Origin of the sequence: Aliidiomarina sp. (assembly GCF_022565475.1) — a bacterium.
Taxonomy (GTDB): Bacteria; Pseudomonadota; Gammaproteobacteria; order Enterobacterales; family Alteromonadaceae; genus Aliidiomarina.
In genome coordinates, this window is record NZ_JAIUMR010000004.1 from 1 (window position 1) to 57,671 (window position 57,671).

Sequence of the window (57,671 nt, forward strand, 5' to 3'; positions counted from 1 at the left end):
ATGGGGTACTTTAAACTACCGGAACGCCGCGAGGATAGATGTTATCCGAGGTGGGTGAAGCCGAAAACAAGGAAATACCCCCTTAAAAGAAAAAATGCCAGTCAGCTTAACTGACTGGCATTACTCCTTCGGGAGCCTTTTTTGTTGCCTGCTCGTTGGGTGCCGAGGTTGCAGCGGCTTTTGCGTTTGGTCCTCGCTTTGGCCAAACGAGCCACGGTTGAATATCGCTTCCGCGCTAAGCCGAGGCGCACCTGAGGATCGCTCAAGTACATCCGTGTATCGCTATGGCGTCGCCATCCATGGCGACGACATTCCTCAGGCGCGCCTCGGCTCATCGCTTGCGCGATATTGCCGGCGTTGCATGTTAGGCCAAAGCAAGCACCTTCCCCTCTCGCGCCCGTTCCCAAAGCGGAGCTAAAGTCGACCATGGCAACCCTCGGAAGCCAGTTCTCGCAGCGGAGCTTGCCGCTCAAGGCGTGGCATGCTAAAAAGAGTGCTCTTCGGCTGTAGAAAAATAATAAAAATGCGCGCTAAAGCTTGGAATGTTCGAAAAGTACATCGTTGGTTAACACTGTTGTTCGGTTTACAGCTCATTATTTGGGCTGTGACTGGGGCATTTATGGTGTTAATGCAATTGCCGTATATTCATGGTAATCACTTGGTTCAAGAGGCAGACCGGCCGCTTGAAGATTTTTCTGTGGCTGCTCGTTTTCAGGATGTTGTGGCTACTTATCCTGCGGCGACGAATGTCTTATTAGTAAATCGCTTTATTCATGATCGCTTTCAGCACGTCTTTCAGGTCACCACCGAAAGCGATAAATTTCTGCTTGAGCCGGATAGTTTAGAGTTGGTTGAGCTGAATGAACTCGATATTCAAGCGCTCGCTCATCTTTACTACCGGCCGATCGATGGTCAAGAGCCGCACTTGCTGGCGGTTGATTTGTTAACGCAAGAAGCCCCTTCGGAGTTGAATCCGAGGCATTTACCGGTTTGGCGGGTGGATTTTGGCGACCGCCGTCAAACTTCGTTATACCTGAGTGCGCAGACCGGTGAATTGGTCACTAAACGGCACCGCGCTTGGCGTTGGTTTGATATTGCTTGGATGCTCCACATTATGGATTATCAAGAACGTCAGAATATCAGTACGCCTTGGATTTTATTCTTTACGGTTTCAACGTTTTTGATTGTCCTGAGCGGTGGCTATCTATTAATTCGACATTTCTTGATTCGAAAGTGGAGGATGCGATGGAAGCGGTAAACTCATCAGCACCGGACGTTTCGAAGCTTGAGTCGAATAGAAACGGGCAAGGAAAAAGGCTTGCGAAGCGCCGTTTACGTAAACAAATGAAAGGGTTGCCGAAGCCTTGTGGTGTGAAAACGTCCATGCTTGTGCGTATTCATCGCTCGTTAGCCGTTATTTTATGTATTCAACTGCTGATTTGGGTCGTCTCCGGCTTTTATTTTAGTTGGCAGGGTCGTGAGGCTTTGTCGGCAACGCAGTATCAACAGTCAATTCCGGTTGAAGCACTACCAAAGGTGGCATTGCAGCTACCGCTCGATCGTCTTGAACGGTTGCAGTCTGTCCGCTCAATTGAGTTGCGTGCTGTCGATGGTCTTGCACAATTTAAAATTGAACATGACGTGGCTCATGGCGCAGACCATTTGCATCGCTCGCAGTTATGGTTTGATGCAACGAGCGGCCGACCTTGGTTTACTTCAACGGTCACGGCGCAGCGTCTAGCGGTTCAGTCCTACGCGGGCCCAGGTTTATTTGGTGGTATAGAGCAAGTAAGTCAGGCTTATGAATTACCGACCTCACAAGGACGAAATTTTCGTGTGAACTTCCAAGACGAGTTGAATACTCGAGTATATATTAACGAAGCGAGTGGCGACGTTATGGGGCACCGTAATGATCCGTGGGTCATTGCAGACTGGATGTATCGGCTTCATTTTATGGATTACAGTGGTGCACGTAATTTCAATAATGTTCTTATTATTACACTTGGCTTGCTGTGCTTGTGGTTTGTCTTAAGTGGTGTGTTGCTGTTAGTGCGCATTTGGCAGCAGGGCGGATTTGTTGTGCGGCGCTGATTACCGTACAATACGCGGCATTCTTGTTGCCGAGTGTTGTGACAAATAAAACGCAGTGGTTAGCGCTGTAAACATGAATATGACGAGCGCAGTGGTGTTCGTCGAGATGAACGAGGGAGAACGGCATGGCCGCTGCTCAGAACCAAAATAATAACTCTTCGAACAATTTAAATAAGCGCGGTTGGTTTACCCGTTTTCTAGACACTGTCGAATGGCTTGGGAATTTATTACCTCATCCGGTTACCTTATTCGCTCTCTTTGCACTTTTGGTTGTGTTTGCCAGTGGCCTTGCTGCGTTTTTTGGTGTCAGTGCAGCTGACCCACGCCCGGGGCAAGAAGGCGTTATTATTACCGTGAATAGCTTGCTCAGTGGTGACGGTATCCGCTGGATGGTCTCGAACTTGGTGACCAACTTTACCGGTTTTGCGCCTCTAGGTACTGTTCTCGTCGCGATTTTGGGTGTTGGTGTTGCCGAACGCTCGGGGATGTTGTCAGCTTTAATGCGTGGCATGGTCATGGGGGCGTCGCCACGAATGGTCACGATCGTGGTTGTGTTTGCTGGGGTTATCTCTAATACCGCCTCAGAGCTTGGCTACGTGGTTTTAGTGCCACTCGCTGCGATGATCTTCCACTCTTTAGGTCGCCATCCATTAGCGGGTCTTGCAGCCGCATTTGCTGGGGTGTCGGCGGGCTATAGTGCAAACCTATTTATCGGCACGGTGGATCCGCTGTTGGCCGGTTTTACCACGGAAGCGGCACAATTATTGGATTCAGATTATGTAGTCGGACCGGAAGCAAACTGGTTCTTCATGATCGTCAGTACCTTCTTGATTGCTGCGTTAGGTGCATTTGTTACCGAAAAAATTGTTGAACCTAAACTGGGTAAATATAACCCGTCGGAAGCAGACCCTGATTATGAAGATGACGGTAGCGTTAAGATGGAAAAGCTCAACCCTCAAGAGAAGCTGGGTTTGAAGCTCGCTGGCCTGACATTTTTAGGATTGGCCGCACTGTTGGCGTTAACTATCGTTCCTGAATGGGGCATTTTGCGTAATCAAGAAACGGGCGGTGTTGCTCGCTCGCCGTTCCTCAACGGTATTGTGGTGTATATCTTTATCACGTTCGCAATCCCCGGTTATGTCTATGGTTACGTGACACGCACCATGCGTAGTGACGTTGACGTTATTCACGCGATGTCAAAAACCATGAGTAGCATGGGGCTATATATTGTTTTAGTCTTCTTCGCGGCGCAGTTTGTTGCCTTCTTCGGCTGGACCAACTTCGGTACCATTATGGCGGTGAAAGGTGCAGCCTTCTTAGAAGCGATTAATCTCACCGGACCGATGGTCTTTGTCTTCTTTATTATGATGTGTGCATTTGTGAACTTGATGCTGGGTTCCGCCTCGGCGCAGTGGGCAATTACTGCACCCATCTTCGTGCCAATGCTAATGTTGATTGGCTACGCACCAGAATTAGTTCAAGCGGCCTATCGGATTGGTGACTCGGTGACCAATATCATTACGCCAATGATGAGTTACTTTGGATTGATTTTAGCGGTCGCGGCGAGGTATAAGAAAGATATTGGTATTGGCACATTGATTTCCGTCATGCTGCCCTACACCATCGTCTTCTTCGTCGGTTGGGTTACCCTATTCTATATTTGGGTATTCGCAGCTGGATTGCCGGTTGGGCCGGGAGCTGCAACCTATTATGAGCTCGGCTAAAACCAAGCTAAATTCGCAGGGAAACGCGTAGTATTCACTTAAACGAGAAGCTGAATCGAGCGAATGCGTTTATATAATCGAATGAACCGAAATGCTGGCACTGTTGCACGGTGTCAGTCAAGTTTCCTGAAAACGCTCATTGTTGTGGGCGTTTTCAACGTCTTATTTATATTTTTTTCTTCTGAATCACATGCCAACAACGCTGCCATTGAGGCTGATTCCGAGCGAGAGCTTATTCTCATTGCCGCATATGATTATGCGCCCTATTTTATCTCTGGCAGTGACGAACATTTTCTCGGCCAATTGGTGACTAACCTGAATGCGCTGCAAACACGGTATCGTTTTGAAATTCGTGAGGTCCGGCCGCATGACCGTTATGCAGCTTTAGGGCCCGACGGTTGTTGTGACCTCATGTTCTTTGAGTCGGAGAATTGGGGGTGGAAAACTTCTGGATATAGCTATGCAGCGACGCCCGGGATTTTAAAAGGTTGTGATCGTTTGTACTCGATGCAAAACGACTACTGGGAGCCAAAAGAAACGGACCGCATTGGTGGTGTGGTTGGCTATCACTATCAGCTGACGAATATGAACACCGATATTTTGTATTCCGAAATCGAACACAAGATGTATCGCGCGAATAATCAGTTGACGTTATTAAACATGCTGCGCCATGGTCGCATTCAATTTGCGATGCTAAGTGAAGAGTTTGTTCATTGGATGGCTGCGGAAGCGCCAGAGACTGTTGCCGGTCTGTATGCCTCGCCTGAGCATAAAGAAGTGTACGAAACGCAAATTATTCTCTCGAATCATAGTGCATTAGATCAGCGCCAATTTTTCCGTGATCTCGAACGACTTGCAGCACAGCCTGAAATCAAAGCGCAAATTAAGCGCTATCAATTACAGCTGACGTCATTTTCATCAGTGATAGACCGATAATCCCAAACGTTGAGCAAACTCGGTAATCATGTTGACGGCGCGAGCGGGGTTGCCAAAGCGATTGAGCGGCGGACTCCAAGCGCAAATCACACCATAATCTGGAACAACGGCGACGATACCACCGCCGACCCCACTTTTGGCGGGTAAACCGACCGTAAAAGCGAATTCGCCTGATTGATCGTACATGCCACTCGTGGAAAGTAGTGCATTGAGTCGATGAGCTGAGCGAGCGTCACAGATACGCTCGTTAGTGCCCGGTTGTACGCCTTTATTGGCGAGGAAACTTAAGCTTCTGGCAAGGTCGACACAACTCATACTCACCGCACATTGAAAGAAATAATGGTCAAGTACGTCTGGCACTTCGGACTCGATATTGCCGAAGCTCTTCATCAGATAAGCAAGTGCTGCATTGCGGTTACCGTGCTGCTTTTCTGACTCCCATACCCGATGATCTGCACTAATTGATTCTTTACCGGCGAGATGTCGAACGTACTGGACAAATGCCGTTTTGCTTGATGAATAGCGGCTGGTCAATACATCGGCGATAACCAAAGCGCCGGCATTGATAAAGGGATTGCGTGGAATACCGTGTTCCCATTCCAATTGCACGATGGAATTAAATGCCTGACCCGACGGCTCCATGCGCACGCGCTCCCACAGGGTGTCATCGGTGCGAGCCATGGCGAGGGCTAAACCAAAGATTTTCGAAATGCTTTGAATCGAGAAGGGTATCGTTGCATCACCGGCCGTATGAACACTGCCGTCAAGTTCAACGACGGCAATGCCCAGGCAGGAGGGGTCAACCTCAGCTAAGGCCGGAATGTAGTCTGCTACTTGCCCACCAATCGGTGCTTGACGGGCTTCCTCGACAAGTTCTTCGAGCAGGGAGGAGCAGTTTTTCGGTTGCTTTGGGGTACCTTCCATGCAGCGCTCTCGTTATTGTTAGGTTTTGGCTTTTAACATCGGCCGTAAAAATCGACCGGTATGCGAAGGCTCGTACTCACATAAATCTTCTGGTGATCCAGCGAATAGGATTTCACCTCCTCCGCTACCGCCCTCTGGACCTAAATCAACGATCCAGTCCGCCGTTTTAATGACATCGAGGTTGTGCTCAATAATGACCACGGTGTTGCCATGGTCACGCAAACGATGGAGCACCGTCAATAGCTGTTGAATATCATGAAAATGTAAGCCAGTTGTCGGTTCGTCCAAGATATACAAGGTCTTGCCAGTGTCACGCTTCGACAGCTCTCGAGCTAGTTTGACGCGCTGTGCTTCGCCGCCAGATAAGGTCGTGGCCGATTGGCCGAGACGAATATAAGACAGGCCAACGTCAATCAATGTTTGCAGCTTGCGGGCGATTGCTGGTACTGCATCAAAAAACTCCCGCGCATCTTCGACGGTGAGGTCGAGCACTTCGTGAATCGACTTTCCCTTGTACTGAATTTCCAAAGTCTCGCGATTATAGCGTTTACCTTTACACATATCACAAGGCACATAGACGTCAGGCAAAAAGTGCATTTCGACTTTAATGACGCCGTCTCCTTGACAGGCTTCACAACGGCCACCTTTGACATTGAAACTAAAGCGACCGACTTTGTAACCACGTGCCCGCGACTCCGGCACACCAGCAAAGAGTTCGCGAATCGGTGTGAAAATCCCGGTATAGGTCGCCGGATTCGAGCGCGGTGTTCGACCAATTGGGCTTTGATCGATATCGACCACTTTATCGAGATGCTGTAAGCCGTCGATACTTTGATAAGGGGCCACTGTTGTGGTCGTTGCACCGTTCAATTCTCGGTGTGCAAGTGGAAAGAGGGTGTCATTGACTAAGGTTGATTTACCCGAACCGGACACACCAGTGACGCACGTCATTAAACCAATGGGTACCCGCAGATCAACCGTTTTTAGATTATTCCCTGTAGCCCCTTTCAGTTCAAGCCAGTGCTTGCCCGGCTTATTCCGCTTTTTCGGAATTGCGATCGCTTTACGTCCCGACAGGTAGTCTGCGGTAAGTGAGTCCTCACACTTAATGATGTCGTCGTAGGTACCTTGAGCGATAATCTGACCACCATGAACACCAGCTCCTGGGCCAATATCAATGACATGATCCGCAGCGCGAATAGCGTCTTCGTCGTGTTCAACAACCAAGACGGTATTCCCGAGATCGCGCAAATCGCACAGTGTTTTCAGCAAGCGCTCATTGTCGCGTTGGTGCAGACCAATCGAAGGCTCATCAAGGACATACATGACGCCGACTAAACCAGCACCGATCTGGCTTGCGAGGCGAATCCGTTGCGCTTCACCACCAGATAAGGTTTCTGCGCTGCGAGATAAATTCAGATAATTCAAGCCAACGTTGACCAAGAAACTGAGTCGGTCATTGATTTCTTTCAAAATCTTCTCGGCGATTTTCGCCCGCTGACCAGCCAGCTCAATTGTTTGAAAGAAGTTCAGTGCGTCGCCGATGGAAAGCTCGACAATCTCTGGCAACGTCGTGTCATTCACGTATACATGGCGTGCCTCGGTGCGCAAGCGCGCACCACCGCAGCTGCGACATGGTTTGGTTGCTAAATACTTGGCAAGGTCTTCACGTACCGCTTGTGAATCTGTTTCGCGATAGCGCCGTTGCATGTTTGGAATGATCCCTTCGAACGGATGCTTGCGAACAACCGTGTCGCCGCGATCGTTGACATAGGTAAAGCGAACTTCTTGATGACCGGAGCCATGGAGTATTAACTCACGAACGTCTTCTGGAAGTTCTGCAAACGGGGCATTGAGGTCGAACTCAAATTGCTTCGCTAACGAGCGCAGCATTTGGTAGTAATAAAAATTGCGCTTGTCCCAGCCGCGGATCGCGCCACCGGTCAAACTTAATTCAGGGTTGCCGACCAATTTCTCAGCATCAAAATACTGCTCTACACCCAATCCGTCGCAGCTGGTGCAGGCTCCAGCCGGGTTATTGAAGGAAAACAGGCGAGGTTCAAGCTCTTGCATGCTGTAGCCACAATGCGGACAAGCAAAGTTTGCCGAGAACAGCATCGGCTCAAGTTCGCTGTCGCTGTCCATGGCCACCACGAGTGCGGTTCCTTGCGACAGCTCAAGTGCCGTTTCAAACGACTCGGCTAAACGTTGTTCGAGGCCTTCACGTACTTTCAAGCGATCAACAACGACCTCGATATCATGCTTTTTCTGCAACTCGAGTGTCGGTGGATCGCTTAAATCACATATTTCGCCGTCGATTCGTGCGCGCAAATAGCCTTGGTGACTCAAGCTCTCGAGAATTTTTTGATGCTCACCTTTACGACCTTTGACCACGGGCGCAAGCAACATGATTTTGCTGCCTTCAGGTAAGGCAATAACCTGATCGACCATCTGCGATATGGTTTGCGCGGCAAGCGTTACTTGGTGTTCAGGACAACGCGGCTCGCCGATACGCGCGAACATAAGACGCAAATAATCATAGATTTCAGTGATGGTACCGACCGTTGAGCGTGGGTTGTGCGAGGTCGATTTTTGTTCAATAGAAATGGCCGGTGAAAGGCCTTCGATGGAGTCAACGTCCGGCTTTTCCATGAGGCTTAAAAACTGACGAGCATAAGCAGATAAAGACTCGACGTACCGACGTTGGCCTTCCGCGTACAAGGTATCAAATGCTAGCGAGGACTTACCTGATCCCGACAAGCCAGTAATCACTACTAACTTGTCACGCGGAATTTCCAGATTAATATTTTTCAAATTATGGGTGCGGGCACCGCGTACTTCGATTTTATCCATAATGTCCTTTACGACTTGGAGCAAAGATGAGTTTCGGAGCGTTTTCTAACGCGCTGCAATCACTGGCGCAAAAATCAATCGCCCATTATGACACAAAAGTAGGGGAAGCTTGAAGTTCACCTCGCAGACAATACGGATGCGATGCTTACACTGGACCCGATTTCTGCTAGACTTGCCTGCAATTTTTATCGTGTGAGTAGTTGAGCGACCATGAGTGCGACAGGATTAAATCGGACAGAGAAACGAGCTGCGGTCACGCTAGCCTCGATTTTTGGCTTGCGCATGTTGGGCCTGTTTTTAATCATGCCGGTACTGGCAATTTATGGTCAAAGCTATCCAGATTACACGCCGTTTCTGGTCGGAATTGCCATCGGAGCGTATGGGTTAACCCAAGCCATGCTGCAAATTCCAATGGGCTGGTTGTCCGATCGAATCGGCCGGCGACCGGTGATCTTAGGCGGTCTCGCGATCTTTGCTTTTGGTAGTGTTGTGGCGGCACTAGCTGATACCATGACCGGGGTGATTATTGGTCGTGTTCTGCAAGGCGCAGGGGCGATTGCTGGTGCAGTTTTAGCTTTAGCGGCGGATTCTGCTCGTGAAGAGCAACGGCCGAAAGTCATGGCCGTGATCGGCATGGGTATTGGCCTTTCTTTTGTCCTAGCCTTAATTATTGCGCCAGTGCTCGGTGGCGTGATTGGTATGTCTGGTCTTTTCTGGATGACAGCAGCGTTAGCCGTGGGCGGCATCCTTTTGCTCTGGCGTGGCATGCCGGTGACTCATCAACAAGTGCCAAGCCGTGATGTCTTGCCGGTGCCGAAAGAGCTGAAACGTTTACTTAAACATGGCCAGCTGATGCGGCTGAATTTTGGTGTTTTTGTCCTTCATTTAGTGCTGACCGCTTGGTTTGTGACCTTACCATTGCAGCTCGTCGATGCGGGCTTGTCAGCACAGAATCATAGCTGGCTTTACCTACCGACGTTACTATTGTCGTTTGCGGTCATGGTGCCGATGATGATTATTTTGGTCCGTCGCAAACAACAATTACTCGGCATGCGCCTGTCTATGCTCATGTTGATCGTTTCTCTGTTAGCCATTTTAGTCTTTGCTGATGAGCTTCTTGGGCTTATCCTCGGTGTCTGGATATTTTTCATTGGTTTTAATTACTTAGAAGCTAGTTTGCCAGCGATGCTGACGCAGCATGCACCGGCAGGAAGTAAAGGAAGTGCGAGCGGCATTTACACCACGTGGCAATTTTTTGGCGCATTCTTAGGTGGTGTAATTGGCGGCTATAGCTTACAAAAATTTGGCCCCTCAGGGGTTATCATTTTGTGCATTGCACTGCTAGTATGTTGGTTACTCGTTAGTGTCGGACTGCAACAAGTTCTTGCGACCACTCGCATGACATTCCAAGTTGACGGTTTAAATGAACAGCAAGCGGCCAGTTTAAGTTCGGATTTAACCGCATTGAGTGGGATTGAAGAAGCGATTGTGATCGCCGATGAAGGTGCGGTTTACTTAAAAGTTCAACGTGATCAATATGACGCGCAGGCGATTCAGGGACTGCTGGCGCGTTACTCGTAACAGTTTTAGGAGAGAAACATGGCCAGTCGTGGCGTAAATAAAGTAATTTTGATTGGTAATTTAGGGGCAGATCCAGAAGTACGCTATACCCAAAGTAGCGTGGCTATCGCAAATTTGAACTTGGCAACCAGCGAAACATGGAAGGACAAACAGACCGGTGAACAGAAAGAGTTAACCGAATGGCACCGTGTTGTTTGTTACCGTCGATTGGCTGAAATTGCCGGTGAATACCTGAAAAAGGGTTCCAAAGTTTATATTGAAGGCCGTTTGCAAACTCGTAAGTGGCAAGGTCAAGACGGTCAAGACCGTTACACCACGGAAATTGTCGCAAACGAAATGCAAATGTTAGATGGTCGTCCTGGTGGCGGTGGTGGTAACCCGGACTGGCAGAATAACCAGAACCAAGGCAGCCGCCAACAAGCTGCGCCGCAAAGCAATCAGCAGCAAGGGCAGTGGGACAATGCGCCGCAACAGAGCCAACAACCGGCGCAACCGAAGCCATTCACTGATGACTTGGATGACGATATACCGTTCTAGGATTTGGCACCGTTACCCCTGTCTACCTTTCATCCTCAAGCCGCAGATTCTGCGGCTTGTTTGTGTACACTGACCGTTGACCATTCACAGTTAACCCGTATTGCGCAGTGCACCGGCAATACCATTAATGGTCATCAACAAGGTGAGTAGCGTTTGCTCGCGTTCGTCTTCGCTACTGCCCGTTTCTTTCTGCTGTCGCCACTGAGCTAATAGATTCAATTGCGTGCGGTGCAGCGATTGCAGCGCCTCTTCACGCAGAACGTTCGAGTAGTAATGGTTCGGCCGGCGCTCTGGAAATGGTTTACCGAAAAACTCGTCGATAATTTGTCGTGTGCGCTTTAACTCGTCGCGGAGCAGTGGGTAGATAGCTGCGCGAGTTGCAGGATCCGTGACCAAGTTCGCGTACGACTCCATGATGGTTAGGTTCGAGGCAGCAAGTGCGGTGTCGACGTTGGTCAGTACGTATTTCAGCAGAGGGTCAGTCGCAAATGAGGCTTTGAGAGCTGCAAATGCTTCCGGGTTTTCTGTTTTTAATAATGTGAAGGTATAACCCACGCCGTACCAACTGGTAATATTGGCACGCGATTGCGACCAGCTGAATACCCATGGAATAGCACGCAGATCGTCGAGCGTACGCGTTCCGGTGCGGCGCGCTGGGCGCGAACCTATGCGGCTACTTTCAATCGCATCAATGGGTGTTGCAGCAGCGAAATAGTCGAGAAAATGCGGATTTTTAATCAGTTGCTGATAAAACGCTTTGCTCTTTTCGGCTAGGAATGCCCACGTTTTTTCCTGAGCATGCGCGGTGCATTGATTGCTCTGCGAATCGAGGAGCGTGGCAGCTGTCGCACTGGCCATTAACATTTCTATATTTGAACTGGCGTTGCGTTGGTTGGCATACTTCTGTGAAATGGTTTCCCCTTGTTCGGTGAGGCGCATGTCACCGTTGACCGAACAAGGGGGCAGCGCTTGAATAAACCAGTTCGTGGGTCCCGCGCCGCGGCTAATCGTGCCACCTTTACCGTGGAAGAAGCGGATTTTAATTCCTTTGCCGTTGCCGACTTGCACGAGCTGTTCCTGCGCTTTGTATAGGCTCCACTGGCTCGCCAAAATCCCACCGTCTTTATTACTATCGCTATAGCCAACCATCACCTGCTGCACGGGTACTTGGTCGTGGTTCAGTTCTTGCTGATGAGCGAGGCTGCGTTTGGTCATGGGATGGGCAAGAAAGCCATCCATAATACGTGCGCTGTTTTGTAGATCGTTAATCGTTTCGAAAAGCGGAACAACTGGGACTTTGCAACGCAAGCCCGCGGCGGTATTTTCGGTTAGGCCGGCTTCGCGTGCTAACAGATAGACCGCCAGAAGATCGGAGACATCGCGGGTCATGCTGACAATAATGGAACCTATTGCTGCCGTTCCATATTTTTCGACATGGTCGGCCACGACGCGGAAGGCGGATACCACAGCATCGGCTTCACTTGGCAATGGCGTTTTAACGTGAGCAAAGGGGCGATTCTTTTTGAGTTCGGTGTTAAAAAATGCGAGTCGCTCCGCTTCGTTCCACGTCAAAAATTTATCGCCGTCTTCGCCTGCACTGTTCAGTAGCTGCGCTACGGCCTTATCGTGGAAACTACTATTTTGGCGGATATCCAACTTAGCGAGGTGAAAGCCGAAGGTTTCGACGATGCGGATGGCGCGGTTAACATCGTGTTGGGCAACGGCTTTGGCGCCGTAGGCAACGAGAGCCTCTTGCAATAGCTCTAGATCGGCAATGAGTTCTTTGGCGAAACGATAGCTGCTTGGGTGTTCTTTAAGCTCGGTGGCGTGCTGGCGCTTGATATCGAGCGGCAATTTGGTGATGCACAGGTTGACAAACTGGCGAAACACTTCACCGCGATTGCGTTGGTAACTTTGTTCACCTGCATCGCTGAGCTCGCTGCGCATGGCATCAATACGGCGCTGCAAAGCGTGGATGGTGTCTGCATAATGGCAGGAGAAACTAAGGTGTGTGACCAATTTAATCAGCGCCCGCCGGATAATCACAAAGGCGTTGAGGCGAAGGGTTGTGAGGGTATACGCGGTCACCTCGGGGGTAACAAAGGGATGGCCATCGCGATCGCCGCCGACCCAGTTGCCAAAGGATATTTTCGGGAACTGACGTGCCTTGCGCAAAAGTGCTGGGTCGAGCTTCAGGTAATCCCACGCTTGCAGTAGACGTTTGTCGACTAAATCAATGACATCGGGAAACACGTTGGTGAGATAGTGCATCACGTTGCGTAATTCAGATTGAACATCCGGCTTTTCGACAAAAATCTCGCCGGTGCGCCACAAACGCTCGAGTACCAGTTTAATTTCTTGCCGAATCTCTGCTTGTTCACGAGTGGTCCACATTTGGTTTTCGCGTTTGACTAGCAGCAGATAGAGCTCACGGTGATGTTCGAGGACGGTGGCTCGCTTGGCCTCGGTGGGGTGGGCGGTCAGCACCGGCTCGACTCGTACCTGGGGCAAAATTTGCGCAATTTCTTCAGCATTTAGCCCCGCCGCGAGCAAGGTTTTCAGACGCTCTCCCCACAAACCATTCACCGCCGCCAACGACTTTTCATCTTCCACTTTCCGACGGTTCTGCACGGCACCGTTGACTTCAGCCATATTCAACATTTGGAAAATAATCGAATACAGCTGAATTTGTTTGCCGGCAAATTGTGCGGGAATTTCTTCGAATGCGTTATGCCAGGGGAAATAGGGTAAAAGTGCTTCTTCGCCATTTTCAATCAGAACTTCTTGCAAGCATTCCAGCAAAAAATCGAAGTCAAAATAAGGCTTCCCGAGCTTTTCTTGGACGAGCTGCAAACTGTTTGCGTGAACGCTCTTTGGGGTGGTGTATGGCATTGTGTTCCTCCCGATATACGGCAGAAGCGAGGACGTAGCCTCAGTATAACGACTACTTTAACTGGTTCTTGATTTTTAACCAAATCGCGAATAAATCACTTTGCGCTTGCTGCCGCAAGTTACCAGAAATCTTGGCCAAATTAAGTAGATGCGTTAAAGTCCCGATTAAGTTCTCTTAATGAAGGCGTGTGAACCTGATGAGCAAAGTGGTGCCTTGGCTGCATGTGTACGTATTTTCCTATAATCGCGGCGACTTTTTGGCGAATTGCATCGCGTCGATTCAGCGTCATTTAACCAATGTTGCGGTGTGGGTAGTCGATGACCGTAGTGATGATGCTGACACGCAAACCTATTTGCGTGATTTGCCAAACGGCATCGGGCTGTTGCAAAGCCAAGCACAGGAGTCGTCACGCCACGGTGGCTTGTATAACAATATGCAACTGGCGCTTGAGCATGCGGCTGGCAAAGGTGCAGAGCTGGCGCTGTTTCTGCAAGACGATATGCAAGTGGTGCGCGACGTGGCTGCGGATGATCAAGCTAATGTCGAAGGTTTTTTTGCTCACTTCACCAACACCGCGTTTTTGAATCCGCTGTTTCTAAAGGGCATGCGTAAGCGACGTGACCAGCGTATTACGCAGCTGGCTGAAGACTATCCGGTGTATTTCCGCCATTATCCAGAAAAAGCCAACCCGCGTGGTATTAGCTATGCTGATGCCATGATCGCGCATGTACCGCGACTCAGCGAAGCGAATTGGCAATTTGCTAATGGAGAAACGGTGAATGCCGAACAAGCCGACAAGCTATTTGGAAAAATGGGCATGATGCTGCACCCGTTCGCCATGTTTTTGCCGGAAGTGCCAGTGTTTCGTGGCAAAAAAAAGTCGTGGGCGGTGGCAAAAGCCGAGCAACTGCGTGGCACCAAACCGAATCGCTTTTTTGGCATGACGGGTCGGCAAATTACCGCGTTGAAGGAACGGGATGTGGCAACCGTGTTACCGGTTGCCGAAGACTTCTTAGTGACAGAACGTGACGCTAAACGACCCTTTACTTACAGCCAAATTAACGTCTATCCATGGTTGCGAGTCATTCACAAGATTTCCCAGAAGCTCGCCAAGTGAGTTTTAGCAGGCTCGAACTGAGCAAGTACGGCCTTAGATAAAGCCGTACTTGCGCGCAACCGAATCAAAATATTCCAACGTATGTTTTGCATAGGAGCGCTTTTCAACATAGTCGCCAGGGAAGAAATTCTTTTTAAAGCCGTAGGCCACCATATCTTTCAAGCGCTTTAACGGGACATCGAAATTATCCAAAGCAAGCTTGTACTCATCACTAACAGTCGTATTTGAAACCAACCGGTTATCGGTACAAATAACGGTCGCGATGCGGTTCTCCAACATGTGGCGGAAGTTATGCTCTTTAATGTCCGTAATTGCAGGGTGCGTCTGTAAATTACTGGTTAAACAAACCTCAATCGCGATTCGACGATCCGCAATGTAGGATGCAAGAGACTGGCTGTAAGCTTCTTTGTCCGTAATTTTCGCGTCTTCAATCATTTCGGGCGAGAACAAGGAATAGCCATGACCCAAACGATCCGCATAACAGGTGGTTAAGGCTTCAAAAATACTTTCTGCACCGTATGCTTCGCCGGCATGTACCGTTTTCAAGAGGAAATTCTGATGCGCGTATTCATACACGTCTTTAAACTTGTGCGCCGGATAGCCGTTCTCTTGACCGGCAATATCCAAACCAACAATCGGCATACCTTCCTCATCGCGCAGGCGAACGCTAGCACGAATTAGTTCCATGGCGGCGGTTTTAATCACGTCCATCGGATCATGATCACGCAGCAGTTGGAAGAGCTGGGTGTAGTAGGGCGAAAAACCTTTTTTGCCAAACATACGCATCGCGCAGTTAATGATGCCGTATTCGAATGGTGGTTTTAGGCCAGGCGTCAAGCCAACGTCTGGTCGCGCATTGTACTCAGCTTTTGCTTTGGCCAAACCATTGTTGACCGCATGCATCACCTCATCAAAGCCAATGCCTGTGGTTGGGTCCATCAATAACTGCGGGGCAAAACGGACTTCGATGTAATTGACGCCTTCTTCGAGATTATCAATCGCAAGTTCGTACGCCGCTTGTTCCATATTCTCAAGATCACGTAGGACCGCACAGGTATATTGGAAGCCGTTTAAATATTCACCGAGATTGTTATACTTTTCTTTAAAAACGAGTTCTTTTAGACCCGCAACTGTGTACGATGGCAACTCAATTTTACTGCGCTTGGCCATTTCAATCAGGCCTTGAGGGCGTAAACTACCATCTAAATGCAGGTGTAAATCCGCTTTTGGAATTTCACGTATGAAATCGAGCGAATATGTGGTGCTCGAACCACGTCCAGATTGGTTAGAAACTAAACTGGAGGTTAGGTTATTAACGGAAGCGGATGGTGACATAAAGAGAACTCCTGCACATGTATTTAACCGCGCATTATATCGCATTTTTTATGCAGTTGCGCGGTTTTCGATTGCACCAAACACAGTGCGAACATACAGTCCCCGCGATTGCGGTCGGATGTGTTTGCACACTCTGCCTCGACAACAAGAATAATGGAACATTATGGCATCGCTGTATTTCACTTATTCGGCAATGAATGCCGGAAAGAGCACATCGCTATTACAAGTCGCATATAACTACGAAGAACGCGACCAGCAGGTTATGTTGTTAACGCCAGCGCTGGATGCTCGAGCAGGCGAGGGGCAAATCCACTCGCGCTTGGGCTTGTCGCGCGCTGCGGAAACGTTCACGACGAAGACGAATTTGTTCGAACGGCTTAATGCAGTTTTAAACAGCCAAGTGCTGGATTGTATTTTGCTCGACGAGGCTCAGTTTCTGACGCCAGAACAAGTTTGGCAATTAGCGCGCGTCGTTGATGAGTTAAATGTCCCGGTGATGTGTTATGGCATCCGTACAGACGCATTTGGAAATGCGTTTGCAGGTAGCGCAACCTTGTTGGCAATTGCGGACAAACTGACAGAAATCAAAACCATTTGTTTCTGCGGCCGTAAAGCGACCATGGTCTACCGTTGCGGTCCCGATGGTAAGGCAGTGAATGCCGGAGAACAAATTGCGATAGGCGGCAACGATCGATATGTCAGTTGTTGTCGTAAACACTGGGTTGAAGCGTTAGCGGCTGCAGGCGTCGACCAGCAGTCATTCCCCTTAAACGAGGTTGGGTAGCATGAAAAAGAAAGGACGTAGCTGGTTATGGATGGTCATCATTGTGGTTGTTGCTGGTGCTACAGCTGCATGGTGGTTTTGGCCGGAAGATGATGGCCAACAGCGGATGAATACAAGCAAAGTTGAAGTGCGTGACATTGAAGTCGTCGTCACGGCGACCGGTCGTCTACAACCTCTAGATTTTGTTGATGTGGGTGCGCAGGTTTCGGGTCAGTTGGAACGCATCCATGTTGAAGTCGGTGACTTTGTTGAGGCGGGCGATTTGCTGGCTGAAATCGATGCGACTGTCCTTGAAGCACGTTTAGATGGTGTACGCGCGCAATTGCGCTTTCAGCAAGCGCAGCTGCGTGAGCGTCAAGCGTCACTCGACCTTGCACTGATTAATTTGAATCGGCAGCAACGTTTATTGGCTGATAACGCCACGTCAGAAGAATTAGTGCAAAGTGCCGAAGCGACTGCGCGCGCTGAATCTGCTCGGTTAGACGCTGTACAAGCGCAAATTGAGCAAACTGAGTCCTCCTTGCGTGCTGATGAAGCGAATCTCAACTACACTCGTATTTTCGCCCCAATGTCAGGTACGGTGACCAGTATTGTTGCACGTCGCGGTCAAACACTGAACGCGGCGCAGACGACGCCGACGATTTTGACGATTGCAGACTTGTCAGTGATGCGCGTTGAAGCACAAGTTTCGGAAGCGGATATCAGCCGCTTACGCGATGAGATGCCCGTGTATTTCACCACCTTGGGCAACCGTGGTCAGCGCTGGTACAGCACTTTGGAGCTTATCGAGCCGACACCGCGGGTGGAAAACAATGTTGTTCTTTACAACGCATTATTTGACGTGCCCAATGAAGACGGACGTTTATTACCGCAAATGACGACGCAAGTTTTCTTTGTTGTTGCGAGCGCAGAGCAAGTGCTCTCGGTTCCAGCCGGCGCGGTGCGTCCAACCGGGCGCGGCCAAGGTTCTGTGCAAGTGTTACGTAACGGCGTTGTCGAGACGGTCAACGTCCAAATTGGTATCAGCGACCGTGTGTACATCGAAATTAAGTCCGGCTTAAACGCCGGCGATGAAGTCATTATTCCGGCCCAGCAAGCCATGCCTGGTGGTATGCCTCCTGGCGCAGCGCGGATGATGCGAGGCTAAATCATGGCAAAGCAACTGGAAGCCGCAGCGGCTGCAAAGCATCAACAGAACCAATCAGAACCACTGATTCGGATCCGTGGCGTGAAGAAAAGTTATCAAACCGGTGCAATTACGACGCAAGTGTTGCACGGTTTAGACCTTGATATTCACGCAGGTGAATTTGTTGCCATCGTCGGTAGTTCGGGCTCGGGTAAGTCGACCTTAATGAATATTTTAGGTTGCTTAGATAAACCGACTGAAGGCGAATACCTCTTTCGCGGGCATGCTGTGGCCGATATGGACCGTGACGAGTTGGCAAAATTGCGTCGCAGTGCATTCGGTTTTGTATTCCAACAGTACAACTTATTGGGTGGTGCAACAGCGCTCGCCAATGCAGAGCTGCCTGCAGGCTATACATCGATGGGTACCGACGCCCGCCATGACCGCGCAAATGCACTGCTTAAGCGTTTGGGTCTGGAAGATCGAACGCACCATAAGCCGAGCGAGTTATCCGGTGGTCAACAGCAACGGGTGTCTATTGCTCGAGCGCTCATGAATGGCGGTGAGATTATTCTTGCGGACGAGCCAACGGGCGCACTTGACAGCCAAAGTGGCACAGAAGTAATGGCGTTGCTGAAAGAGTTATCAGCCGAAGGCCATACGATCATTTTGATTACTCATGATCATGAAGTTGCCGCCCATGCGGATCGCGTCATTGAACTCAAAGACGGCGAAATTGTTAAAGATGCGTGGAATCGGGAGCGTTCACCGCAGGTACAGCCACCGTCCGGTCCCGGTGCGGGTGACCCAAGTCCGGTAATGGATGCCGGTCGTGCTTTTATTACTGCGTTAACCGCTTTACGGCAAAATATTTTTCGTACGGCGCTGACGTTGCTCGGTATTGTGATTGGCGTCGCGGCGGTGATATCGATGTTGGCGATTGGCCAAGGTGCGCGGCAGGACGTGGTCGACCGCATTAGTGCCATGGGTTCGAATTTATTAACGGTATTTCCTGGTGCGCCCAATCAGCGGGGCCGTTGGGGAGTCGCAACCTTAATACCAGAAGATGTTGACGCGATTAATGAGTTACCGCTGGTCTTGGCTGCTGTTCCGGAGCTGACTGGCAACCGTACCTTACGGCGCTCGGGTTTCGATAAAGAAGCACAAGTGAACGCGACCTATCCGGAGTTTCCAATTGCGCGGCAATGGACGGTGGAAAAGGGCAGTTTCTTTACTCGTGAAGACGAAGAGTTGTATGCAACCGTAGCCGTGATTGGCCAAACAGTTGCGCGGCAATTATTCCCAGACACCGATCCGCTTGGCGAGGTCATGTTGATTAACAACGTCTTGTTCCGCGTCATCGGTGTGATGAGCGAGCGCGGAGCATCGCCCTGGGGGCAAGACCAAGATGATGTTGTCTTTGTGCCATTTAGCACCGGCTCATTGCGGCTATTCGGTCAGCGCTTCTTGCGTAACGTCACGGTAGCGGTCGTGTCGAGTGATGCCGCCGTCATGCAAGAGGCCAACGATCAAGTGCATAGCTTACTGCTCGAACGCCATGGCGTTGAAGACTTCCAAATTCGTAACATGGCTTCGATTATCGAGACCGCGACCGAAACCCAGAACACCATGACCTTACTCCTTGGTGTCATCGCGGTTATTTCTTTGGTGGTCGGTGGTATTGGGGTAATGAATATCATGTTGGTCAGTGTCACCGAGCGAACGCGCGAAATCGGTATCCGCATGGCCGTCGGTGCCCGCGGTGGACAGATCCGTATGCAATTCTTGATCGAAGCGGTTACGGTTGCTCTACTCGGTGGTCTGATTGGTGTTGCACTTGGCCTTGGCATTACATGGGTCATCGCTAGTTTTGGTAATTCCGTGATGTTTGCAACAACGCCTGTGATATTAGCGTTTGGCTGTGCATTCTTGACCGGCTTGATCTTCGGTTACGTGCCCGCACGAAAAGCGGCGCAGCTCGACCCAGTTCAAGCACTCGCGAGCGAATAAGTTGTCCTGAAATAAGAAACTCCCCTACAATACGGTTATAATTCGAAGTCACCGTTTGTTCAGGGGAGTTTTTCATGTCTGTATCCACACCATCACCCACTTCATTGACCATTACTCGCCCTGACGACTGGCATGTACACTTACGCGATGGCGACATGTTAGGCATGACCGTGCCGGCGACGGCGCGAACCTTTCATCGTGCGGTGGTGATGCCAAACTTAGTGCCGCCAGTGACGAATGTTGAGCTCGCCGCTCAGTACCGCCAACGGATTATGTCTGCGTTGCCGAGTGACATGACCTTTGATCCCCGCATGGCCCTTTATCTTACTCAGGACACAACGGCTGAAACCGTTATGGCTGCAGCGCAAGACGAAACCGTCATTGGCTTTAAGCTGTATCCTGCGGGTGCGACGACAAATTCTGCGGCTGGAGTGCGCTCGGTCGAAGGCATGGCGGCAACGCTTGAGGTGATGCAAGAACACGGTGTGCCCTTATTGGTTCATGGTGAAGTGACAGAACCTGAAATTGACATTTTTGACCGTGAAAAAGTTTTTATTGACCGTTATTTAGTGCCGATTACCGAACAGTTTCCGCGCTTGAAAGTGGTGTTAGAGCACATTACGACCAAAGACGCTGCCGATTTTGTTGCCGCCGCACATGACCAGGTCGCTGCGACGATCACCCCGCAACACATCCTGATGAACCGCAACGACTTGTTGGTCGGTGGCGTGTATGTGCATAACTATTGCCTACCGGTATTAAAACGCCGGACTCACCAAGAAGCACTGCAAAAAGCGGCCACGAGCGGTAGTCCGAAGTTTTTCCTCGGCACTGATTCGGCCCCGCATGTGCGAGAAAAGAAGGAGACTGCGTGCGGATGTGCCGGTTGTTTTTCCGCATTTACCGCAATTGAGCTTTATGCGCAGGCCTTTGCTGAACTTGACGCACTCGATAAATTGGAAGGGTTTGCCAGTCACTTCGGCGCGGACTTCTATGATCTACCGCGCAATACCGACACAATCACGTTGCAAAAATACACTTGGAATGCTCCTGAATTAGTCCACCATGGTGACCAGAGTTGGGTACCGTACTGGGCAGGACGAGAATTAATGTGGCAGCAGCAGACACTCTGAAGTGTCGGTCTCAGCGAGACACTGAACAACTGCGATATACCAAACGTCATAGTCAAAAATGGACGCAATTTAACAAAAAAACCTTTAGAATATGAATACATAGTGTCATATTAGCCTTAAGATTGTGGCTGTTGTAATTTAATTGGGTGAGACGCATCATTGTTTAGTTTTCGCAAATCCAAACAACAACGAATTTTGGTCGCACTCGGCATCTCCATGTCGTCGGTGCAAATTGCGATTTTAAAAGCCGTTGTCGAAGATGAAGCCGCCGGAGCTGCATTGCAGCATCGTGGGCAGACTTGGCAGTTAGTGGTAAATGATGACGAGCCCGTGGTGAATCAAGATCATGAGTCGACGATTCAAAAATTGCTCGAACGCTATAAGCGTTTCGATTTTAATGGTCAGTCTATCCAAGTGGTGCTCAGCACAGGCCTCGTTGAACAGATATCCGTGGATAAACCTGGAGTCAAAGCAGAGGATATCAAACCCACGTTGCAATGGACGTTGAAGGATCTAGTGACCATTCCTGCGACCGATTTACTCATTGATTACTACGATCTTCCCGTTCAGGTGTCTGGTGCCAAGAAAATTAATGTTGTTGCCGTGAGTCGCAGTAAAATTCAACCTTGGGTGTTGGCGCTTGATGCAGTTGGTCTGAAAGTCAGTGGCATTATCAATCTTGACCTCGCTCTGATTCATTGGGTCGATCATGAGTTACGAACCATGATTGTTTCACAGGTCACGGGTGAGCGGCCGCACTTGCAGATCATTGCCAAACAACAATTGATTGTAAGTCGACGGTTACCGGCGGCTTTCGATCTTGAACGGATCGATGCTCAGGACATAGCAACAATGGAATCCCTTGCGATTGAACTGCAGCGGTCACAGGATTTCTACTCGGGACAATTGCGGCAGGCGCCATTAGCGGATATTGAACTTGCTTTTAATCATTCTCAAATCGATAGTGTCGCTCAAGTCATAGCGACGCAGCTTGGGATGCAAGTTTCAACACTCGCTTATCCTGAATGGTCGAAAGAGTTAGCGGCCGGCGATTATTCGGATATTCTGGCTTTGAGCGGACTGCAATGGCTGTTGCACGAAACTGCAGCCGATACCAATGCCGACGCATCGATGGGGAACGGGAGATGAAACATAACATTAACCTGTTCCAAGCTGACTTAATTCCCGAGCGCCCCTGGCTGACGTTACCAAGGTTACTCGTCGCTTTGTTGATTATTGTCGGAATTTTATTGTTGCTTAAAGGGTATACAAGTTTGCAACTGCGCCAACTGAATGCAGAGTTACAGCAGCAAACAACCTTGCGAAATGAACTGCAAAGCACGTCGACTCAACTTTCACGACAAGTGACTAACTTGCGAGCTGATCCGCGACTCGAGTCGCAAGTCATGACACTAGACGCTGAGATTCGCATCCGTCAGTCACTCATTGCCGAGTTTCAACGGCGGGGACAAATGACCCGCCAAGACTATGCTGGGCTGCTAACCGATTTAGCGCGCATCGATCATGACGGACTATGGTTGACTCGAATTCAGCAAGCTCAAGGACAAATTAGGCTGCACGGTCTAACGGTCGATGCTGGTTATCTTCCTGTTTGGATGCAGGATTTCAGCAAATCGCCCATGCTGTCACAACGGCAATTTAATATGGTGACATTGAAGCGCGATCAGCAGCAGTTATTGTCTTTCGAGTTAATCGGTGCGCCTGCAAATAGGGTGCGAGTTGACCTGAGCAATCAGGATGCTGCCAGCAATCCGTCCTCACATTTGCAGGAGGAGCGGCAATGAAAGCTTGGTTAATGCAGGGGCAGGTATGGTTTAGCGAACGCGAAAAGCGAGAGCAATATTTGTTATCGGTCGTCGCAATCGGTTTGGTTACTTGGCTGGGCTATTTGTTGCTTGTAGAGCCAAGCATGTTGAAAACAAGTCAAGTGGAGCGTCAAATTGGTCAAGTCCAGACGCAAATCAGCAACATTCAACAACAGGTTACCGTGTTGCAAGCGCAGCTCGAAAATAACCCAAATCAGCAACTGAACGAGCGGCAGCGTCAGTTGGAGACGCGCAACCGCCGTGTCACGGAACAACTATCGAGTTTAGTTAACTTTGTTGAGCCTGAGCAACTATTGCATTGGATGCGGGCATTGATCGTAGGAACAGACGGGAATCAGCCTCACTCGATTACCATTCTAAGTTTTGATACAGAAGCGCCAATTCCCTTTGGTGAAGGAGCAGCTCAAGGCTCAATTTTACAGCATAATGTGACAATTGAACTAAGTGGGAGTTACTTCGCTATTCGAGATTACCTGCGTCGTGTACAAGAAGCGCCGGTTGGATTTTACTGGCAAGAACTCGATTATCGCGTGGACGCTTATCCGAATGCACATGTAACGCTGCGCCTGTTTACATTGAGTGAGGCCGATATCCAATTGGTACAAGCCGGAGGGGTGAGCGATGGCTAGATTAATCGCAAGTCTGTGGACCATTGGCGTTCTCGTTTTCGCGATTGCGCAAGTTGCAGCTCAGGAAGCTGGCGAGCGAGACCCAACTCGTCCGCAATTACCAACGCCAAGTGCGCAAGAACGGCAAGCGAGACTTCCTAATCTGAGTCTTGGGCTCATTCGCAAGAGCGCAGCGGGAAGCGTTGCAATCATAAATGAACAAACGTATGGGATTGGCGATGTCGTCTCGGGATGGACTATCCGAAATATTGAAGTCGATCGTGTACTCCTTGAACGTAATAACGAAGTTGTCGTCTTGTCAGTATTTTCTGGCTTGATTCGGCAGGTTGAACAGGATGACTCATGAAGAATGTATTGGTTACGAGCATTTTATTGATGTGTATAGCCTTGCCCGGGTGTGTCACCAAGCCACCGGAGCAATTGGCTCGAGAAGCTGAGCACGCTTTGCGTACCGGTGAAATGGAAAACTCGGCTCAACGCACTTCTGAGGCTCGTTCACAGTTACCAGCAGATGTCCGGCAACAACTTCGGCAATCAACCTCAGCTGTAAATGATCGTGCGCAACTGATGGAGGAACCTCGTTTTTCTGTGCAAGCTCGGCAAATGAATGCGGCAGACTTTTTTGCGCAATTAACGCAAGAATCACCCTACAATTTGATCGTTCATCCTGATGTTCGCGGCTCGATTACAGTGAGTCTGCGTGATGTGACCTTGCAAGAAGTTTTAGATGCGGTTCAGGATATTTATGGGTTCGATATTCGTCGCGAAGGGCGCGTTTACCGAGTTTTTCCTGCGGGATTACGGACTGAAACCGTATCACTGAATTACTTGTCACTACGTCGTCAGGGACAGTCGCAAACGTCGGTGACCTCCGGTGGCGTGGCAGATCAACAAAGTGGCTTGGGTAGTCGAGGGAATCTCGGTGGTGCCTTGCAGCGCAATAACTCAGAGTTTGGCAGTATGGGCGGTCTCCCTGCTGGTGGTGGATTGACGGGTAGAAGTGGCCAAACCGGTTCAACCATTTCTTCCGAGTCTGAAACGGACTTTTGGCAAGGCCTGCAAGATATTCTTGAAGGAATTATAGGCACCGAAGAAGGCCGTCGCGTGGTTGTATCACCGCAAGCGGGCTTAGCGACTATTCGTGCCTATCCGCATGAAATTCGAGCTGCCCGTGACTTCCTTGCAGCTGCCGAGCAGAGTTTGCAACGGCAGGTTATTTTAGAGGCCCGTATTATCGAGGTTTCTCTGAACGAAAGTTATCAGCAGGGCGTCGATTGGAGTCGTATTACTAGTCGAATTGGTTCTGGCGTAACTGAATTCGGTTTTAGCGGCGGGTCGGTGGATGCGCCATCGCTTGGTGGCGTATTTGGGTTGCAGTTTCAAAACCAAACATTTAACGGCATGATAGAAATGCTGTCCACTCAGGGCAATGTGCAAGTGCTTTCAAACCCGCGAGTGACGGCTACAAATAACCAGAAAGCAGTGATCAAAATTGGTGAAGACGAATATTTCGTCACTGACGTTTCTACAACGACCATAACTGGCACCGCAACGACTTCAACACCGAACGTACAACTAACACCGTTTTTCTCTGGAATTGCGCTTGATGTTACGCCGCAAATTTCAGATGACGGCAGCGTTACCTTGCACATTCGCCCGTCGGTCACGGAGACGCGAGAGCAAGAAAAAATTATTCGCTTGAATAACGAAACATTGGCTTTGCCGTTGGCCCGTAGCAACATTCGTGAGTCTGATACCATTATTCGAGCCCGCGACGGTGAAGTGGTGATTATAGGCGGCTTGATGCAAACGTCGTATAGCGACGAAGTGAGTCAAGTTCCAGTGTTAGGAAGCATCCCCGGTATTGGTGAGTTGTTTAAGAATCGTCGCCAGCGCGAAGTCAAAAAAGAACTGGTGATTATGTTACGCCCAACGGTTGTCGGCGTGGACACTTGGAACACTGAACTCGAGGCATCGCGCGAGTTACTTCGACGTTGGTATGAAGGTCAGTAGGCCGTCGGTGTTCATGAACCGGATCTAACGAGTAGGAGCACTATGTACTTATACCACTTTGGTTTGACAGAGCTGCCGTTTACGCTCACACCGAATACCAGCTTTTATTGTGGCTTAAAAATGCACGATGAAGCCTTACAGGTGTTGCTGGCTGCGCTAAAAACTGGAGAAGGTTTTATTAAAGTGACGGGTGAAGTCGGCACGGGCAAAACCTTGCTGTGCCGTAAGCTGTTAAATGATATTCCCGACCATTTTATTACGGCATATATTCCGAATCCATATTTACCACCGGCGGAACTTCGTCATGCCATTGCCGATGAGCTTGGTGTCCCCGCGCATGATGAACAAGATCAGCATCGATTGGTGCGAGCAATCGAGAAACGATTGGTTGAACTTAATCAACAAGGTCGTTCGGTCGTGTTAATTATTGACGAGGCTCAAGCACTGCCGACCGAGAGTCTTGAGGCGTTGCGTTTGTTATCCAATTTAGAAACTGAAAAACGGAAATTATTGCAGTTGGTCATGTTTGGGCAACCTGAACTAGATGAACGTTTAGCGACACGGGAGTTACGTCAATTGCGCCAACGGATCAGTTTTTCTTATCAATTAAGGCCTCTGACTGGTCCTGAGCTAGGGCGATATGTGAACCACCGAGTTCAAATCGCTGGTTATAAAGGTTCGGCATTATTCACGCCGGAAATTATTTGGTGGATTCATCAAGCGTCGCGCGGCGTTCCTCGCTTGGCCAATGTGCTTTGTCATAAAATGTTGTTACTGGCTTACGGTAGTGGTCGCCATCACCTAACCGTTGCGGATGCGCGACTGGCAATTCAAGATACAGAAGATGCGCAGCTTCCTAAGCGACGTGAATTATGGTGGTTTTTAATCGGGATGATTGCAGCAACTGTGCTTGCAATTGTGTTGATGTATGCCTTGGAGTTATTCCCAGCATGAGTATTATTAATCAAATGCTGAAAGACATTGAGCAACGCGAGAATGACGCAAGCAAAGGTCGCGCGACGTCTATCCATGCGGAATATCCAATGCGTTCACGAGCTTGGTTGTGGGCATTAAGCGGAGCTTTGTGTGTTGCTCTTGTATTCTTGAGCTGGTGGGCTGTCTCTTGGTACATGGAGCATCAGTCAAGTACAGCACAGGTCATTTCTCCTCCTGCCGTAGTCGCTGAAGTCGTGGAAGAAGTGCCAAGTAATTTAGCGGAATCTCAAGATACTGGATTCTCGAATCAGCAAGGGCCCTCTAATCAGCAAGAAAGTGCAATACCAAAACCTGTCACGCCTCAGCCACGAGCGCGCGAGCTCGCCCAACCGGTGGTGATAGAAACAAAAGATCCTGTAACCGAGAATCAAACAGCTGTTAACCAGTCAGTTACACCTAGCATCGAGTCAACAACATTGGCATCAACGTCAATTGAATCAGCAGCCGATGACAATTCGCAATCAGTAGCCGATGAGTCGACCGATATGGGTGAAATGACGATTCAGCGCAGCAGCCGTGAGCAACAGGTTGAAAGTCTCTATCGGCGCGGACTGCGAGCGTTAGAAGAAAACCAGATGCGCGATGCGAATCAGCGTTTTCAAGAGGTTTTGCTGCTGGCGCCGGAACATCATGAGGCTCGCTTGCAATTAGCCGCACTGACGTTTGGACGCGGCTTCCCTTATGAAGCTTTAACCCTCTTACAGACAGGGCTGGCGATAGACTCCAACTACTCTCCATTCCTTTTGCTACAAGCACGAATTTACGAGCGGCTAGAGCAGCCGGAGCAAGCGTTAGCAATCATTCAGGGACGCACGTTTCGTTTACCCGAAGATGCGGATTTTATCCTGTTGCAAGCGAACTTAGCCAGTGACATGGGCGATTGGCCATTAGCGATAGAGAGTTATCAACAGTTGGTCGAGTGGCGATCTGATCAAGGACATTGGTGGATTGGTTACGCGTTTGCATTAGCCCAACAGGGTTATGACAATGATGCCCAGCGTGACTACTATCACCGTCGCGCAGCAGAAGCCTATCGGCGCGCATTGAATGATACGCGTTTATCACCTGCTACTTATGAATTTGCGATACAACAACGGGAGGCATTAGGCTACTGATGGCGAGACGTCCCCGTTTAAAAATGCGTCTGGGTGATTTACTTGTTCATGAGCGAGTCATCACTGAAGAGCAGCTCAGTCAAGCATTAAGCGCGCAAAAAACGAGCGGGCGCAAGCTTGGTGACTTACTCACTGAGCTCGGTTACTTAACTGAAGCCCAGTTACTTGAATTTCTTTCCCAGCAATTGAGTGTACCGGTCCTGGATCTCTCTGAGCGCCGGTTGAGCAGTGACACCGCGCGTTTAGTGCCAGAGGTGCAAGCGCGCCGTCACCGAGCGCTGGTAATCGAAGCTGATGACGATAGCGCACTTGTAGCCATGAGCGATCCCGCAGATCTGACCGCGATTGATGCGCTCAGCGCCATTTTGTCGCCACGTGAATTAAGTCTTGCAGTTGTCGCTGAACGTCAGCTCTATGATTCATTTGATAGTGTTTATCGCCGAACTCAAGAAATTGAGCAGTATGCCAGTCAGTTACAAGAAGAGTCTCGCGACGAATCCGAGTTAGATCTCGGCAGTATGGTCGATGAAAATGAAGACGATGTCACGGTCGCGCGACTACTTAAATCTATTTTTGCGGACGCTGTGCAAATTCGTGCTTCAGACATTCACTTAGAACCTGACGAAAATGGATTGCGCATTCGCCAGCGGGTGGACGGTCAGTTGCAAGAAAACTTTTTGGATGAACGAGGCATTGCCTCAGCGTTGGTGTTGCGACTGAAGCTGATGGCGGGTTTGGACATTTCAGAGAAGCGTTTACCCCAAGACGGCCGTTTTCAGATGAATGTGCGCAATCACGAGCTGGATGTGCGTTTATCAACGTTGCCGACACAGTGGGGCGAAGCTTGCGTTATGCGCTTGCTGGATCAGTCTCATGGCTTGTTAAAGCTTGAGCAGACAGGTATGCCAGCGGACTTAATTACGAAAATGCGTTACCACATGACTCGGCCTCATGGCATGATCTTGGTCACTGGGCCAACGGGCTCGGGTAAAACAACGACCTTGTATGGTGTATTAAGTGAACTCAATCAGCCGCATAAAAAGATCATCACCGTCGAGGATCCGGTGGAATACCGTATGGAGCGGATTTCTCAGGTTCAGGTCAATAGTAAAATTGGTTTGTCGTTTGCGCGAGTACTAAGAACCACGCTACGTCAAGACCCCGACATACTGATGGTCGGTGAGATGCGCGACCAAGAAACGGTTGAAATAGGTTTGCGTGGCGCAATCACCGGCCATCTCGTCTTATCGACCTTGCACACCAATGATGCAGTCACTTCAGCCATGCGCTTAATTGACATGGGTGGTGCGCCATATTTGGTGGCAAGTGCATTACGTGCAGTGTTGGCACAGCGACTTGTGCGGCGGATTTGCGACCATTGCAAAGAGATACACCAACCTGACGAACAACAAAAGATGTTGCTCAACGCTGTCGTAGCGAGCTATCCGAATGATGCCGTTTTTCATAAAGGGCGGGGTTGTAACCGGTGCAATTTTACCGGTTATCGCGGCCGCGTTGGTGTCTTCGAATTGTTAGAAATTAACCAAGAAATGATGGCGGCATTGCGCAACAGTGACACGCAAGGCTTTGCCGAGGCTGCGGCACGCGTGCCAGGGTTCCAAACCTTAGCGCAAGTTGGTTTAGCGTACGCGTTGCAGGGCGTGACCTCGGTAGATGAGGTATTGACCCTTGCTGCTGGCACTCCTGTTTATGAAGACTTAGCGGCAGTAGCGGATAGCCCTGAATTAAGTGAGCAACCTTAATGGCCACGTTTCGTTACCAAGGGCGCAATCAGTCCGGTCAGCAAGTCTCGGGACAGGTAACAGCGAGTAACGAGTCTGCGGTCGCCGATCAATTAATGCGGTCCGGAATTGTGCCATTAAGGATTATGCCCGTCGCGACGCGATCAAGTCGCAGCGGTTCAGGCGAAGGAACGGGACTCTCACTCAATATACGCGCGCTGCTTCGGCGCCCATTACCGCTGTCGGATTTAATTATGTTTATTCGGCAGATGTACTCGCTGACGAAAGCGGGTATTTCAATGTTGCGTGCTATCGAAGGGCTTGCCGAAAATGCGACGAACAGGCAACTCGGTGTTGCATTAAAAGATATTGCGGAGCAGTTAGAACGTGGACGCGGCTTGTCGACAGCGATGGCAGAGCATCCCTTAGTTTTTCCACGAGTCGTGGTAGCCGTCGTGCATGTTGGTGAAAACACTGGTCGTCTCGAGCAGAGTTTTGCCCAACTTGCGCAATATCTCGAAGGTGAACTTGATACCAGGAAGCGAATTAAAGAAGCGACACGCTATCCGATTTTTGTATCGATATTTTTGGTTGTCGCGGTGATTGTCCTGAATATCTTTGTTATTCCGCAATTTGCCACTATGTTTAGTGGTTTCGGCGTTGAATTACCATTTGTTACTCGAGCGTTATTGGCAAGCTCCTCGTTTTTTGTCAATTATACGGTTTACCTACTTGTGGCTGTGATCGTTACCGTTGCACTTGTTGTGCGTTGGCTAAAGAACCCGTCGGCCCGCGAACGCTGGGATGGTTGGAAACTGCGCTTGCCGGCGGTTGGCGATGTGGTCGAACGCTCACTCTTAGCGCGGTTTTGTCGCAGTTTTGCTGTTATGTTGAACTCCGGCGTACCTTTGACTCAGGCTCTCGGGCTGGTTGCCGAAACGCTCGACAATCGGTACATGTCGGTTCGCGTGGCCGAAATGCGCAAAGGAATTGAACGCGGCGAGACCCTGTTAAGAGTAAGTCGTAATAGCACCCTATTTACGCCGTTGGTGCTGCAAATGGTCTCCGTCGGCGAGGAAACCGGTAGTTTAGATGATTTGTTGGTCGAAGCGGCCGAGTATTACGAGCGTGAAGTGGATTACGATTTAAAGAATATGACCGCGCGTATAGAGCCCATTATGATCACAATTGTGGCGGTGATGGTCTTGTTCTTGGCGCTGGGCATCTTTTTACCGATGTGGGAGATGATGAGCGCCTACTCAGGTGGTATGTAATGCCTGATCAGCACGGATTACCTCATCGGCGGTTAGGCCAAAAGGTCGATGATACAAAGACTAACCAAGGCAGACGGCTAATAATTCTGCTGCTGAGTTTGATGATCATTGGTCTTTTAACTCGCGTATTTTTACAGCACCTGTGGTTACCCGAGCGGGGCGGCTGGAAAGACGCCGAGTTTAATGCGGCAGTTCACCGTTTTCAGAGTCATGTGATGCTGGCACATGTAGAATGGATTCGACATGGAGAACCACGATACGTGCAGCTTGAGAGCAGCGATGGAACTTCGCTGCAAATTAAAATGAATGCAGCGGGTTGGCCGGAGGTCGCAAGGGTGTCTGATGACCCTCAGAACCCGTGTGAGTTAGTCTGGTTGCAGTTGGCTGAGCTGGGGCAATTACGTCAGCAGTTGTCTGCAGAAGTTATTCTTGCTGAAGACGAAGGAAGAGTAGCGGAATGTTGGTTCTATTACGGTTCTGAATTGCGCTTTCGTTACCGGGTGGGCAATGGCCAAGTGCAGCATGAACTGCAACAAGGGTATTAGAATTGTGATGAATTTGTTAATTCTTGCATTGTCATCGGTATGGAAAATCGTTAGTTTAGAAAGGTAGACGTGAAGGCATATCAAGAGCTGAATCAGATTGCTTGATAGACGCAGCATTCTGAACCAAAAGTTTATTATTATTAGCCGTTTATGTAAAAAATATGACATTACTCATAGTTTAATTGTTGGTGAAAGTGGTATGATCGCGATACGGTCAACGCTTTTGGCATCGATGTTGAGCAAAATTTACTTTTGCGACTAACCGATAAAGGTATCCGGTAAAATGAGAAAACAGCGCGGATTTACGCTGATTGAACTAATCATTGTGGTGATTATATTGGGGCTGCTCGCAGCTTCCGCATTGCCTCGTTTTACAAACATTGCTGGGCAAGCTGAAGATGCATCGATTGAAGGCGTTGCTGGTGGCTTTACCAGTGCTGTTGGTATTGTTCGCGGTCAGTGGGAGCTCGATGGCCGCCCGCAAGGAACGAATATTGATACGGGTGCCGGTGCACTTGTGTTAGTCGACGAAATAGAAGTCTATGTGGATGGCAATCGTGGCTATCCCGTGAGTGGCCTTGATAACCCAGAGGCTCATGATTTAAATATGAATGCTGAAGACTGCCGGTCACTTTTCGCAGCGATTCTGCAAGGAGCACCGACAGCTAGCTCTAATTTCGCAGACTTAGACCGAGTGCGGTTCTATGTCACAGCGGAAAACAACGGCACCAACGATATCTGCGTGTATTATCAGGCCAGTACCTTAAAAAGCCTGTCAGGAGCGCCAGAGGGTGACGATTATCTTACGGTAGGCAATAATTTCGTGTACAACCCACGTACCGGGGGCGTAAACGTAAACCTCAATCGTAGCAACTAACAGGCAGGCTTGCTGCCATAGAACTTTTCACTTTTAACTTTTGGTAAATTAGAGGCGACTCTTATGCAACAACAAAAAGGTTTTACCCTGATTGAACTGATCATCGTGATCATTATCTTAGGTATTTTAGCAGTAACCGCAGCACCGCGGTTCTTTAACTTCGCTTCTGATGCGCGTGAAAGCACGGTGAAGGGTGTTGAAGGTGCTATTAACGGTGCAGCTGCAATTGTTTATGGTAAAGCACTAATCCAGAGTAAAGAGCGTAATGAAGATGACGGCGATGGAAATTATGAAACCGCTGATGGTATTCAAATCGTGTATGGTTATCCAGCTGCTTCTGCAGGTGGTATTATTGCTGCCTTGAACTTGAATGTAGCTGAGTGGGATATTGCATACGATCCGGCTACTCCGGCGGTGGGAACGGAAAGTTCTGTGAAGATTTCTCCGGCTGGCTTTAATTCAGCAGCAGCAGCAGCACCTACTTTCGCTGAGATTACTGAGTGTTTCGTTCAGTACACAGATGTAGACTCAGTTGGTGGAGAGCCATTAGTGACTGTTAACACAGATTGTTAGTAACAACTAACTTTAACAAAAAGGGGCTTCGGCCTCTTTTTATTTCCGTTTATACGGAGCATGCTCCGCGCCTATGCACTTTGGTATAGTTTTTAATCCGTAACGGTGGTGTAATCTAAGTTTACAAGCACGCTAATGTGCGCTGCTGCAGTGTAGCTGGGGGCGGGTACATGGAGAACGCACAAAGTACGGAAAAGATGTTCATAAAAATCACAAATTGTTGGTTCAGTATATCTGCGTTTTGCGGCAGGTTGCAGGGGGCTTTGGCCAGGTCAGTAACCAGATCATTTACCCAGTCGGCAGTAAACAAGCGGATAACAACCAAGCGTCTACCAGCAAAACATCAGTTAGGATTTACGCTAATAGAGCTTATTGTGGTGATCATCATATTGGGTATTGTTGCGGTAGTTGCAGCCCCACGATTTTTTGATGTAAAAACCGATGCGCGAATTGCTGCGCTACGCGGTATGGAAGGGGCAATCAACACCGCCTTACCACTTGCCCGCGCAAAATGTGAGTTAGATGCGGTATGCAATGTTCGCGCAGCTGCAGATAACTCGGGAAGCACACGAATTTGCTTGAAACAAAACTGTGTTGCTACAGAATTTATTCGCACTCACTATGGGTACCCCAATGCCTCTGCCGCAGGAATTGATAGGGTGCTTGAAGATCATAATTACACCGTAACCGGTAGTGGTACGCAGCGTAACTTTCGCCCTGAAGGCGTAGCCACGAATAATAACAATTGCCGAATTCGTTATGTTCGTGCAGCGGCTGCAAATGTACCGCCAGAAGTTACTATTTTCACTAGTGGCTGCTAACATAAGGTAACCATAGTAAAAATGTTATTCGCGTAAACGTGCGATAATTCAAGGATGCTTAACATGCTTTTTGTCTGTTCTAGTGCTCGGCCTTCAGCTATTTTTCAAGGTTTATTTTCGGCTACTATTCATATCGTTTCTAGTTTACGTTCATTTCTCACACTAGTAACGGTGCTGTTGATTGCTATTGTGCTCAGCGGCTGTAGTGAAGAGCACCCAGATAATAAGCCCGGAGCAGTGAATAATCCTTATCCGCAAGTGACTATAAGTGGCACTGAAACCATTCAGTTTGCTGATGATGAAGACGAGTTAACATATTCCATTCCCGTCACTTTATCACGACCTGCACCGGTAGATGGCGAAGTTCGTTTTCGCTTTGTTGAAGGTACTGCATTAGCTGCGCGTGACTTTGAGCTGGATAGCTTGCGCGTGACCTTTGCTGCTGGTGAACGCCAAGCTAATATCCCTGTGCGTTTACTGAATGACAGTGGCCGCACGACAAATCGACAATTCCGTATCGAGCTGATTGGTGCAACCCATGCAACGCTAGGTGATAGTGTCCAACACAATATTATTCTTACCGCGAATGAGCAAACGCAACCAGACAGCCCAGTCAGCCTTAATATTCCGGCTGAACTTAGTTTTGTCGCACCACCATCGGGACAAGCAAATTTTTCAGTCGTCATTCCCTTCTCTGCGTCTATTCCGAATGATGGTTCAGTTGAAATTCGCACAGTAGCCAGCACAGCGCGCGAAGGTGACCATTATCTGGCGGTAACAGGTGAAAACTGCACTTCATCGCGTTGTCGAGTCGCTGCTGGAAAAACCGAACTCGATTTCTTCCTGCCGTTGCTCGGTGATGTGAATGCCGCAGATCGCTCGTTCCGCCTGCAGTTTTTAAATGCTGAGGGCTTCGAATTACCTGAAAGCCGCGAAATAGTCGTAACCTTGTCCTATGGTGAAACAACTAACCCAGAACCACCAAACCTGATACTACCTGAGGAACTTTCTTTGCGAATGCCATCTGCAGCGCGGGAGCGTATTCGCTATCCAATCGTTGTGTCATTCGACCGTCCGCTTGTTGAAGCTGCGACGATCGAATGGCAAACCGTCGACAACACAGCCGAGTCCGGCATTCACTTTGTAGCAGTTTCAGCCATCGACGATGATGCGCAGCGTATTCATGCTGGTGCTCAAGAGTGGGCATTCGAAATTGAAGTTTTACATGATGCCAACACAACTGAAAATCTACAGTTTGAAGTTCAGCTAATTCACAGCCAAGGTATCGGTTTACCAGCGAATCGCCGTATCCCAGTGGAAATTGTCCATAGCAATAACGAAGGTGTGGTGGTTCCTAGTGTCACTGTGCCCAGCTCAAGAAATTATCATGCGCCGGTGACTGGAACTCAGGCGTTCACATTGCGCTTACCATTGAGTGAAGCCATGCCAGTTGATGGCTCCGTGGGCGTTAACTTCATTGCGGAAAGTGCGCGTCGTGATGTTGACTTTGACGGCCATGACGGCGTGATTGAATTTCCCGCAGGGGCTAGAGAAATATCTATTCCGTTCACCTTATTGGCTAATGCTGATAACGTTGACGAGCGCACCTTCCGTGTTGAGCTGTATAACCCGAATGGTGTGAATTTGCCGACCACGCGTGAGTTGCAAGTGCGGATCGTGTCTGCTGGCGAGCCTTCACCCTTACCGACGTTAAGTTTAGCGCCGGGCTTAATTCGAGTGCCAGCACCAAGAACCACGAACGAACAAGAAATTACGCTCTATTTTGAGCTGTCACATGCGATGCTGAATGATGGTGCAGTGACCATTCGCAGTCGTAACGGTAGTGCATTTGCGGGCGTAGACTTTATTGAAGTGGCAAAAGTACAGCAGGAAGTTAATGCTGAAACAAGTGAAGTAGCAGTGACCTTTACATTGTTGCCAGCCAATGCAGATGCGCCGCGTGAATTTGAACTCGTGTTTTCCAATGCAAATGAACTTCTACTGCCAGCGAATCGAGCAGTCACAGTACAAATTGACCCGCGTGATACAGCGGTGATCCCAAATATTCGCATTCCGAGTGAAAGCGAAGTCATTGTGCTAACAGCTCCGAATCCGAATGACCCAGAAGCAAATACATTACGCCGGATCGTACTGCCATTTGACAGTTCTGCACCATTAGCAGGTCTTCTTGAAGTGTACTCGCAAGACCAAACTGCGGTCGCTGGAACGGATTATGAACTTGCGATGACAGAGTTTAGTTTTGCGCCGGGAGCGCGCGAAGTAATCGTCGAATTAAATGTTCAGCCAGTAGCATCGCAAAAGACATTTGAATTGCTACTAGTACGTGCCGAAAATGCGAATTTACCGGATGAATTTGAAAATCGAATTATCCGTATTGGAATTGTGCCCTTCGATTAACACACAGAACCTTTACATCAGGAACGATCCAAAATGCTGTTTTTCAACTATAACTATCAGTTGAAAGCAGCATTTTTATTTGGAGATTCCAGTATGCAGCGAATGAAATCACGTATGAACGGTAATCGTTGGGCAGTTGCTATCGTGGCTGTGGCTGCGTTACTGATGGTAAAGCCGATATTCGCGCAAGACGTGAGTGAGACCCGTCTTGCAGACGGTATCTTTATGCTTGAGGGGCAGGGTGGCAATATGATGCTGGTCGCTACCGAATCGCATACCGTGTTAGTCGATGCGCAGTTTGCGCGCATGGCGGAGGCCATTGGCGCCAAAGTTGAAGCACTTGGAAGCTTGCCCTTATCTTATCTGATCAACACCCATTTTCATGGTGACCACGTCGGTGGTAACGCCTATATGAGTGAGACCTTAGGTGCGACGATTCTGGCGCATGCTAATGTGCTCAAGCGCTTAGCGGATGACACTGATTTTCCGCGTGAAGGCTTACCGACCGAAACGTTAACCGACCGTCATGCGCTTGATTTAGGTGAATACTCCTTAACGCTCAAACATTATCCTACTGCCCATACGGACGGTGATATCGTGATCTGGGTTGATGGGCAGAATATCGTTCATGTTGGCGACTTGTACTTTGTCGACCGCTTTCCATTTGTCGATTTGAATTCTGGTGGAACGGTGCAGGGCTATATCGACGCAATTAACTCGGTGTTAGCTGATGCTGATGAGCACACGCAAATCATTCCTGGACATGGCCCTTTAGCAACCGCAACGGATTATATACGCCTGCGTGACATGATGATCGAAACTCGGGAGCAACTGCGTGCCTGGCATGCAGCGGGTGCTGACGTCGACACTATGGTCGCCACTGGGCTTGACGAAAAATGGGCGGAGTGGACGTGGAATTTCATCAATGAAGAGCGCTGGATACGAACACTCTTTAATGACTTACAAGCAAGTCATTAAAGAGTGGGATGCATACTTTGGTGTAGAACCCTCACGATATAGATGTGGGTCGATTTAATTTGATAGTAGATCACATGTTTCTTAAAAAAGTGTCGACGCGCCTTTTCCAGTAGATCGCTACATTCGGAGCCAATTTTAGGCGAATGAGCAAGGAGGTTGAGTGTTTCGTCGAGATCATTGAGGTAGTTTTCCGCCTGCTCCTCGCCGAAACTAAGTAATGTGTATTCAAAGATCGATGTAAAATCTACCGCTGCTTGCTTAGAAAGCTTATACATGTTGCGCTTTCACTTGTTCAGCAAGATCCCGCAGACTATAGTCACTTTCACCACTAGCGACTCCGGTCGCTAGTGCTTCTTTCAGCACCGTGATTTGGTACTCTTGTTGCTCGAGTAAGCGCAACGCAGAGCGAACGACTTCGCTTGTTGAGCCGTAGCGGCCAGATTGAACTAGGTGATTCACGAACTGGTCAAGTTCTGAACCAATGGTAACGCTTGTTGTGCGAGCCATAAACAAACCTTTACTGAGTTAAACTGTATGAAATATTAACACAAGTTTAGCAGGCTAGTAGAGGTTTTCAAGTCAACTCAGCCATTGTCCCTTGAATTACAGCTTTATAACACCATGCTTTAGTCGTGGCCTTCTGAGCGATTATCCACCCTAAACCCTGCAAGCACAGGCTGCCACTATTGACGTATGTGGGTCGCTAACGTAGCTCTAACCAGAAGATGATCCGGTCGTTGCCACGATACTGTCCGAAACTCGCAAAGGCTCGGGGGTCGCGGTGGGTATTGTTTTCGGCATCGACCCAATCGAATTCAAGCCATGCTGGTGCATCGTATTCAAATTCGAACTCGTCAAAACTGCCGCTGACCGTCGGTGGCAACCACACCAAGTCACCCGGCGGCACCAGACCTTGGTCAAATATACCATCGGTGCCGTCTGCAGTAGACGTAGTGGAACTAGGATCAAGTAGTTGTAAATTAGCGACTGCAAAATTAGTGCAACTGTCATTGGTGTGAACGACAAAGTTGTTACCGTTCCATATCTGCGTGCGCAGATCCACCGGTAAAGGTTGCTCTTCTGGACCAAAGGTATTTTCCAACACCATGCGACCATAGACGAGATTTAGCGTGCCCGATAGGGGGGCGGCATCACCGGACACTGTACTCAAGGTCGCGGTACTTGCACTGAAGCCACGATTGTCCAGTTCGTCGCTAATTTGCAGGCCAACGCGTGCTTCTGGGTAGGGACCGTCGGGGGTATCGTCAGCACGTCGATTAAAAACGATCGAGTCTTCCACAAAGGTTAAAATGCCATCTTCCCACAACGAGGCAGCATTGAATCCAAAACGGGTGTTGAATTCATTTGCGGGGCTATCTAATGGGGTTAAACTCGCGATCACACCGTTAACTTCGGCACTGCCCAAATATCCGCCACGACCATAGTTCTCAGTACGGTTACCATTGGTATTCACTGCGTGAAGCGTAAAACCAACGAGGATATCCGGTTGCCCCATGTAACTAAAACCATCGACCGTACAGGCATTGACGACGCTCGAGTCGGCGACTACAAATCGATCGGGATAAAAACGCCCAACTGGACTTACTGGTCGCTCAAAGGCATCACCACCACCTAAATAGTCATTGCCAACTAAGCTGGCGACTAACCCCAATGTTCCGACTTCACTCCAGGTGAGTCCACTATTTTCGAATGCACCCGTGATTGCGGAAGAAGGTATAAAACTACCAAGGCCGGACAAATTACCTTGGACGCCGTTTGCTGGGAATACTACGGAATCGATGGCGGCAGAGACGTCAACGATCGGAGATTCATTGCCAAAATTCGGTGTTGGGTCGCCATCTGCGTTGAGCGACTGCACAATCACCGAAAAGGATTCGCCAGCGGCACGATAGCCAGGACCGGTGTTCGTGGTGGCTGTCCAAATGTTATTATCGTTATCAAGGGCACGGACTATAAGCGAGTAGGGTTTGACGACAAACTCGGTCGTACTCATACCGGTCAAAGTCACCGGTGGGTCATTAATGTCTGGGTTGTTCGCATTCGGCTCGGGGGCTAAAGTCAGCGAACCATGCAAACGCAAAAGTCCAACATCGCTATAACGATGGGGTAAGACGGCAGTGCCGGTGGCGTCGAAGGTGACGCTCACCGGAGCCAAGTTATTCACCACACTGTTGCTATTGAACCCAATTTCAGTGCCGTCAACGGTATAGGCTTGGCCGGCAACACAGTCGGCTGGATTTAAGCACTCAACGCCTATGTTGACGGTTTGTGGGCCTTCCACACGCGCTTCACACGCACCGGTTGTGTTGTTCGTCTGAACAGCACGCAGGGCGACATTAAACGGCGAGCCGGCAAATTGATCGGGAATCGGGCTACTGCCATTATTAGCGGTGAAAATCAGGCCTGCGGTTTGAAAGTTGATTTGACAGGACGTCGGTGTTGAACCCGTCGGGTCAAAGCACTGGACGGGATTTTCTGCCGCCACAGTGGCTGAACTAACGCTCAATGTCGTTGTTCCGCCCGGCACATTGCGCAAACCGGCGGCGCCAGAGCCACTATTCAATGCCAATGTTCCACTGGTACCTGATGTGCTGGTTAAATCACCACCTTGCCAGTTCGAGCCGGCAGCCGTTGAGGCCACCGTAACGCTTACCGGGTCTTGGTACAGCGTTGAACAGCTGGCATCGGCACACGCATCAACAATCACGGGCGCACTGTAGCAGCTTATTAAGCTGAGTGGGTGACGAACCCGGTAATGGTGAATTGCCGTCTCATCTTGTTCACAGCCCAGAGCCGAGTTGATACTACTCTCCACTTCAGCTGTGTAAATAAACTCGGTTCCAGTACCTACATCAATGGAACCAGCAACTAATATACTGCCTTGAATAGTGTTGTTATTACCGAAATTAATATTGTTGTTGGCTGCAGGTCCATATATTAATCCATTAAAATTGACTGGGGCGTTATTACCTTGATTACCGTTGCCAATATCAATAAACGCTCCATCATAAAGGTAGACTCGAAAGTTACCTACATTTCCGTTTGTGTTAATTTCAACTTGGTTAGGACTGCCTCCTTGTGCGCTCTCAATGGAATTCTTAATGAATATATTGACGGCCCCGCCTGACGTAATGATTTGTATACCATTGCCAATTCGAAAATCTTCAATAAAGTAATCACCGGCTTGCATCGTTAATGTCGAATTATTTCCTATAGTGAGCCGTTTTATGTAATAAGTGCCCGAAGTCAGAATTCCATTATTGTTTGGAGTGACTTGATTATACGTACCTGGGTTTATTGTGTTTCCGGATACATTTGTATTGGATGTGAAAGTCGGAAATACAGCTGGATCTAATGGAGGTAAATTTAGACTAACCGTATCGACCACGCCAACTGGCGTCGGGGTATTGCCAACACCTTGAATAGGTTGATTATTTATGGTTGAGTTCACATATGTAAATCCACTGAGTCCGACAATGCCGAAGCCGGTTGCTGTGGTGATTTCGTCGCAGAACTCGGGAGGTGCTTCAGAGCATAAGTTTGGGGTTACTGAATTATACTGACAATCGCCGTAAATTGCGCTGTTCGGCCAATTCCCCGTAATAGTACCCCAATCTGAGCGCACAATAACGTTGCCGTAAACAATTGAATCGGTCATGTATACATGGTGTAAACCATCATGATCATCGGTAGTTTCAACGTTACCTACCACAACGCTAGAGTTCAAATTCACTTCAAAGCGCGCTTGTAAATTCCCAGTAACTTGTGCGTTATTATTCACAAAAATCCGGTGGGCATTAGGAATGTTGGCATTAATAACACCGCCGTTAATGGTTACATTGTTTTGGCCGGCGCTGATGTTACCTGAAAGCATATTAACGTTATTCAGAATAATTGGATTATTCGCCGCGGTTAGATTACCGGAAACAGTGCTGTCACTTATTTCGATGCCATTATTTCCAGCCGTAATTCCATCTCGTATAGTAGCCCCAGAAGAAACAGTTACTTTACAGCAGTTCGAAAGGACTAAACCGGTATAATCACCACCCACGATGTTAATTGAACCATTAGTTGATGTGGTGGTTCCTGTTACGTTCACACTAGTTAAATTGAGAGCGTTTGCAGCCTGTATATTTCCATTTACGTTCCCATTAGTGATGGTTAGGCTACCATTACTGATAACGTTATTGCCAAACGTTGTATTGCTAGCGGTGAACGCATTTGCGGAGCTGGTGGTGCCGGCAACGGTGCTATTATCAATGGAAAGGCTGCTATTACTATTCACACTACTATTAAAAATAGCGCCATTGGCGTTCAAGGCAGCACCAGAGGTAACGCTGCCATGGACTGTACTGTTGTTCACCGTTACAGTTGAAGATGTACTAATGGTACCGTGAACTACAGTACCATTTTCTAAGAGCGCTCTAGGCGTGTTTGTTATTGAACCGAATAGCGTTGAGTTGTTCAACTGAATAAGGTTGCTGCCACCTGCCCTTAGGGTAATGTCATTGCCATTACCGCCGAAAGTGACATTACTTACATTAATGCCATTTTGCGAAACAATATTAATCGGCCCTTGTGAAGTAACCACATCGCCAGAAGCCAATTGTAGCGGTTGCCCCCACGTGCAAGTATATGTGTTACCACTCCAGGTTCCTTGACTACCACTACAAATTGCTGGTCGATTGGGTGCGGTTAAATCATATGTATTGGCGTTAGCGTTGAAGCTTAGGCTGGCAAAAAGCAATACAGCCATAGGTAAAGCTAGTGCTAAAAATCTATGTAATGGCCGCATTAAAAAACTTAAATGGCACTTAGAAAACCCCATCGGTGGCCTCCAAAATAATGCGTTTTGAATAATTCGTTGCCCCAACACTGCAGACACCCTCAGCGACAATGCGAAAGTGCTGACCACTAAAGGGGGCTGGAATCGTATAGGCGACACAGTCAATGTCTGCGCTGCATTGGTTCAAACCATCCGCCGTAAAACTATAACTGACACTGGTACATTCACTCGCAGCAACCGGCTGGTCAAATGGAAAAAGGTCAGTTAAGAATATCTCCGCTCCACTGCGTGCGGCTGCGTATGCTCTAGCCCCATACACCTCGCTGACCGTTGCACGGCTTAGGTCACCAAGAATCCGTACCATAGCGATACCGAGAATACTCATCACGACAATAATAAAAATGGCGACCACCAGCGCGCCGCCGCGTTGCTTGAACGGCGGATTTCGCTGCTGCGAACTGTGAGATCTAAAATTTCGACTAGGGAACATTGGGCGCGTGAACCTCGTGAAGAATCTGCAGTGGTTCGTTGCTCGAACCGCGTTGAAAACGCCAGTCGATTTGCACTAAATTATTCCGCTGCAAAGTCGGCTCGAATACTCGAAAGGGCCGTTCATCCGTTTGACTGGTGTCATTAACAAGATTGACCGCCATAACTTCATACGTTGCGCTGCTGAGTAATTCTGCATGCGTATTTTGATTCTGTGAAAGCCCGTAATCGCTATAGCGCTCGAGGCGGTTCTGCGCTTCATTGTAACACCAGGATACGGGGTTGCCAGTCACATAGTACCGTCGCGCCGGGCTTTCGGTTGGAAAAAATGATGGTGTCGTATTGTAATTAATGGTTAGCAGTCCGGACTGAGGTGTATCGAGGTCAACAGTATCAATTTCTTTTCGGCGTAAATTTGACGGACCGTAGATAAATTGAGTTGACGTTGCGTAAACAAATAAATAACGCCCCTCGAGTTGATCACTACGAATGGGTTCAACAACGATAAAATCGTCGTTTGCGGTTAATCCGGGGCGCGGAATTTGGAGGTAGTTGCTGCTCGTAATCACCGGCAAAAATTCGATACAGCGTTGGTTATCACTGTCGTCAACTCGAATACTGCGCGGCAAAGCATTACGCAATTCAAGAGACAGGCGTTCGACCGCAAAGCGACTTTGGGAAATTAACTGTTCGCGGCCAGTGGTGTCGCTGTATATCTGAGCACCAAAACCGAGATAACGAAAGGTAAAAATACCAACAAAACCGAGTAAAACAATCACAGTCACCAGTTCAACTAGGGTATAGCCCAACTGTGGGCGAGGAGATGTGGAACACCGGAGCATCAGTAATTACCTCGAATAGCGGTAAATTTGAAGTCTTGCCCTTGCGGGGTAGTCACGGTGACTTCCACGCGCTTAAAGCGCGTAATTGTTGTATCACAGTTCCCGAAACTATCGCTGTAACAGACATTTATAGCGTAATTAAAGTTAGGGAAGCGATCAGCGAGATCCTCACCGAGCGCGCCGGCAAGGGACTCACTCAAATGTAACTCATGATAGTCATCGACATCGTTAAACGCTTCACGACTTTCCGATTCGGGGCCGAGATCCTCGGGAGCGGTGCACTGGGGTGCGTCAATCTCTCCACATCGCAACTGACCACCGGTAAAACTACTTTGTTGGTCAAAACCTTTACTCATAATCTCGTCCAGCAGGGCTTGCCCTAAAGCGGCTGCTCGAATTTGCAAAACGGGTTCTGCACTGCGTTGAGCCTGCGGAAAAATGATGACCGTTAAAATAATGAATGAGAGTCCAAGGGTGACAATGCCGACAATAATTTCAATAAGCGTAAAGCCAGATTGGCTTTGTTGACAGCGGTTTGTCTGATTTTGAGCTTTTGCAGTCATGTAAAACTCCCTGACATTATTGAATGATCATAACTCATCCATGCAACAATGTTGATATACTGTTATTCATACTACATTTTTTTGTTTAAACTGCCTACGTGATGACGGTTATTAAATAAATTGCATAGGCGATAAGGATCATAGAGTTGACTTACAAATCGCACCAAAGTGACGGCTTTACATTGGTGGAGTTAATCACGGTTATGGTTTTAATTGGCATTTTAGCGGTGTCGGTAGGCCCACGTTTTTTTACTGGCGGAACCGTTCCTGAAGCAACGATTGAGGCACGGCTGTTGAGTTTACTTCGGTTACAGCAACAACGCGCCATGCAAGATAGTATAAATCGCTGTTACGGCATTCAATTCAGTGCATCGCAAATTACCCCGCTTGATTGTGCCGAAACGGTCATAGCTGAACGTGTCATTGTCCCGTCGGATCCGGTTAGCGTTAATGTTACGTCTAGCTTACCCGGAGCGGGCTCTGAATTTTTGTTTAACAGTCTTGGTTGTCCTGTTTCATCAAACCATGAAACTAGCGCCGAAGATTGCGGTCTGAGCAATGTTGAGATTCAAATTAGCGGGCTTGAAACTCGGCAAATTTGTATCCAAAGCCAAGGCTATATTCGCAGTGGTGCGTGTAACTGATCGGAAACGTCATAAAACTTGTTAAAACCGTGAAAACTCGCTTGCCGCAAGGATTTCAGCTTGGTAAAGTTAGCGCTTAGTTACTGTTCTCCACAATAATAACCACGAGTAAAGGGAATAACCCTCCATGTTTAAGAAGTTGCGCGGTTTGTTTTCCAACGACCTGTCGATCGATCTAGGTACGGCGAACACTCTCATCTATGTGAAAGATAAAGGTATTGTGCTAAATGAGCCATCGGTAGTGGCCATTCGACAGGACCGCGCAGGTGGTGCGAAAAGCGTTGCAGCTGTGGGTCATGCTGCGAAGCAAATGTTGGGCCGTACACCGGGCAACATTAAAGCCATTCGGCCAATGAAAGACGGTGTCATTGCGGATTTTCACGTCACTGAAAAAATGCTCCAGCATTTCATCAAGCAAGTGCATGAGAATAACTACTTGCTGCCAAGTCCTCGGGTGTTGGTTTGTGTGCCTTATGGTGCGACTCAAGTTGAGCGTCGGGCGATTCGTGAATCGGCATTGGGAGCGGGTGCGCGTCAGGTCGTATTGATTGACGAACCCATGGCGGCAGCGATTGGTGCCGGTTTACCGGTGTCGGAGCCTACCGGCTCGATGGTTGTGGATATTGGTGGCGGTACCACTGAAGTTGCAATTATCTCACTCAACGGCGTGGTCTACTCAAGTTCAGTGCGGATTGGCGGTGATAAATTTGACGAAGCAATTATTAGCTATGTCCGCCGTAACTTTGGCTCACTCATTGGTGACGCGACTGCTGAGCGAATTAAGCATGAAATTGGTGCCGCATACCCTGGTGAGGAAGTTCGCGAGCTTGAAGTCCGCGGTCGTAACCTTGCTGAAGGTGTGCCGCGTTCGTTTACATTAACCAGTAATGAAATTTTAGAAGCGCTGCAAGAGCCCTTGATGGGCATCGTCGCTGGCGTTATGCATGCGCTCGAGCAGTCACCACCAGAACTTGCTGCGGATATCGCTGAACGAGGCATGGTGTTAACCGGCGGCGGTGCGCTCTTACGTGATTTCGACCGTCTATTGATGGAAGAAACCGGTATCCCGGTGATTGTCGCTGACGATCCTCTAACGTGCGTGGCCCGCGGTGGTGGTAAAGCTCTCGAGTTAATCGACGAGCATGGTGGCGACCTGTTCAACGACGAGTAGACTGTGTCGACGCCGCTTTTCATTCGAACTGTCTCGCTTCGTCTGCGATTAACGCTAGCCTTAGTGCTAGCGTTTTTGCTTATTTTTTTAGACCATCGGCTCGGTGCGATGCAGCAAGTGCGCTTGTATTTGAACTCTGCAATCAGCCCGGTGCAGTTTCTTGCTGTGTTACCGGAACAAGGCCTCGATAATCTCGTTTATAGTCTGCAAAGCCGCCGTGCTTTGACCCGCGAAAATGACCGCTTGAAACGAGAATTGCTTGACTTACAAGGTCAGTTACAGCGTTTTGAGTTTCTGGTGAATGAGAATGATCGTTTACGCACGCTCCTAGCCAGTGACGAGCGCACCGAGCGATTACGCATGGTTGCCGAAGTGATTGCCATCGACTCAGACCCTTTCACCCATCAAGTTGTGGTTAACAAAGGTACTCGCCATGGCGTCTTCATTGGTCAGCCGGTCATTGATGCCGATGGTGTGGTTGGCCAAGTGGTTGATGTGGGTATCACCACCGCACGAGTAATTCTTTTAACGGACCAAAGCCACGCGATTCCCGTTCGCGCTGCGGGCAGTGGCATTCGCGCTATTGCTCAAGGGGTCGGCGACACCAATTCGCTGGAGCTTATGCATGTGCCGCACTCGACCGAATTACAAACCGGTGACTTGCTCATGTCTTCAGGTCTAGGCGGTGTGTTCCCGGAAGGCTATCCGGTGGCACGCATACAATCTATTTTACGTGATGAATCGCTTCCATTCGCACAAATACGCGCAGTCCCCATTGCTAATCTTGACCGGATTCGAATGGTCTTACTGTTATGGGATGAGCAGAGCGATAACCAGCCTATTCGCAGTGACGAGGGAGGTACTGATTGATGCAGCGTGTCTTACAGCGAACCATTATCCTTATCACCTTCATTCTGGCGCTCATTTTAGCGGTTATGCCGATGTCGCTAGCAATCGCACCGTTTCGCCCAGAGTGGCCGCTATTAGCTTTAATTTACTGGATTATTGCCTTACCGCACCGGGTGAACATCGGTTATGCCGCCGGTGTTGGCTTGGCCGTTGATGTTCTACTCGGTTCGACACTTGGTTTTCACACCGCCGCGTATGCGATTATTGCCTACCCGGCAGCGCGCTATTACAGTCGCATTCGCAATTTTTCGCTGTCGCAACAAGCGTTGTTGGTGATGGTTTTAGTCTTTGCCGCACGACTTATTGTCTATCTCTTCGAACACTATTTAAATAACGCTCCGCTGATGTGGCATTATTTTTGGCCGGCCTTGAGTTCCGCTATTTTCTGGCCATGGATTTTCTTGCTGCTGCGTAAGACTCGGCGGAAGTTTTTAGTTCGATGATGGCGTTGGATTTATATTTAGCGTCTGCTTCGCCGCGTCGTTATGAGCTTCTGCAACAACTCCTGGCTAATTTTCGCGTACTTCCCGCTGATATTGTTGAGGTTCGTGCGGCACATGAGTCGGCAGAAAGCTATGTGCAGCGGTTAGCTGGCGAGAAAGCTAACGCGGTTCGTGGTATATTAATTAAGCAAAACCAATGGTTTGAATACACCGCGACACTGGGTTCGGACACTATCGTTACGGTGATGTCCGAACATGAGCGACAGGTCTTAGAAAAGCCAAACGATTATCAGCATTTTCAACAGATGATGCGTACCCTCAGTGGCCGCAGCCATGAAGTCATGACCGCTGTTCATCTCTGTTCCGCAGTGGGCTCTTGGCAGGCCTTGGTGACGACAGAAGTCACTTTCGCGGAGCTGACAGAGGCACAAATTGAAGGCTATTGGCTCACCGGCGAGCCTCAAGATAAAGCCGGTGGCTACGGTATTCAGGGGCAGGCGGGTAAATTTGTTCGCAAGATTGACGGTAGTTATTCTGCCGTCGTCGGACTTCCGCTGTATGAAACGGACCAGCTCCTGCAACAATGGCGACAACAACTCAACGAGGAGTAACAACTAATGAGTGCGGAAATTCTAATTAATGTGACCCCGAGTGAAACCCGCGTCGCCCTCGTTGAAAACGGAATCCTGCAAGAAGTGCACATCGAGCGCCAAGCGCGTCGGGGTCTGGTTGGTAATGTTTATGTTGGCAAAGTGAGTCGTGTGCTACCTGGCATGCAAGCTGCGTTTGTCGATATTGGACTCGAAAAAGCGGCGTTCTTGCATGCGTCCGATATTATTACCCATATTGAAAATGTTGAAGAGCTCGACCGTGATCAGTTGCCTCCTGCGGATATCTCGCAGCTCGTGCGTCAAGGCCAGCACATTATGGTGCAAGTGGTGAAAGACCCGCTCGGTACGAAAGGCGCACGTTTAACCACAGATATTACCATTCCGTCACGTTATTTAGTGTTAATGCCACGTTCGAAACATGTTGGCGTCTCGCAACGCATTGAAAGTGAAAGCGAGCGCGACCGTTTGCGGACGATTGTTGAAGGGTGTTGTGACGACGATATCGGTTTCATTGTCCGCACCGCCGCTGAGGGCAGTGCCAGCGAAGAGCTCGAGCAGGATGCACAGTTTCTCAAGCGCTTATGGAGCAAAATACAGGAACGGAAAAAGAAGAACTCAAAAGGCGGCATGCTTTATGAGGACTTAAATCTTGCTGCACGTGTATTGCGTGATTTTGTCGGCGTTGAATTGGAACGAATTCGGGTGGATTCGCGTCTAAGCTTTCAACAGTTACAGGAATTTGTGGGTGAGTTCGTTCCGCAATTGACCGATCGTCTGGAATCGTACGAAGGCGAACGCCCGATTTTTGATTTGTTTGATGTCGAGAATGAAATTCAACGCGCGCTCGATCGTCGTGTTCAGCTGAAGTCTGGTGGCTCTTTGGTGATTGATCAAACTGAGGCAATGACCACGATTGATATTAATACCGGGGCTTTTGTTGGTCACCGTAATCTCGAAGACACGATTTTTAATACCAACACTGAAGCGACTCAGGCGATTGCTCGACAACTGCGCTTGCGCAATTTAGGCGGGATTATCATTATCGACTTTATCGATATGCAGAATGAAGACCACAAACGGCGAGTGTTGCATAGTCTTGAGCTGGCGTTGGCCAAAGATCGGGCGAAAACGAGTATTAGTGGGTTCACCTCGTTAGGATTAGTGGAGCTCACGCGTAAGCGCACACGTGAAAGCCTTGAACACGTACTTTCGTCGGAATGTCCGGTATGTAAAGGCCGCGGCTCGATGAAAACAGTTGAAACTGTCTGTTTCGAGGTCATGCGCGAGATCGTTCGAGTCAATCGGGCCTATGCGGCGGACAAATTTGTTGTGTATGCGTCAGCGGCCGTGTCAGAGCGACTGTTGAACGAGGAATCGCAAGCGCTGGCGGAACTTGAAGTGTTTGTTGGTAAACAAATAAGTATTCAAGTTGAACCTTTATACCATCAAGAGCAATTTGATGTGGTGATGATGTAGTGACGATAAGTAAGGTAGTGCATTATCTGATTCGTAAACTTTGGCTTACAATCGGAGTCCTTTTAGTAATTGCAGCGGTACTACTGAGTTTGGTCCGCTATGCTTTGCCGTACACGGAACGTTATCACGACGAATTAGCGACATATTTAAGTGAACAGCTTGACTACCAAGTGAGTTTTGCCAGCCTTCGCGCTGACTGGGTAAGCTCTGGTCCGACGCTAGTGATTGAAGAGCTTAACTTAAGTCCAAACGCTGACGATAGCGTCAATTTACACGTTGCCGAAGCCCGTGTCGGTGTTAACTTCTGGCAAAGCCTGTGGCATTGGGAACTGCAGTTTAATCACTTCTCAGCCAGCGGTGCTGAGGTCGATATTCATGTGCAGGGCGACAACGATGTGCATGATACCAACGCCACCCAAGACTTTCTCGAAAGTCTGTTTTTGCGGCAACTTGATCGATTTCAATTGCGCGATATTTTGTTACGCGTGTATCTCTATGAGCAAGCACCCCGTGAAATATTTATTAACACCCTGAGCTGGCAGCAACATGGTCACATGCGCCAAGCAACGGGTAGCTTCCGTGTTCCTGACGTCACCCGTAATTCGCTCGATTTCATTCTCAATGTCGAAGGCGATCGTTTTGCTACTGCACGTGGCAGTATCTATGTCGACGCACAGAATCTCGACATTACGCCGTGGATTCAGCAATTAACCACAACCGCGCGATTCACCCGCGCTGAATTTAACCTGCAAGGCTGGCTAGACTTTAATCAAGGTCAGTTTGGCAACGGCCAATTGCATTTTAATCGTAATGTTGTAAGTTGGCGCCGGCATGGTGAAGAGCATTTTCTTACTACGCAACCGACGTCGTGGGTGTTGGTGCCCCAAGATACGGGCTGGCTATTGAACAGTCAGCCCCTCGAAGTTCGCTTGGATGATCGCTCTTGGCTGCTCGATAAAGTCATCTGGGAATATGCTGAAGGCACCCATACATGGAATGCCGGTAATATTGAGCTGATTGATTTTAGTCCGCTTTGGAGCATGTTTGGTGCTCCAGGCGAAGTCCTTGCAGAATGGTCGGAGGGTTTGGCAACTCGTGGGGTCATTCGTGATTTGCAGGTCCGTTTTAGTCCCGAGCAGAACTGGCAATTTTATGCGCAAGCCGATGAACTCGACTGGCAACCACATCGGGGGGTGCCGGGGATTTCAGGTTTGCAATTGGAAGTTTGGAGTACGCCTAACCGAGGTAATTTCGCTGTTGGTGGCAATGAAGTCCGTTTAAATTCACCGGCGACCTATAATGACGACAAGGCCCTGACTGAACTCGACATTCGCGGTGGCTGGTTGCAAACCAATGGTGATTGGGTGTTTGACATCGACAGTGCCACTTTTGGTCTTCCGGGTGCAGAGATTCAGCAACGCTTGCGCGTCAGCGGTGGACAACAGGATGATGTCACCATGGACTGGCTTGTGGTTGGCGGCAGTCATGGCATGGCGGTCCTTGATGTTATTACGCTACTACCCTTACAAATGGGCGAGAATCTGGGTAATTACCTCACTGAGTCACTCTTGCACGGTGAAGTGGATGATTTGCGCATGGTGTGGCGGGGGCCGATCAACGGATTCCCGTATGATGCCGGCGAAGGTGTCTTTCAAGCGCAAGTGCAAATTAATCAACTCGGCTACAAGTTTCAGCAAAACTGGCCGGCTATTTTTGGAGCCCGGGCTGACGTTCGCTTTGTCGATCAACAGCTTGAAATTCGTACGAACGGGGGTGAAATTGCCGGTATTCCGCTGGATAACGTGGCAGGCGTGATCAGCCAAGTTATTGGTCCGGAAGCGCCGCACCTTCACATCAAGACAAGTGTCACTGCCGAACCGCAGGCTCTACATGACCTGTTTGTGATGAGCCCGTTGGCGAATTCGGTGGCTGCGACCCTGAAGCAAGTGCAACTGCAAGATCACATCAACGGCTCATTCACATTGGATGTACCGTTAGAACCAGATGCGCAGGTTGCGGCCGTTGGTGAAGTTCAATTGGACGGTCAGTCCATTTATCTTACTGCTGTCGACATGTGGCTGAATGATATTCAAGGCGCATTAACCTTTCATAACGACGAAATTCATTTCTCGACGCCGTCCGCACAATTGTTCGGGCAGCCGGTGGCAATTGAATTACAGGGAGAGTCGGTTGACGGCCGCTATGAAATTCAATCTCAACTACGGGGTCGCTGGAATTTCCCCGAGCTCGCCGAGCGTTATCACACCTTCCCACTCTTGCCACGGTTAGCTGGCGATATGCCTTGGGATGCAGAGTTTACCCTTGGCCTTGGTGACACATTAACGTTGGCGCTGAACCTAGACGGTGATTTAGCCGAGAGTGTATTTGATCTGCCTGAACCAATTGCCCATCAACACGGCAATAATCGTAGCGCAAACTTAGTCTTGACTATTGACGGTGATGATCTTCGCGCGACCGCGCAAATTGCCGATGTCATTCAAGCCCGTGCCGAAATGGTGTTAGGCAGTGGTGGTCTACATGCATTGGAATTGCAGCTGGGCGAGAGCTCTTATCCGGTCGCCGTTCGGCCTGATGATGGTTTTCATATTTATGCTGGTTTCGCACAAACAGACTTAGCACAATGGTTGCCGTTGATAGGTGAGCTCTATGTAGACTCTGATGCGCAAATTGCCGAATTAAACGAGCCGCAGCGTGCTCTAGTACCGCCACTGTCTCAAATTGACGGTCGTGTCGAGACATTAAGCTGGTTTGGGCAAGCATTTCCAAATAGCGAAATTCGCGGTCGCAGTGTTGATAACGGTTGGCAAGTCGACTTAAACGCTGACAATACGAGAACGCGCGTTGATTGGAATGTATCTACACCCGGTCAACTTACCATTGGTGCTGACTTTCTCTATTTACAGGCGGCGACCATTGCTGAAAACGACGAAATTGGCGATGAAGAACCGCAACCAAGCAACCCTGAACTACTCGATAATTTACCGCCGATTGCATTTAGTTGTCGTGTTTGCCGCTTTGAAGATCGTGACTTAGGTGAGGTGCGTTTGCGTTTACGGTCGGATTTAGGGCAACAAATTGAACGCGTTGAAATGCGTCGCGGGCGCACGGTTTTGACGGCGAGTGGCGGCTGGATGCACGATGACGGTGAGAATCTAGCGACCTTTATTCAAGGAAATCTCAACTCGAATAATATCGGCTCTTATTTGTCTGATCTAGGCTTTAGTTCGATCGTTCGTGACTCTGACTTGCAGCTGCGTTACGCATTAAATTGGCCTGGTCTGCCGACTGATTTTGATCGTGAACGCTTAAGTGGTGAAGTTGAGTGGCTGCTTGGTGCGGGCTATTTGCGCGATGTACCAGATGCCGCCCGGGTTTTTTCGGTTTTGAGTCTCGAAAGTGTGATTCGTAAATTGACACTCGATTTCCGTGACATTTTTGCGCGTGGTATGTTTTATTCGTCATTTGGTGGTACGTTGCAACTGAACGACGGGGTCGTGAGTACCAATAATACGCGGATGAATGGGGCCGCTGGTGATATGACGGTCGCTGGAACCACCAACTTAAGTACGGAAGCGATTCATTACCAATTAACCTATGTGCCCAAGGTCACGTCGAGTATTCCAGTTTTATTGGCCTTTATGGTCAACCCACCCAGCGGCTTAGCGGCCTTGTTAATTGATCGCATGTTGCATGATGCGCAGGTTATTAGCCGATTGCAGTATGAAATTACAGGCACGATGAGCGAGCCGGTGGTCAATGAAGTCAGTCGCGACAGCAAAGAAGTAGAGCTGCCAGAAATGGCTGAGGATGTATTACCGCGAGAATTGCCCGCTAAAACTGAAGCTGAAATCGAGCGCCAACAGGAAAATCGAGAGGATAACCATGGCTCAGATTAGTTTATTGCAATGGACCTCACGTCGTGATTGGTCGGCCAATAAGGATTTCATCGAACAGCAACTTGAACAACTCAAGGGCGTTGAGAAGCCGCACTTGGTGATCCTGCCCGAGGCATTTTCCCGTTTTGGTGCCGGTGAATCGGCTCAAGGTCGCTTTGCTGAAACGTTTGGACAAGGTGAAGTGCAATCCTTCATCAGCGAATGCGCAGCGAAGTATCAGGTTTGGATTCTTGCTGGAACCCTGCCGATTGATGAGGGCGAGCGCTATGCCGCAGCATCGCTCTTGTTTGACGATCAGGGCAAGCTGCACGCCAGGTATGATAAAATCCATTTGTTTGATGCTGATGTCGATGACGAGACGAAAAGTTATCGCGAGTCAAAGTATACGCGCCCCGGAAAAGAGTTAGTGGTGGTGGAAACACCATTCGGCCGACTCGGTCTGGCAGTCTGTTATGATTTGCGTTTCCCCGAACAGTTTCGGGCGTTGCGCCAACAAGGCGCTGAGTTAATTGCATTGCCCTCGGCGTTTACCAAAGTAACCGGCGCTGCCCATTGGCAAGCCTTAATTCAAGCTCGAGCGATAGAGAATCAAGTCTACCTGCTGGCGCCTAATCAAACGGGTCGTCATGACGACGGCCGAGAAACATGGGGGCATTCCATGGTGGTCGACCCTTGGGGTCGGGTCGTTGCTGAGCTTGATCGGGAACCGGGAAGCTTAACCATTCAAGCCGATTTAGAAGAACTTCATGCACTGCGTCAACGGATGCGAGTGCAACAACACAATCAATTTGAGGTGCGTTTCATTGAAGATACCAACGCCAGTCGCTGAACAGTTGTTGGCTCCGGGGCAACTCGATGAGTCTATGTTACAGCAGTGCCTGCATGATTTAGCCGGTGCGCGGATCGATTATGCCGACATCTATTTGCAAAGTAGTAGCCATGAGGCTTGGGTACTGGAAGATAGTATTGTCAAAAGTGGCAGTTTTAGTATTGAAAGTGGTTTAGGTATTCGCGCGATTAGTGGCGAGAAAACCGGCTTTGCCTATGCAGACAGTATTGATCCAGCCGCGCTGACGCGAGCGGCACAGGCAGCGAAAGGTATTGCCGACCAAGGCGGCGACGGAAAAGCGAAAGTCTTAACGACCGTGACGACGCATGATTTGTATCAACCGGAAAACCCACTCTCCAGTCTCAGCGAAAGTAAAAAAATAGCCTTGCTACAGGCGATGGATAAACATGCGCGCAAGGCCGATCCACGCATTAAAGAAGTGACGGTTAGCCTCACGGGCGTATATGAGCATATCCTAGTAGCGGCAACTGACGGTACTTTAGCAACCGATATTCGCCCCCTAGTGCGTTTGAATTGTAGCGTGCTCGCGGAGCAAAACGGGCGGCGTGAGCGTGGTTCTTCCGGCGGCGGCGGCCGCGTCAATTATCATTATTTCTTTGAGCCAGTCTGGCTTGATGCGAACGAGGCCAATAGCGAGCAGCCGCGGTATTTGAGCTTTGTGGATGAAGCCGTGCGGCAAGCCTTGATTATGCTTGAAGCGAAACCAGCACCAGCTGGAACTATGCCAGTTGTGCTCGGTAACGGTTGGCCAGGTGTGTTGCTTCATGAAGCTGTAGGGCATGGGCTGGAAGGGGATTTCAACCGGAAAGGTTCGTCAGCGTATGCCGGCCGGATTGGTGAACAGGTGGCCGCGAAAGGTTGTACCATTGTCGATGACGGCACCCTCGCGAATCGCCGAGGCTCACTGCAGGTCGACGACGAAGGTACGCCAACACAGCATAATGTTTTGATCGAGGACGGTCGTCTGGTTGGCTATATGCAGGACAAGTTGAATGCTCGGTTGATGGGAGTGGCGCCGACCGGAAATGGCCGTCGCGAGTCCTATGCACACTTGCCCATGCCACGCATGACGAATACCTATATGCTCGCTGGCGAGCATCATCCCGATGAAATGATAGCGTCGGTAAAACGTGGAATCTATGCGCCGCAGTTTAGTGGTGGCCAAGTCGATATCACCTCCGGCAAGTTCGTGTTTTCCGCGTCAGAAGCCTATCTCATTGAGGATGGCAAATTAACCGCGCCACTGAAAGGTGCGACACTGATCGGCAATGGCCCGGAAGCGATGGCACGAGTTTCTATGGTCGGGAATGACTTGGCATTAGATACAGGCATTGGTGTTTGCGGTAAAGACGGTCAAAGCGTACCGGTTGGCGTCGGCCAACCGACGTTGAAGATTGATGCAATGACGGTTGGTGGTACGGAATGAAGCAGCGAAGCCGGGTGGCCTCGCCGCTGGTTGGGTTACTCGGCAACTGAGCGAATATATTTAAAGAGAGCGCGTGCGGCAGCCGGTGGTTTGTTCTGCTCTTGTTCTTTTTTGGCTTGTCGTACCCAGTTCCGTAATTGTTGACGGTCAGCAGTTGGATATTGGTCGATAAAGGCTTGAATGCCATCATCGCCAGAACTCAGAATGCGTTCGCGCCATTGCTCGAGTGCATGGAAATGGGCGGCTTCGTAGAGTGCACGGTTTTCGATTTTATCAATGGCGCTCAATAGTGCGTCGGTGTCGCGTTGCCGTAACAGCTTGGCTAAAAACTGAAGTTGACGGCGATAGCCTTCGCGCTTGTTGGAAATTTTTTGCGCAAGTTTAACGGCAGCGTGTAACTCATCATCCAGCGGTAGTTGTTTGAGAGTGTTACTGCCCATATTCACCAGTTTCACGCCGAGGTCGTGCATTGCTGCCGCTTCGCGCTTTAATTGTGTTTTGCTGACATCGTCAGCGGATAGGAATTCATCCTGATCGTCGTATTGCATGAGCGTATCCACATAGTCATTCATTACGACTAGTTTATCAGGAACTGCGCCGCCGTGGTATCGGTGCGCAGTTCTAAGAAAAAGGCGATTTCATGACTGAAGAAGTAAAATTGGCAACAATGACTGCGAAAGAGCAGCTACAACCGGATTTAGACCGTGCAGTGACCGCGGTCGAGGAAGCTTTAGCGCAGGCAAAAAAGGCTGGCGCGAGTGCTGCCGAGTGTGCGATTTCTCATAGCCGTGGCTTGAGTGTATCGACGCGCCTGGCCGAAGTCGAAACCGTGGAATTTAATCAGGACGGCTCGCTCGGTATCACCGTCTACCGGCGACACAAAGATGGCTCGCAGAGTAAGGGAAGTGCAAGTACTTCGGATCTTTCGCCGCAAGCGATTCACGCAACTGTTGAAAAGGCCGATGCGATTGCGCGCTGGACTGAAGCAGACCCGGCAGCCGGCCTCGCTGACCGCGAGCTCATGGCGTTTGGTTATAAGGACCCGAGTTTATTTTATCCAGCACCACAATCGCCAGAGCATGCTGCCGAAGTTGCCTTGGCGTGTGAGCAAACGATGCTCAATACGGATCCGCGTATTGTGAATTCCGATGGTGCGCATTACAGCAGTCACTGCGGCTTCCGTGTCTATGGTAACAGCCATGACTTCTTAGGCCATTACATGAGCTCGCGCCAGAGTTTGAGCTGTATGCCCATTGCCAAAGAAGGTGACGCGATGGAGCGCGACTATGCCTACACGATCGCCCGTGACCCAAGCCAACTCCTTGCTCCAGACGCAGTTGCACGCGAGGCTGTGGCGAATACCGTGGCTCGCCTCGGCGCTCGCTCGATTGCCACCTGCTCGGTGCCGGTAATTTTCCATCGTGATCTCGCGCATCACCTTTTCGGTCAGTTTGCAGGTGCAATTAGCGGCGGCAATTTGTATCGGAAAAGTACGTTTTTACTCGACCATTTAGGCAAGCAAGTTTTTCCAACCTGGTTAAATATTCATGAAGATCCATTATTGGCGGGCGGCTTGGCCAGTAGCCCATTTGACCATGAAGGGGTTCGCACACAGGCGCGCGATATCGTCAACGATGGTGTTGTAAGTAGCTACTTACTTACAAGCTATGCGGCAAGAAAGCTGGGGATGCAGAGTACGGGCCATGCTGGCGGTATTCACAACTGGTCTATTCGCGCCGATCAAAAGCATACAACCGCTGGACTTGACGCTTTATGTCAGCAAATGGGGACGGGTTTGTTAGTGACGGAACTCATGGGGCAGGGTGTCAATTTGGTGACCGGTGACTATAGCCGCGGCGCAGCCGGTTTTTGGGTTGAAAATGGTGAAATTCAATTCCCCGTGACGGAAGTGACAGTTGCTGGAAACTTGCGTGATCTATTTGCCAATATCGTCGCGATTGGTGACGATGTCGATCCTCGTCATGGCGTGTTGACCGGTTCGGTACTGGTCGAAAAGATGAAAGTGGCGGGACAATAAGTCTTGTTTCGGGATAGCTCTGCATATGCAGAGCTATTCTCGACACAGACGATTACTCGTCTTCGTCAAAGCGGTCGTGAATCAGCTGGGTAATCGCGTCCAGTGCGAGCTCTGCATCGGGACCTACCGCTTTAACCTGAATTTCTTTGCCTTGCTGACTAGCGAGAAGCATTAATCCCATAACACTGCTCGCATCGACAGACTTTTCACCTTGACCAATCGTAACCTTAGCATCAAATTGACTAGCAAGTTTTGCCAGCTTTGTTGCTGCACGGGCATGCAGTCCAAGCTTATTACGGATCAGAACATTTCGGCAGACTTCGGTCATGCTTTTTTCCGATCCAGTTCACGGTGTTTAACCCGGATATTCGGGTGCTGATCTTTCAACAAGGCGGCCAAGGTTTCAGCAATGTAAACCGAGCGATGCTGTCCGCCGGTGCAGCCGACAGCCACCGTTAAATAACTGCGGTTACTGCGTTGGAAATAGGGTAGCCACGTACTGATAAATGTCTCGGTTTGATGAATAAACTTGGTGACTAATGGCTGTTGGCTCAAATAGTGTTGGACTGGCGCATCAAGCCCAGTAAACGGTCGTAGTTCAGGTTCCCAATGC

General features: G+C 49.3%; 49 protein-coding genes (1 of these 49 running past the window's edge). 36 read left to right on the forward strand and 13 right to left on the reverse strand.

What is annotated here, in order from left to right; genetic code table 11:
- The first annotated feature begins 523 nt into the window (after positions 1-523).
- The 4 genes from LAT77_RS04710 to LAT77_RS04725 all read left to right on the forward strand — a co-directional run bounded on the left by LAT77_RS04710 (position 524) and on the right by LAT77_RS04725 (position 4,751).
- On the forward strand, positions 524-1,258 hold the full coding sequence (locus tag LAT77_RS04710; RefSeq protein WP_290563406.1) for a PepSY domain-containing protein: 735 nt from the start codon (positions 524-526) through the stop codon (positions 1,256-1,258).
- On the forward strand, positions 1,246-2,091 hold the full coding sequence (locus LAT77_RS04715; protein ID WP_290563407.1) for a PepSY domain-containing protein: 846 nt from the start codon (positions 1,246-1,248) through the stop codon (positions 2,089-2,091). Before LAT77_RS04710 ends, LAT77_RS04715 begins: the two co-directional genes overlap by 13 nt.
- Positions 2,092-2,216: 125 nt before the next feature.
- Positions 2,217-3,815: an AbgT family transporter gene (locus tag LAT77_RS04720; RefSeq protein WP_290563408.1), complete on the forward strand. Its 1,599-nt coding sequence runs from the start codon at positions 2,217-2,219 to the stop codon at positions 3,813-3,815.
- Positions 3,816-3,878: 63 nt separating this feature from the next.
- The gene (locus LAT77_RS04725; RefSeq protein WP_290563409.1) at positions 3,879-4,751 is read left to right on the forward strand and encodes a hypothetical protein; all 873 of its coding nucleotides are present in this window, start codon (positions 3,879-3,881) and stop codon (positions 4,749-4,751) included.
- Here the strand turns inward: LAT77_RS04725 and LAT77_RS04730 are convergent.
- The gene (locus tag LAT77_RS04730; protein ID WP_290563410.1) at positions 4,734-5,675 is read right to left on the reverse strand and encodes a glutaminase; all 942 of its coding nucleotides are present in this window, start codon (positions 5,673-5,675) and stop codon (positions 4,734-4,736) included. The genes LAT77_RS04725 and LAT77_RS04730 overlap by 18 nt on opposite strands.
- A gap of 18 nt (positions 5,676-5,693) precedes the next feature.
- Complete coding sequence (uvrA, locus tag LAT77_RS04735) at positions 5,694-8,528, reverse strand: excinuclease ABC subunit UvrA (RefSeq protein ID WP_290563411.1); 2,835 nt, start codon at positions 8,526-8,528, stop codon at positions 5,694-5,696.
- Between the two features lie 210 nt (positions 8,529-8,738).
- Between uvrA and LAT77_RS04740 the strand changes: the two genes are divergently transcribed.
- Together LAT77_RS04740 and ssb are read left to right on the forward strand one after the other, a co-directional pair.
- Entirely contained in the window at positions 8,739-10,109 is a 1,371-nt protein-coding gene (locus LAT77_RS04740; protein ID WP_290563412.1) for an MFS transporter, read from the forward strand.
- Between the two features lie 18 nt (positions 10,110-10,127).
- Entirely contained in the window at positions 10,128-10,646 is a 519-nt protein-coding gene (gene ssb / locus LAT77_RS04745; RefSeq protein ID WP_290563413.1) for a single-stranded DNA-binding protein, read from the forward strand.
- A 90-nt stretch (positions 10,647-10,736) separates the two neighbouring features.
- On the opposite strand, the gene LAT77_RS04750 is transcribed toward ssb, so the two are convergent.
- Positions 10,737-13,538 carry a phosphoenolpyruvate carboxylase gene (locus tag LAT77_RS04750; RefSeq protein ID WP_290563414.1) on the reverse strand — a complete coding sequence of 934 codons (2,802 nt, stop codon included), beginning with the start codon at positions 13,536-13,538 and terminating at the stop codon, positions 10,737-10,739.
- 197 nt (positions 13,539-13,735) lie between these two features.
- On the opposite strand from LAT77_RS04750, the gene LAT77_RS04755 reads away from it, so the two are divergent.
- Positions 13,736-14,656 (forward strand): glycosyltransferase family A protein, encoded by a 921-nt coding sequence (locus LAT77_RS04755; RefSeq protein ID WP_290563415.1) that lies wholly within the window; start codon positions 13,736-13,738, stop codon positions 14,654-14,656.
- 33 nt (positions 14,657-14,689) lie between these two features.
- Here the strand turns inward: LAT77_RS04755 and LAT77_RS04760 are convergent, their stop codons facing one another.
- Positions 14,690-15,991: an adenosine deaminase family protein gene (locus LAT77_RS04760; RefSeq protein ID WP_290563416.1), complete on the reverse strand. Its 1,302-nt coding sequence runs from the start codon at positions 15,989-15,991 to the stop codon at positions 14,690-14,692.
- Between the two features lie 163 nt (positions 15,992-16,154).
- Here LAT77_RS04760 and LAT77_RS04765 point away from each other — a divergent pair, with 163 nt between their 5' ends.
- The 19 genes from LAT77_RS04765 (at position 16,155) to LAT77_RS04855 (ending at position 36,872) form a co-directional block, all read left to right on the forward strand.
- Positions 16,155-16,775 (forward strand): thymidine kinase, encoded by a 621-nt coding sequence (locus tag LAT77_RS04765; protein ID WP_290563417.1) that lies wholly within the window; start codon positions 16,155-16,157, stop codon positions 16,773-16,775.
- A gap of 1 nt (position 16,776) precedes the next feature.
- Positions 16,777-17,922, forward strand: coding sequence for an efflux RND transporter periplasmic adaptor subunit (locus LAT77_RS04770; RefSeq protein WP_290563418.1), 1,146 nt, complete (start codon positions 16,777-16,779; stop codon positions 17,920-17,922).
- Between the two features lie 3 nt (positions 17,923-17,925).
- Complete coding sequence (locus tag LAT77_RS04775) at positions 17,926-19,911, forward strand: MacB family efflux pump subunit (protein ID WP_290563419.1); 1,986 nt, start codon at positions 17,926-17,928, stop codon at positions 19,909-19,911.
- A 74-nt stretch (positions 19,912-19,985) separates the two neighbouring features.
- A complete protein-coding gene (gene pyrC, locus LAT77_RS04780) occupies positions 19,986-21,044 on the forward strand; it encodes a dihydroorotase (protein ID WP_290563420.1) in 1,059 nt (352 codons plus the stop codon).
- A gap of 216 nt (positions 21,045-21,260) precedes the next feature.
- Positions 21,261-22,193, forward strand: a complete 933-nt coding sequence (locus LAT77_RS04785) for a hypothetical protein (protein ID WP_290563421.1) — start codon at positions 21,261-21,263, stop codon at positions 22,191-22,193.
- The gene (locus tag LAT77_RS04790; RefSeq protein WP_290563422.1) at positions 22,190-22,849 is read left to right on the forward strand and encodes a PilN domain-containing protein; all 660 of its coding nucleotides are present in this window, start codon (positions 22,190-22,192) and stop codon (positions 22,847-22,849) included. Before LAT77_RS04785 ends, LAT77_RS04790 begins: the two co-directional genes overlap by 4 nt.
- Positions 22,846-23,520, forward strand: coding sequence for a type II secretion system protein GspM (gene gspM, locus LAT77_RS04795; RefSeq protein ID WP_290563423.1), 675 nt, complete (start codon positions 22,846-22,848; stop codon positions 23,518-23,520). The genes LAT77_RS04790 and gspM overlap by 4 nt, the downstream gene beginning before the upstream one ends.
- Positions 23,513-23,866, forward strand: coding sequence for a hypothetical protein (locus tag LAT77_RS04800; protein ID WP_290563424.1), 354 nt, complete (start codon positions 23,513-23,515; stop codon positions 23,864-23,866). Before gspM ends, LAT77_RS04800 begins: the two co-directional genes overlap by 8 nt.
- Positions 23,863-25,533: a pilus (MSHA type) biogenesis protein MshL gene (gene mshL / locus LAT77_RS04805; RefSeq protein ID WP_290563425.1), complete on the forward strand. Its 1,671-nt coding sequence runs from the start codon at positions 23,863-23,865 to the stop codon at positions 25,531-25,533. The genes LAT77_RS04800 and mshL overlap by 4 nt, the downstream gene beginning before the upstream one ends.
- 42 nt (positions 25,534-25,575) lie before the next feature.
- Positions 25,576-26,487 carry an AAA family ATPase gene (locus tag LAT77_RS04810; RefSeq protein ID WP_290563426.1) on the forward strand — a complete coding sequence of 304 codons (912 nt, stop codon included), beginning with the start codon at positions 25,576-25,578 and terminating at the stop codon, positions 26,485-26,487.
- Positions 26,484-27,644: a hypothetical protein gene (locus LAT77_RS04815; protein ID WP_290563427.1), complete on the forward strand. Its 1,161-nt coding sequence runs from the start codon at positions 26,484-26,486 to the stop codon at positions 27,642-27,644. Before LAT77_RS04810 ends, LAT77_RS04815 begins: the two co-directional genes overlap by 4 nt.
- The gene (locus LAT77_RS04820; RefSeq protein WP_290563428.1) at positions 27,644-29,407 is read left to right on the forward strand and encodes a type II/IV secretion system protein; all 1,764 of its coding nucleotides are present in this window, start codon (positions 27,644-27,646) and stop codon (positions 29,405-29,407) included. Before LAT77_RS04815 ends, LAT77_RS04820 begins: the two co-directional genes overlap by 1 nt.
- The gene (locus tag LAT77_RS04825; protein WP_290563429.1) at positions 29,407-30,660 is read left to right on the forward strand and encodes a type II secretion system F family protein; all 1,254 of its coding nucleotides are present in this window, start codon (positions 29,407-29,409) and stop codon (positions 30,658-30,660) included. The genes LAT77_RS04820 and LAT77_RS04825 overlap by 1 nt, the downstream gene beginning before the upstream one ends.
- Positions 30,660-31,205 (forward strand): hypothetical protein, encoded by a 546-nt coding sequence (locus tag LAT77_RS04830; protein ID WP_290563430.1) that lies wholly within the window; start codon positions 30,660-30,662, stop codon positions 31,203-31,205. Before LAT77_RS04825 ends, LAT77_RS04830 begins: the two co-directional genes overlap by 1 nt.
- Before the next feature lie 283 nt (positions 31,206-31,488).
- On the forward strand, positions 31,489-32,082 hold the full coding sequence (locus LAT77_RS04835) for a prepilin-type N-terminal cleavage/methylation domain-containing protein (RefSeq protein ID WP_290563431.1): 594 nt from the start codon (positions 31,489-31,491) through the stop codon (positions 32,080-32,082).
- A 63-nt stretch (positions 32,083-32,145) separates the two neighbouring features.
- Positions 32,146-32,655, forward strand: coding sequence for a prepilin-type N-terminal cleavage/methylation domain-containing protein (locus LAT77_RS04840; protein ID WP_290563432.1), 510 nt, complete (start codon positions 32,146-32,148; stop codon positions 32,653-32,655).
- A 170-nt stretch (positions 32,656-32,825) separates the two neighbouring features.
- Complete coding sequence (locus LAT77_RS04845; protein WP_290563433.1) at positions 32,826-33,476, forward strand: prepilin-type N-terminal cleavage/methylation domain-containing protein; 651 nt, start codon at positions 32,826-32,828, stop codon at positions 33,474-33,476.
- Between the two features lie 63 nt (positions 33,477-33,539).
- Positions 33,540-35,894, forward strand: a complete 2,355-nt coding sequence (locus LAT77_RS04850; RefSeq protein ID WP_290563434.1) for a Calx-beta domain-containing protein — start codon at positions 33,540-33,542, stop codon at positions 35,892-35,894.
- Between the two features lie 93 nt (positions 35,895-35,987).
- Positions 35,988-36,872, forward strand: a complete 885-nt coding sequence (locus tag LAT77_RS04855) for an MBL fold metallo-hydrolase (protein ID WP_290563435.1) — start codon at positions 35,988-35,990, stop codon at positions 36,870-36,872.
- Here LAT77_RS04855 and LAT77_RS04860 read toward each other — a convergent pair.
- From LAT77_RS04860 to LAT77_RS04885, 6 genes are all read right to left on the reverse strand, one after another.
- Positions 36,869-37,147, reverse strand: a complete 279-nt coding sequence (locus LAT77_RS04860; protein ID WP_290563436.1) for a type II toxin-antitoxin system RelE/ParE family toxin — start codon at positions 37,145-37,147, stop codon at positions 36,869-36,871. The genes LAT77_RS04855 and LAT77_RS04860 overlap by 4 nt on opposite strands.
- Complete coding sequence (locus tag LAT77_RS04865) at positions 37,140-37,379, reverse strand: type II toxin-antitoxin system ParD family antitoxin (RefSeq protein ID WP_290563437.1); 240 nt, start codon at positions 37,377-37,379, stop codon at positions 37,140-37,142. Before LAT77_RS04865 ends, LAT77_RS04860 begins: the two co-directional genes overlap by 8 nt.
- Before the next feature lie 196 nt (positions 37,380-37,575).
- Entirely contained in the window at positions 37,576-41,649 is a 4,074-nt protein-coding gene (locus LAT77_RS04870) for a DUF6701 domain-containing protein (RefSeq protein ID WP_290563438.1), read from the reverse strand.
- 58 nt (positions 41,650-41,707) lie between these two features.
- Complete coding sequence (locus tag LAT77_RS04875; RefSeq protein ID WP_290563439.1) at positions 41,708-42,169, reverse strand: type II secretory pathway protein; 462 nt, start codon at positions 42,167-42,169, stop codon at positions 41,708-41,710.
- The gene (locus LAT77_RS04880) at positions 42,159-43,010 is read right to left on the reverse strand and encodes a hypothetical protein (RefSeq protein ID WP_290563440.1); all 852 of its coding nucleotides are present in this window, start codon (positions 43,008-43,010) and stop codon (positions 42,159-42,161) included. The genes LAT77_RS04875 and LAT77_RS04880 overlap by 11 nt, the downstream gene beginning before the upstream one ends.
- A complete protein-coding gene (locus LAT77_RS04885) occupies positions 43,010-43,573 on the reverse strand; it encodes a type II secretion system protein (RefSeq protein WP_290563441.1) in 564 nt (187 codons plus the stop codon). Before LAT77_RS04885 ends, LAT77_RS04880 begins: the two co-directional genes overlap by 1 nt.
- A 146-nt stretch (positions 43,574-43,719) precedes the next feature.
- Here LAT77_RS04885 and LAT77_RS04890 point away from each other — a divergent pair, with 146 nt between their 5' ends.
- The 9 genes from LAT77_RS04890 (at position 43,720) to tldD (ending at position 55,020) form a co-directional block, all read left to right on the forward strand.
- A complete protein-coding gene (locus LAT77_RS04890; protein ID WP_290563442.1) occupies positions 43,720-44,217 on the forward strand; it encodes a type II secretion system protein in 498 nt (165 codons plus the stop codon).
- A gap of 127 nt (positions 44,218-44,344) precedes the next feature.
- Complete coding sequence (locus LAT77_RS04895; protein WP_290563443.1) at positions 44,345-45,388, forward strand: rod shape-determining protein; 1,044 nt, start codon at positions 44,345-44,347, stop codon at positions 45,386-45,388.
- 3 nt (positions 45,389-45,391) lie between these two features.
- Entirely contained in the window at positions 45,392-46,258 is an 867-nt protein-coding gene (gene mreC / locus LAT77_RS04900) for a rod shape-determining protein MreC (RefSeq protein WP_290563444.1), read from the forward strand.
- On the forward strand, positions 46,258-46,740 hold the full coding sequence (mreD, locus tag LAT77_RS04905; protein WP_290563445.1) for a rod shape-determining protein MreD: 483 nt from the start codon (positions 46,258-46,260) through the stop codon (positions 46,738-46,740). The genes mreC and mreD overlap by 1 nt, the downstream gene beginning before the upstream one ends.
- Positions 46,741-46,745: 5 nt before the next feature.
- On the forward strand, positions 46,746-47,351 hold the full coding sequence (locus LAT77_RS04910; protein WP_290563581.1) for a nucleoside triphosphate pyrophosphatase: 606 nt from the start codon (positions 46,746-46,748) through the stop codon (positions 47,349-47,351).
- A 6-nt stretch (positions 47,352-47,357) separates the two neighbouring features.
- Positions 47,358-48,827 (forward strand): ribonuclease G, encoded by a 1,470-nt coding sequence (gene rng, locus LAT77_RS04915; RefSeq protein WP_290563446.1) that lies wholly within the window; start codon positions 47,358-47,360, stop codon positions 48,825-48,827.
- Positions 48,827-52,744 carry a YhdP family protein gene (locus LAT77_RS04920; RefSeq protein WP_290563447.1) on the forward strand — a complete coding sequence of 1,306 codons (3,918 nt, stop codon included), beginning with the start codon at positions 48,827-48,829 and terminating at the stop codon, positions 52,742-52,744. The genes rng and LAT77_RS04920 overlap by 1 nt, the downstream gene beginning before the upstream one ends.
- Positions 52,731-53,573: a carbon-nitrogen hydrolase family protein gene (locus tag LAT77_RS04925; RefSeq protein WP_290563448.1), complete on the forward strand. Its 843-nt coding sequence runs from the start codon at positions 52,731-52,733 to the stop codon at positions 53,571-53,573. Before LAT77_RS04920 ends, LAT77_RS04925 begins: the two co-directional genes overlap by 14 nt.
- Before the next feature lie 34 nt (positions 53,574-53,607).
- Positions 53,608-55,020: a metalloprotease TldD gene (tldD, locus tag LAT77_RS04930; RefSeq protein WP_290563582.1), complete on the forward strand. Its 1,413-nt coding sequence runs from the start codon at positions 53,608-53,610 to the stop codon at positions 55,018-55,020.
- Positions 55,021-55,055: 35 nt separating this feature from the next.
- Here tldD and yjgA read toward each other — a convergent pair whose 3' ends face one another.
- The gene (gene yjgA / locus LAT77_RS04935) at positions 55,056-55,568 is read right to left on the reverse strand and encodes a ribosome biogenesis factor YjgA (protein ID WP_290563449.1); all 513 of its coding nucleotides are present in this window, start codon (positions 55,566-55,568) and stop codon (positions 55,056-55,058) included.
- Between the two features lie 119 nt (positions 55,569-55,687).
- Between yjgA and pmbA the strand changes: the two genes are divergently transcribed.
- Positions 55,688-57,058 (forward strand): metalloprotease PmbA, encoded by a 1,371-nt coding sequence (pmbA, locus tag LAT77_RS04940; RefSeq protein WP_290563583.1) that lies wholly within the window; start codon positions 55,688-55,690, stop codon positions 57,056-57,058.
- 52 nt (positions 57,059-57,110) lie between these two features.
- Here the strand turns inward: pmbA and LAT77_RS04945 are convergent, their stop codons facing one another.
- On the reverse strand, positions 57,111-57,386 hold the full coding sequence (locus LAT77_RS04945; RefSeq protein ID WP_290563450.1) for an HPr family phosphocarrier protein: 276 nt from the start codon (positions 57,384-57,386) through the stop codon (positions 57,111-57,113).
- Positions 57,383-57,671: the final stretch of an RNase adapter RapZ gene (gene rapZ / locus LAT77_RS04950; protein ID WP_290563451.1), read on the reverse strand. The gene runs 566 nt beyond the window's last position; only the last 289 of its 855 coding nucleotides appear in the window; its start codon lies beyond the right edge, outside the window; its stop codon occupies positions 57,383-57,385. The genes LAT77_RS04945 and rapZ overlap by 4 nt, the downstream gene beginning before the upstream one ends.

Coding starts and splice junctions, on each gene's coding strand:
- mshL (WP_290563425.1), top strand. CDS start 23,863: ATGAAGAATGTATTGGTTACGAGCATTTTATTGATGTGTATAGCCTTG.
- LAT77_RS04880 (WP_290563440.1), bottom strand. CDS start 43,010: ATGCTCCGGTGTTCCACATCTCCTCGCCCACAGTTGGGCTATACCCTA.
- LAT77_RS04760 (WP_290563416.1), bottom strand. CDS start 15,991: ATGTCACCATCCGCTTCCGTTAATAACCTAACCTCCAGTTTAGTTTCT.
- LAT77_RS04790 (WP_290563422.1), top strand. CDS start 22,190: ATGAAACATAACATTAACCTGTTCCAAGCTGACTTAATTCCCGAGCGC.
- LAT77_RS04770 (WP_290563418.1), top strand. CDS start 16,777: ATGAAAAAGAAAGGACGTAGCTGGTTATGGATGGTCATCATTGTGGTT.
- LAT77_RS04775 (WP_290563419.1), top strand. CDS start 17,926: ATGGCAAAGCAACTGGAAGCCGCAGCGGCTGCAAAGCATCAACAGAAC.
- LAT77_RS04765 (WP_290563417.1), top strand. CDS start 16,155: ATGGCATCGCTGTATTTCACTTATTCGGCAATGAATGCCGGAAAGAGC.
- yjgA (WP_290563449.1), bottom strand. CDS start 55,568: ATGCAATACGACGATCAGGATGAATTCCTATCCGCTGACGATGTCAGC.
- LAT77_RS04945 (WP_290563450.1), bottom strand. CDS start 57,386: ATGACCGAAGTCTGCCGAAATGTTCTGATCCGTAATAAGCTTGGACTG.
- LAT77_RS04895 (WP_290563443.1), top strand. CDS start 44,345: ATGTTTAAGAAGTTGCGCGGTTTGTTTTCCAACGACCTGTCGATCGAT.
- ssb (WP_290563413.1), top strand. CDS start 10,128: ATGGCCAGTCGTGGCGTAAATAAAGTAATTTTGATTGGTAATTTAGGG.
- LAT77_RS04840 (WP_290563432.1), top strand. CDS start 32,146: ATGCAACAACAAAAAGGTTTTACCCTGATTGAACTGATCATCGTGATC.
- LAT77_RS04875 (WP_290563439.1), bottom strand. CDS start 42,169: ATGTTCCCTAGTCGAAATTTTAGATCTCACAGTTCGCAGCAGCGAAAT.
- LAT77_RS04830 (WP_290563430.1), top strand. CDS start 30,660: ATGCCTGATCAGCACGGATTACCTCATCGGCGGTTAGGCCAAAAGGTC.
- LAT77_RS04720 (WP_290563408.1), top strand. CDS start 2,217: ATGGCCGCTGCTCAGAACCAAAATAATAACTCTTCGAACAATTTAAAT.
- LAT77_RS04710 (WP_290563406.1), top strand. CDS start 524: ATGCGCGCTAAAGCTTGGAATGTTCGAAAAGTACATCGTTGGTTAACA.
- tldD (WP_290563582.1), top strand. CDS start 53,608: ATGTTACAGCAGTGCCTGCATGATTTAGCCGGTGCGCGGATCGATTAT.
- LAT77_RS04715 (WP_290563407.1), top strand. CDS start 1,246: ATGGAAGCGGTAAACTCATCAGCACCGGACGTTTCGAAGCTTGAGTCG.
- LAT77_RS04810 (WP_290563426.1), top strand. CDS start 25,576: ATGTACTTATACCACTTTGGTTTGACAGAGCTGCCGTTTACGCTCACA.
- LAT77_RS04885 (WP_290563441.1), bottom strand. CDS start 43,573: ATGACTGCAAAAGCTCAAAATCAGACAAACCGCTGTCAACAAAGCCAA.
- LAT77_RS04925 (WP_290563448.1), top strand. CDS start 52,731: ATGGCTCAGATTAGTTTATTGCAATGGACCTCACGTCGTGATTGGTCG.
- LAT77_RS04725 (WP_290563409.1), top strand. CDS start 3,879: ATGCGTTTATATAATCGAATGAACCGAAATGCTGGCACTGTTGCACGG.
- LAT77_RS04815 (WP_290563427.1), top strand. CDS start 26,484: ATGAGTATTATTAATCAAATGCTGAAAGACATTGAGCAACGCGAGAAT.
- LAT77_RS04800 (WP_290563424.1), top strand. CDS start 23,513: ATGGCTAGATTAATCGCAAGTCTGTGGACCATTGGCGTTCTCGTTTTC.
- rng (WP_290563446.1), top strand. CDS start 47,358: ATGAGTGCGGAAATTCTAATTAATGTGACCCCGAGTGAAACCCGCGTC.
- LAT77_RS04845 (WP_290563433.1), top strand. CDS start 32,826: ATGGAGAACGCACAAAGTACGGAAAAGATGTTCATAAAAATCACAAAT.
- uvrA (WP_290563411.1), bottom strand. CDS start 8,528: ATGGATAAAATCGAAGTACGCGGTGCCCGCACCCATAATTTGAAAAAT.
- LAT77_RS04785 (WP_290563421.1), top strand. CDS start 21,261: ATGTCGTCGGTGCAAATTGCGATTTTAAAAGCCGTTGTCGAAGATGAA.
- LAT77_RS04865 (WP_290563437.1), bottom strand. CDS start 37,379: ATGGCTCGCACAACAAGCGTTACCATTGGTTCAGAACTTGACCAGTTC.
- LAT77_RS04835 (WP_290563431.1), top strand. CDS start 31,489: ATGAGAAAACAGCGCGGATTTACGCTGATTGAACTAATCATTGTGGTG.
- LAT77_RS04870 (WP_290563438.1), bottom strand. CDS start 41,649: ATGGCTGTATTGCTTTTTGCCAGCCTAAGCTTCAACGCTAACGCCAAT.
- LAT77_RS04750 (WP_290563414.1), bottom strand. CDS start 13,538: ATGCCATACACCACCCCAAAGAGCGTTCACGCAAACAGTTTGCAGCTC.
- gspM (WP_290563423.1), top strand. CDS start 22,846: ATGAAAGCTTGGTTAATGCAGGGGCAGGTATGGTTTAGCGAACGCGAA.
- LAT77_RS04850 (WP_290563434.1), top strand. CDS start 33,540: ATGCTTTTTGTCTGTTCTAGTGCTCGGCCTTCAGCTATTTTTCAAGGT.
- LAT77_RS04755 (WP_290563415.1), top strand. CDS start 13,736: ATGAGCAAAGTGGTGCCTTGGCTGCATGTGTACGTATTTTCCTATAAT.
- LAT77_RS04825 (WP_290563429.1), top strand. CDS start 29,407: ATGGCCACGTTTCGTTACCAAGGGCGCAATCAGTCCGGTCAGCAAGTC.
- mreD (WP_290563445.1), top strand. CDS start 46,258: ATGCAGCGTGTCTTACAGCGAACCATTATCCTTATCACCTTCATTCTG.
- LAT77_RS04820 (WP_290563428.1), top strand. CDS start 27,644: ATGGCGAGACGTCCCCGTTTAAAAATGCGTCTGGGTGATTTACTTGTT.
- pmbA (WP_290563583.1), top strand. CDS start 55,688: ATGACTGCGAAAGAGCAGCTACAACCGGATTTAGACCGTGCAGTGACC.
- pyrC (WP_290563420.1), top strand. CDS start 19,986: ATGTCTGTATCCACACCATCACCCACTTCATTGACCATTACTCGCCCT.
- LAT77_RS04855 (WP_290563435.1), top strand. CDS start 35,988: ATGCAGCGAATGAAATCACGTATGAACGGTAATCGTTGGGCAGTTGCT.
- LAT77_RS04730 (WP_290563410.1), bottom strand. CDS start 5,675: ATGGAAGGTACCCCAAAGCAACCGAAAAACTGCTCCTCCCTGCTCGAA.
- LAT77_RS04740 (WP_290563412.1), top strand. CDS start 8,739: ATGAGTGCGACAGGATTAAATCGGACAGAGAAACGAGCTGCGGTCACG.
- LAT77_RS04860 (WP_290563436.1), bottom strand. CDS start 37,147: ATGTATAAGCTTTCTAAGCAAGCAGCGGTAGATTTTACATCGATCTTT.